At 63.8% G+C, this 55407-nt stretch carries 58 protein-coding genes (2 of these 58 cut by a window edge); 33 read left to right on the forward strand and 25 right to left on the reverse strand.

The window, feature by feature from the left end; all coding sequences use genetic code 11:
• From JWV26_RS11980 to sutA, 3 genes are all read left to right on the forward strand, one after another.
• A protein-coding gene (locus tag JWV26_RS11980) for an ammonium transporter (protein WP_072423573.1) crosses the window boundary here: on the forward strand, window positions 1-385 show its final stretch. It extends 866 nt beyond the left edge of the window; the window shows 385 of its 1251 coding nt (coding positions 867-1251); its start codon lies beyond the left edge, outside the window; it ends in the stop codon at window positions 383-385.
• A gap of 98 nt (window positions 386-483) precedes the next feature.
• Entirely contained in the window at window positions 484-909 is a 426-nt protein-coding gene (locus JWV26_RS11985) for a secondary thiamine-phosphate synthase enzyme YjbQ (protein ID WP_206419154.1), read from the forward strand.
• A 77-nt stretch (window positions 910-986) separates the two neighbouring features.
• Window positions 987-1310 (forward strand): transcriptional regulator SutA, encoded by a 324-nt coding sequence (sutA, locus tag JWV26_RS11990; protein WP_017678298.1) that lies wholly within the window; start codon window positions 987-989, stop codon window positions 1308-1310.
• A gap of 182 nt (window positions 1311-1492) precedes the next feature.
• On the opposite strand, the gene JWV26_RS11995 is transcribed toward sutA, so the two are convergent.
• The 6 genes from JWV26_RS11995 to lptM form a co-directional block, all read right to left on the reverse strand.
• Window positions 1493-2194 (reverse strand): HAD family hydrolase, encoded by a 702-nt coding sequence (locus tag JWV26_RS11995; protein ID WP_072423572.1) that lies wholly within the window; start codon window positions 2192-2194, stop codon window positions 1493-1495.
• Window positions 2191-3093 carry a tyrosine recombinase XerC gene (xerC, locus tag JWV26_RS12000; protein WP_079784933.1) on the reverse strand — a complete coding sequence of 301 codons (903 nt, stop codon included), beginning with the start codon at window positions 3091-3093 and terminating at the stop codon, window positions 2191-2193. The genes JWV26_RS11995 and xerC overlap by 4 nt, the downstream gene beginning before the upstream one ends.
• A 246-nt stretch (window positions 3094-3339) precedes the next feature.
• The gene (locus JWV26_RS12005; protein WP_206419155.1) at window positions 3340-4038 is read right to left on the reverse strand and encodes a DUF484 family protein; all 699 of its coding nucleotides are present in this window, start codon (window positions 4036-4038) and stop codon (window positions 3340-3342) included.
• The gene (gene dapF / locus JWV26_RS12010) at window positions 4035-4865 is read right to left on the reverse strand and encodes a diaminopimelate epimerase (RefSeq protein ID WP_072423767.1); all 831 of its coding nucleotides are present in this window, start codon (window positions 4863-4865) and stop codon (window positions 4035-4037) included. Before dapF ends, JWV26_RS12005 begins: the two co-directional genes overlap by 4 nt.
• A 10-nt stretch (window positions 4866-4875) precedes the next feature.
• On the reverse strand, window positions 4876-6123 hold the full coding sequence (lysA, locus tag JWV26_RS12015; RefSeq protein ID WP_072423570.1) for a diaminopimelate decarboxylase: 1248 nt from the start codon (window positions 6121-6123) through the stop codon (window positions 4876-4878).
• A gap of 13 nt (window positions 6124-6136) precedes the next feature.
• A complete protein-coding gene (gene lptM / locus JWV26_RS12020) occupies window positions 6137-6262 on the reverse strand; it encodes an LPS translocon maturation chaperone LptM (RefSeq protein WP_017361215.1) in 126 nt (41 codons plus the stop codon).
• Between the two features lie 181 nt (window positions 6263-6443).
• Between lptM and JWV26_RS12025 the strand changes: the two genes are divergently transcribed.
• The 5 genes from JWV26_RS12025 (at window position 6444) to JWV26_RS12045 (ending at window position 9454) form a co-directional block, all read left to right on the forward strand.
• Window positions 6444-7481, forward strand: a complete 1038-nt coding sequence (locus JWV26_RS12025) for an AraC family transcriptional regulator (RefSeq protein WP_072423569.1) — start codon at window positions 6444-6446, stop codon at window positions 7479-7481.
• Between the two features lie 68 nt (window positions 7482-7549).
• The gene (gene cyaY, locus JWV26_RS12030) at window positions 7550-7882 is read left to right on the forward strand and encodes an iron donor protein CyaY (RefSeq protein ID WP_017678304.1); all 333 of its coding nucleotides are present in this window, start codon (window positions 7550-7552) and stop codon (window positions 7880-7882) included.
• Window positions 7872-8069 carry a DUF1289 domain-containing protein gene (locus JWV26_RS12035; protein ID WP_206419156.1) on the forward strand — a complete coding sequence of 66 codons (198 nt, stop codon included), beginning with the start codon at window positions 7872-7874 and terminating at the stop codon, window positions 8067-8069. Before cyaY ends, JWV26_RS12035 begins: the two co-directional genes overlap by 11 nt.
• A gap of 118 nt (window positions 8070-8187) precedes the next feature.
• A complete protein-coding gene (rnk, locus tag JWV26_RS12040) occupies window positions 8188-8595 on the forward strand; it encodes a nucleoside diphosphate kinase regulator (RefSeq protein ID WP_072423567.1) in 408 nt (135 codons plus the stop codon).
• A gap of 58 nt (window positions 8596-8653) precedes the next feature.
• The gene (locus JWV26_RS12045) at window positions 8654-9454 is read left to right on the forward strand and encodes a lipase family protein (protein ID WP_206419157.1); all 801 of its coding nucleotides are present in this window, start codon (window positions 8654-8656) and stop codon (window positions 9452-9454) included.
• Here the strand turns inward: JWV26_RS12045 and JWV26_RS12050 are convergent.
• The 8 genes from JWV26_RS12050 to argH all read right to left on the reverse strand — a co-directional run bounded on the left by JWV26_RS12050 (window position 9451) and on the right by argH (window position 16889).
• Complete coding sequence (locus JWV26_RS12050) at window positions 9451-12309, reverse strand: class I adenylate cyclase (protein WP_206419158.1); 2859 nt, start codon at window positions 12307-12309, stop codon at window positions 9451-9453. The genes JWV26_RS12045 and JWV26_RS12050 overlap by 4 nt on opposite strands.
• A gap of 119 nt (window positions 12310-12428) precedes the next feature.
• Entirely contained in the window at window positions 12429-12683 is a 255-nt protein-coding gene (locus tag JWV26_RS12055; protein WP_021487644.1) for a TIGR02647 family protein, read from the reverse strand.
• On the reverse strand, window positions 12680-13498 hold the full coding sequence (locus JWV26_RS12060) for a substrate-binding periplasmic protein (protein ID WP_420890298.1): 819 nt from the start codon (window positions 13496-13498) through the stop codon (window positions 12680-12682). The genes JWV26_RS12055 and JWV26_RS12060 overlap by 4 nt, the downstream gene beginning before the upstream one ends.
• 86 nt (window positions 13499-13584) lie before the next feature.
• Window positions 13585-13863 (reverse strand): hypothetical protein, encoded by a 279-nt coding sequence (locus JWV26_RS12065; protein WP_206419159.1) that lies wholly within the window; start codon window positions 13861-13863, stop codon window positions 13585-13587.
• Between the two features lie 26 nt (window positions 13864-13889).
• Window positions 13890-14642, reverse strand: a complete 753-nt coding sequence (locus JWV26_RS12070; protein ID WP_033377648.1) for an endo alpha-1,4 polygalactosaminidase — start codon at window positions 14640-14642, stop codon at window positions 13890-13892.
• A 71-nt stretch (window positions 14643-14713) separates the two neighbouring features.
• Window positions 14714-15193 carry a GNAT family N-acetyltransferase gene (locus JWV26_RS12075; RefSeq protein WP_079784920.1) on the reverse strand — a complete coding sequence of 160 codons (480 nt, stop codon included), beginning with the start codon at window positions 15191-15193 and terminating at the stop codon, window positions 14714-14716.
• Window positions 15194-15213: 20 nt separating this feature from the next.
• The gene (locus JWV26_RS12080; protein ID WP_093048083.1) at window positions 15214-15456 is read right to left on the reverse strand and encodes a hypothetical protein; all 243 of its coding nucleotides are present in this window, start codon (window positions 15454-15456) and stop codon (window positions 15214-15216) included.
• 38 nt (window positions 15457-15494) lie between these two features.
• On the reverse strand, window positions 15495-16889 hold the full coding sequence (gene argH, locus JWV26_RS12085; protein ID WP_206419160.1) for an argininosuccinate lyase: 1395 nt from the start codon (window positions 16887-16889) through the stop codon (window positions 15495-15497).
• 231 nt (window positions 16890-17120) lie between these two features.
• Between argH and JWV26_RS12090 the strand changes: the two genes are divergently transcribed.
• From JWV26_RS12090 to JWV26_RS12125, 8 genes are all read left to right on the forward strand, one after another.
• The gene (locus JWV26_RS12090; RefSeq protein ID WP_206419161.1) at window positions 17121-18203 is read left to right on the forward strand and encodes a sensor histidine kinase; all 1083 of its coding nucleotides are present in this window, start codon (window positions 17121-17123) and stop codon (window positions 18201-18203) included.
• A complete protein-coding gene (locus JWV26_RS12095) occupies window positions 18200-18946 on the forward strand; it encodes a LytR/AlgR family response regulator transcription factor (RefSeq protein ID WP_072423559.1) in 747 nt (248 codons plus the stop codon). The genes JWV26_RS12090 and JWV26_RS12095 overlap by 4 nt, the downstream gene beginning before the upstream one ends.
• A gap of 97 nt (window positions 18947-19043) precedes the next feature.
• Window positions 19044-19982 carry a hydroxymethylbilane synthase gene (gene hemC, locus JWV26_RS12100; RefSeq protein ID WP_021487653.1) on the forward strand — a complete coding sequence of 313 codons (939 nt, stop codon included), beginning with the start codon at window positions 19044-19046 and terminating at the stop codon, window positions 19980-19982.
• On the forward strand, window positions 19979-20746 hold the full coding sequence (locus JWV26_RS12105; RefSeq protein ID WP_072423558.1) for a uroporphyrinogen-III synthase: 768 nt from the start codon (window positions 19979-19981) through the stop codon (window positions 20744-20746). Before hemC ends, JWV26_RS12105 begins: the two co-directional genes overlap by 4 nt.
• A 12-nt stretch (window positions 20747-20758) precedes the next feature.
• Window positions 20759-21892 carry a uroporphyrinogen-III C-methyltransferase gene (locus tag JWV26_RS12110; RefSeq protein ID WP_074913540.1) on the forward strand — a complete coding sequence of 378 codons (1134 nt, stop codon included), beginning with the start codon at window positions 20759-20761 and terminating at the stop codon, window positions 21890-21892.
• Entirely contained in the window at window positions 21889-23136 is a 1248-nt protein-coding gene (locus JWV26_RS12115) for a heme biosynthesis HemY N-terminal domain-containing protein (RefSeq protein ID WP_206416949.1), read from the forward strand. Before JWV26_RS12110 ends, JWV26_RS12115 begins: the two co-directional genes overlap by 4 nt.
• Window positions 23137-23287: 151 nt before the next feature.
• Window positions 23288-23779, forward strand: coding sequence for a disulfide bond formation protein B (locus JWV26_RS12120; RefSeq protein WP_072423555.1), 492 nt, complete (start codon window positions 23288-23290; stop codon window positions 23777-23779).
• Between the two features lie 236 nt (window positions 23780-24015).
• On the forward strand, window positions 24016-24489 hold the full coding sequence (locus JWV26_RS12125; protein WP_055984557.1) for an Rsd/AlgQ family anti-sigma factor: 474 nt from the start codon (window positions 24016-24018) through the stop codon (window positions 24487-24489).
• Window positions 24490-24690: 201 nt separating this feature from the next.
• On the opposite strand, the gene JWV26_RS12130 is transcribed toward JWV26_RS12125, so the two are convergent.
• Entirely contained in the window at window positions 24691-25338 is a 648-nt protein-coding gene (locus JWV26_RS12130; RefSeq protein WP_206416950.1) for an FKBP-type peptidyl-prolyl cis-trans isomerase, read from the reverse strand.
• 193 nt (window positions 25339-25531) lie between these two features.
• Between JWV26_RS12130 and JWV26_RS12135 the strand changes: the two genes are divergently transcribed.
• On the forward strand, window positions 25532-26443 hold the full coding sequence (locus JWV26_RS12135) for an AlgP family protein (protein WP_206416951.1): 912 nt from the start codon (window positions 25532-25534) through the stop codon (window positions 26441-26443).
• Here JWV26_RS12135 and JWV26_RS12140 read toward each other — a convergent pair.
• Window positions 26440-26883 carry a TIGR02444 family protein gene (locus tag JWV26_RS12140; RefSeq protein ID WP_206416952.1) on the reverse strand — a complete coding sequence of 148 codons (444 nt, stop codon included), beginning with the start codon at window positions 26881-26883 and terminating at the stop codon, window positions 26440-26442. The two genes, JWV26_RS12135 and JWV26_RS12140, sit on opposite strands and share 4 nt — an antisense overlap.
• Before the next feature lie 38 nt (window positions 26884-26921).
• On the opposite strand from JWV26_RS12140, the gene JWV26_RS12145 reads away from it, so the two are divergent.
• The 6 genes from JWV26_RS12145 (at window position 26922) to JWV26_RS12170 (ending at window position 33097) form a co-directional block, all read left to right on the forward strand.
• Window positions 26922-28835 (forward strand): ATP-binding cassette domain-containing protein, encoded by a 1914-nt coding sequence (locus tag JWV26_RS12145; RefSeq protein ID WP_074913545.1) that lies wholly within the window; start codon window positions 26922-26924, stop codon window positions 28833-28835.
• Window positions 28835-29374 carry a mechanosensitive ion channel family protein gene (locus JWV26_RS12150; protein ID WP_072423550.1) on the forward strand — a complete coding sequence of 180 codons (540 nt, stop codon included), beginning with the start codon at window positions 28835-28837 and terminating at the stop codon, window positions 29372-29374. The genes JWV26_RS12145 and JWV26_RS12150 overlap by 1 nt, the downstream gene beginning before the upstream one ends.
• A gap of 76 nt (window positions 29375-29450) precedes the next feature.
• Complete coding sequence (locus JWV26_RS12155) at window positions 29451-30083, forward strand: LysE family transporter (RefSeq protein ID WP_072423549.1); 633 nt, start codon at window positions 29451-29453, stop codon at window positions 30081-30083.
• A gap of 159 nt (window positions 30084-30242) precedes the next feature.
• Window positions 30243-32132, forward strand: coding sequence for a cytochrome c/FTR1 family iron permease (locus tag JWV26_RS12160; protein ID WP_206416953.1), 1890 nt, complete (start codon window positions 30243-30245; stop codon window positions 32130-32132).
• A gap of 127 nt (window positions 32133-32259) precedes the next feature.
• Window positions 32260-32595, forward strand: coding sequence for an enhanced serine sensitivity protein SseB C-terminal domain-containing protein (locus JWV26_RS12165; RefSeq protein WP_079784908.1), 336 nt, complete (start codon window positions 32260-32262; stop codon window positions 32593-32595).
• A gap of 52 nt (window positions 32596-32647) precedes the next feature.
• A complete protein-coding gene (locus JWV26_RS12170; RefSeq protein ID WP_206416954.1) occupies window positions 32648-33097 on the forward strand; it encodes a YaiI/YqxD family protein in 450 nt (149 codons plus the stop codon).
• Between the two features lie 103 nt (window positions 33098-33200).
• Here JWV26_RS12170 and JWV26_RS12175 read toward each other — a convergent pair whose 3' ends face one another.
• Together JWV26_RS12175 and elbB are read right to left on the reverse strand one after the other, a co-directional pair.
• A complete protein-coding gene (locus JWV26_RS12175) occupies window positions 33201-33668 on the reverse strand; it encodes a thioesterase family protein (RefSeq protein WP_206416955.1) in 468 nt (155 codons plus the stop codon).
• Window positions 33669-33895: 227 nt separating this feature from the next.
• Window positions 33896-34555, reverse strand: a complete 660-nt coding sequence (gene elbB, locus JWV26_RS12180; RefSeq protein WP_079784907.1) for an isoprenoid biosynthesis glyoxalase ElbB — start codon at window positions 34553-34555, stop codon at window positions 33896-33898.
• Between the two features lie 175 nt (window positions 34556-34730).
• Here elbB and JWV26_RS12185 point away from each other — a divergent pair, with 175 nt between their 5' ends.
• Window positions 34731-35975, forward strand: coding sequence for a sterol desaturase family protein (locus JWV26_RS12185; protein WP_206416956.1), 1245 nt, complete (start codon window positions 34731-34733; stop codon window positions 35973-35975).
• Here JWV26_RS12185 and JWV26_RS12190 read toward each other — a convergent pair.
• On the reverse strand, window positions 35943-36497 hold the full coding sequence (locus tag JWV26_RS12190; RefSeq protein WP_206416957.1) for a DedA family protein: 555 nt from the start codon (window positions 36495-36497) through the stop codon (window positions 35943-35945). The two genes, JWV26_RS12185 and JWV26_RS12190, sit on opposite strands and share 33 nt — an antisense overlap.
• A 213-nt stretch (window positions 36498-36710) precedes the next feature.
• Here JWV26_RS12190 and hemB point away from each other — a divergent pair, with 213 nt between their 5' ends.
• Both hemB and ppk1 read left to right on the forward strand, forming a co-directional pair.
• Window positions 36711-37724: a porphobilinogen synthase gene (gene hemB / locus JWV26_RS12195; protein ID WP_206416958.1), complete on the forward strand. Its 1014-nt coding sequence runs from the start codon at window positions 36711-36713 to the stop codon at window positions 37722-37724.
• A gap of 19 nt (window positions 37725-37743) precedes the next feature.
• Window positions 37744-39927 carry a polyphosphate kinase 1 gene (gene ppk1, locus JWV26_RS12200; protein ID WP_072423542.1) on the forward strand — a complete coding sequence of 728 codons (2184 nt, stop codon included), beginning with the start codon at window positions 37744-37746 and terminating at the stop codon, window positions 39925-39927.
• Between the two features lie 261 nt (window positions 39928-40188).
• On the opposite strand, the gene ppx is transcribed toward ppk1, so the two are convergent.
• From ppx to JWV26_RS12230, 6 genes are all read right to left on the reverse strand, one after another.
• On the reverse strand, window positions 40189-41691 hold the full coding sequence (ppx, locus tag JWV26_RS12205; RefSeq protein ID WP_074913552.1) for an exopolyphosphatase: 1503 nt from the start codon (window positions 41689-41691) through the stop codon (window positions 40189-40191).
• A 97-nt stretch (window positions 41692-41788) separates the two neighbouring features.
• Window positions 41789-42298 carry an ureidoglycolate lyase gene (locus JWV26_RS12210; RefSeq protein ID WP_072423540.1) on the reverse strand — a complete coding sequence of 170 codons (510 nt, stop codon included), beginning with the start codon at window positions 42296-42298 and terminating at the stop codon, window positions 41789-41791.
• On the reverse strand, window positions 42295-43026 hold the full coding sequence (locus JWV26_RS12215) for an amino acid ABC transporter ATP-binding protein (RefSeq protein WP_074913553.1): 732 nt from the start codon (window positions 43024-43026) through the stop codon (window positions 42295-42297). The genes JWV26_RS12210 and JWV26_RS12215 overlap by 4 nt, the downstream gene beginning before the upstream one ends.
• Window positions 43013-43663, reverse strand: coding sequence for an amino acid ABC transporter permease (locus JWV26_RS12220; RefSeq protein ID WP_026088715.1), 651 nt, complete (start codon window positions 43661-43663; stop codon window positions 43013-43015). The genes JWV26_RS12215 and JWV26_RS12220 overlap by 14 nt, the downstream gene beginning before the upstream one ends.
• A complete protein-coding gene (locus tag JWV26_RS12225; protein WP_072423537.1) occupies window positions 43660-44325 on the reverse strand; it encodes an amino acid ABC transporter permease in 666 nt (221 codons plus the stop codon). Before JWV26_RS12225 ends, JWV26_RS12220 begins: the two co-directional genes overlap by 4 nt.
• A gap of 20 nt (window positions 44326-44345) precedes the next feature.
• A complete protein-coding gene (locus tag JWV26_RS12230) occupies window positions 44346-45131 on the reverse strand; it encodes a transporter substrate-binding domain-containing protein (RefSeq protein ID WP_206416959.1) in 786 nt (261 codons plus the stop codon).
• 287 nt (window positions 45132-45418) lie between these two features.
• Here JWV26_RS12230 and JWV26_RS12235 point away from each other — a divergent pair, with 287 nt between their 5' ends.
• The 7 genes from JWV26_RS12235 to JWV26_RS12265 all read left to right on the forward strand — a co-directional run.
• Complete coding sequence (locus JWV26_RS12235; protein WP_206416960.1) at window positions 45419-46123, forward strand: FadR/GntR family transcriptional regulator; 705 nt, start codon at window positions 45419-45421, stop codon at window positions 46121-46123.
• Between the two features lie 171 nt (window positions 46124-46294).
• Window positions 46295-46621, forward strand: a complete 327-nt coding sequence (gene trxA / locus JWV26_RS12240; protein ID WP_206416961.1) for a thioredoxin TrxA — start codon at window positions 46295-46297, stop codon at window positions 46619-46621.
• 232 nt (window positions 46622-46853) lie between these two features.
• Window positions 46854-48113 (forward strand): transcription termination factor Rho, encoded by a 1260-nt coding sequence (rho, locus tag JWV26_RS12245; protein WP_003458629.1) that lies wholly within the window; start codon window positions 46854-46856, stop codon window positions 48111-48113.
• A 133-nt stretch (window positions 48114-48246) separates the two neighbouring features.
• Window positions 48247-49713, forward strand: a complete 1467-nt coding sequence (ubiD, locus tag JWV26_RS12250) for a 4-hydroxy-3-polyprenylbenzoate decarboxylase (protein ID WP_206416962.1) — start codon at window positions 48247-48249, stop codon at window positions 49711-49713.
• On the forward strand, window positions 49713-50678 hold the full coding sequence (locus JWV26_RS12255) for a CDP-6-deoxy-delta-3,4-glucoseen reductase (protein WP_206416963.1): 966 nt from the start codon (window positions 49713-49715) through the stop codon (window positions 50676-50678). The genes ubiD and JWV26_RS12255 overlap by 1 nt, the downstream gene beginning before the upstream one ends.
• A gap of 658 nt (window positions 50679-51336) precedes the next feature.
• Window positions 51337-52983 (forward strand): ShlB/FhaC/HecB family hemolysin secretion/activation protein, encoded by a 1647-nt coding sequence (locus JWV26_RS12260; protein ID WP_277425952.1) that lies wholly within the window; start codon window positions 51337-51339, stop codon window positions 52981-52983.
• Window positions 52984-53016: 33 nt separating this feature from the next.
• Window positions 53017-55407: the beginning of a two-partner secretion domain-containing protein gene (locus JWV26_RS12265; protein ID WP_206416965.1), read on the forward strand. 3999 nt of this gene lie beyond the right edge of the window; 2391 of the gene's 6390 nt are visible here — the first part of the coding sequence; the start codon lies at window positions 53017-53019; its stop codon lies off the right edge, out of view.

The following is a 55407-nucleotide window of genomic DNA, read 5'->3' on the forward strand; positions in this document are numbered from 1 at the left end:
CCTGGTGGCCATCACCGCCGAACCGCTGACCCCGAGCGGCCTGCAGGCGACTCTGATTGGCGGCGTGGGTGGTGTGCTGGTGGTGTTCGCCATCCTCGGTCTGGACAAGGTCAAGATCGACGATCCGGTTGGTGCCATCTCCGTACACGGTGTGGTCGGCATCTGGGGTCTGCTGGCTGTTTGCCTGACCAACAGCGATGCTTCGCTGGGTGCTCAGTTGCTGGGTATCGGCAGTATCTTCGCCTGGGTCTTCATCGCCAGCCTGATCGTCTGGAGCATCATCAAGGCGGTGATCGGTCTGCGCGTCAGCGAAGAAGAAGAATACGAAGGTGTGGATATCGCCGAGTGCGGTATGGAGGCCTACCCGGAATTCACCAACAAGTGATCCTCCGGTAAATCGCAAAGGGCGCCTTCGGGCGCCCTTTGTTTTTTCTGGCAGCACGCTAGAATGCGCGCGCTGGAGCCATCGAGAGTGAGAGCGGCATGTGGCAGCAACGCATCATCAGTCTGCGCCCGCGTGAGCGCGGTTTTCATCTGGTGACCGAAGAAGTGCTGGCAGCATTGCCGGAACTGGCGCAGGTACGTGTTGGTCTGTTGCATCTGTGGCTGCAGCACACCTCGGCATCGCTGACGGTCAACGAGAACGCCGATCCCGCGGTACGCCGCGATTTCGAGCGCTTCTTCAACCGTCTGGTGCCGCAGGGACAGGCGGGCTACGAGCACGATTACGAAGGGCCGGATGATTTGCCGGCGCACTTCAAGGGCAGTCTGCTGGGCTTTCAGCTACAGCTGCCGATACAGCAGGGACGGCTGGCACTTGGTACCTGGCAGGGGATCTACCTTGGTGAGCATCGCGATCATGGCGGTGCTCGGCGAGTGGTGGCGACCTTGCATGGTGAGGCTATTTGAATTTTTTCCGGTCGAGCGGTGTACATCGCGCGACTGGGCTATAACTAACCTGCTTTTCGCAAGTCATGAGGTTGAACATGAGCGACGAAGACCTGGAACAAGACGATCTGGACGGGGCTGACGAGGACGATGGTGAGGAGCTGGCTGCTGCCGATGACGGCGACAGCGGCGACGATGAAGGCGATGGTGCGGTCGTAGCCAGCGGCAAGAAGAGCAAGGCCAAAGCCGTTGAAGTCGATGAGCTGCCCAGCATCGAAGCCAAGCAGAAGGAGCGCGATGCCCTGGCGCGTGCCATGGAAGAGTTTCTCTCCCGTGGTGGCAAGGTGCAGGAGGTGGAGCCCAATGTGGTCGCCGACCCACCCAAGAAGCCCGACAGCAAATACGGCAGCCGCCCCATCTGAGGACGGCTAGCTACAAGGAACCCGCCCCTGTGGCGGGTTTTTTGTTGCCCATATCCCCGGTGGCACCCCTCGAGGCTTGCGCGCAAAAAACGCTGCCGACGTCGATGGCGCGGCATAGGGTGCGCCGTGCGCACCGATGTCGTGCGTGGCTCGAGCCTAGACGCGCCGCGACGCCGTGCGGGTCAGCGCGTCCAGCTGCCCAGCAGTGCCGGTAGTTCGGCCAGGCTGGCGATCTGCGCGTCCGGGGTCGTTTCACCCTCCCAGGACCGCCCTTGCGGGTTGAACCAGATCGCACGCATCCCGGCTGCCTGGGCGCCGGCAATGTCGTCACTGGGGTGATCGCCGATGTGCACGGCGCGCTCGGCCGCCACGCCGCCTGCGCGGCTGAGCGCTTCACGGAAGGGTTTCGGGTCGGGTTTGCCGATGCCCAGTTCTTCGGCGCACAGGGCGAACTGGAAGTAGTCCGACAGACCCAGGCGACGCACGTCGGCATTGCCATTGGTGATCACCCCGAGCATGAAGCGCTCGGCTAGGGCCTCCAGCGTCGGATGTACCTCGGTGAACAGTTCGACTTGATGGCGGGCGCTGAGAAAGACCTGGAATCCCGCTTCGGCCAGCGTCTGCGCTTCGCCGTGCGGGTAGCCGGCGTCTTCCAGTGCATGGAACAGAATGCGCCGGCGCAGCTCGCTGAGGCGATGCTTGAGCATCGGCTCGGCGTCGAGTAGACGGCTGCGGACCGCCCACAGATGCTCGACCGGCACTGCGCCCAGGCGCGGTGCATGCAGGGCCAGCCAATTGCGCAGGGCGGCTTCGGCATCCTGCATCACCGGAGTGACGTCCCACAGGGTGTCGTCGAGGTCGAAGGTGATCAGTTCAATGCTCATTCGGAACCGCCTTTGCGCTTGGCGCGTGGATGGGCCTGGTCATAGACACTGGCCAGGTGCTGGAAGTCCAGGTGGGTGTAGATCTGCGTGGTGGCGATATCGGCATGGCCAAGCAGCTCCTGTACCGCGCGTAGATCCTGCGAGGATTCCAGCATATGACTGGCGAAGCTGTGGCGCAGCATGTGTGGATGCAGGTGCTGGCCCAGCTCGCGCACGCCGGCCTGGCGCACGCGCAGTTGCACAGCGCGTGGCCCCAGGCGTCGGCCCTGCTGGCTGATGAATACGGCACCGTCGCCAGGGTTGGCCAGCTTGCGCAGTGGCAGCCAGTGTTCCAGTGCCTGTCGCGCCATGCTGCCGACCGGCAGTTCGCGCACCTTGTTGCCCTTGCCGCGCACGCGTACCAGACCGGCGGGCAGGTCCAGGCCGTCGAGATCGAGTCCGACCAGCTCGGACAGGCGCAGGCCCGAGGAATAGAACAGCTCGAGCATGGCCTGATCGCGGCGGGCGATGAAGTCGTCCTCCACCGCGCCGTCGAGCAGTTGCGCGCTGCGGTCGGCGTCCAGGGTGCGGGGAAGGCGGCGCTCGCGTTTTGGCGGGCTCAGGCCGGTCGCCGGATCGTGACGGCACAGGCCTTCACGCAACAGATATTGATAGAGGCCGCGGGTGGCCGAGAGCAGGCGCGCCAGGCTGCGGCTTGCCAGGCCCTGCTGATGCAGGCGGGCGACCAGGCGGCGCAGGTTACGTGTGTCCAGCCCGGCCCAGTCGCTCAGGCCTTCGGCTTCGCAGAATGCCCGCACCTTGCCGAGATCACGGCGATAGCCGTCGAGGGTATGCGTCGACACCTGGCGCTCGCGGCGCAGGTGTTCGATGTATGCGTCGAGGTGGGCTTCAAGTGTCACGTGGCGGGTTCCGAGCGGGCCAATGGTGGATGAGCCTCGTCATCCACCCTACACGACCTAGCAGGCCGTTGAAAAACTACCTACATTGCCATTGCTGCGTTAAAAACAGCCTCGCGTGCGAGCCCAGTCAAAATGCTCATTTACAACACGTAAAGTCGGACGCGACCCCGGTCGTTTTTCGGCTGTTTTTGCGGGGCCGCCATCGGTATTGCACTGGCTGCCTCGCCTACGTTTTTCAACGGCCTGCTAGCGTACCGAACGCAGCGGTGTGGAGAAACCGGGCACGACACGTGCCAGGACTTCGGCGATGTAGCCGAGGAACAAGGTGCCGAGCGAACTCTTGTAGTGCTGCGGGTCGGCGCTGCCGATGGCGAGAATGCCATGCAGGCCCTGATGGTTGAGGCTGACCACGGCGGCGGAGCCGACTTGCGCCGCGTCTTCCTTGCCGAAGAGAAACTCCAGCTCGTGCGGGCGCAATACGCCGCAGATGGTCTTGCCGCCGCTAAGCAGGCCGCCGACCTGTTGATGCGCCTCGGCCGAGCTGACCGAGCGACCGACCGGCAGCTTGTTGTCGCTGAACAGGATCAGGCCGACGAAGGGCACCTGGAATTCATGGCGCAGGCTGTCTTCGACCACTCCGACCACTTCCTCGAGGCTGCCGGCATCGAGCAGGTCCAGCACCAGGCGGCGGGTCTTGTCGAACAGGCGGTCGTTGTCGCGCGCCACGTCCATCAACTGGCCAAGGCGGTGGCGCATCTCGATGTTGCGCTCGCGCAGCAGCTTGACCTGGCGTTCTACCAGCGACACGGCGTTGCCGGGCTGGTGCGGAATACGCAGCTCGGGGATCAGTTCTTCATGGTCGATGAAGAACTCCGGGTGCAGACGCAGATAGGCCGCGACCGTTTCCGAATCGAGCGGTTTGGGCAAATCCTGCTGGTCGGTCATAGGCGAACCTGTCCTTCGTATACGCGGGCAGCGGGCCCGGTCATCATAACCGGCTGACCTTCGCCTGCCCATTCGATGGACAGTTTGCCGCCTGGCAGTTCCAGTTGCACGGGCGAATCCATCCAGCCCTGGCGAATTGCCGCAACGGCCGCCGCGCAGGCCCCGGTGCCGCAGGCCAGGGTTTCGCCGGCACCACGCTCCCACACGCGCAGGCGCGCACGCTGACGATCCTGTACCTGCAAAAAGCCGACGTTGACCCGCTGCGGGAAGCGCGGATGGTGTTCCAGTTTCGGCCCAAGCGTGTGCACCGGCGCGTCATCGACGCTATCGACGCGCAGCACCGCATGCGGATTGCCCATCGACAGCGCGGCCAGCTCGACGCTCTGGCCCTCGACGTCGACGCGATAGGTCAGCGCGGCCTGGTCGGCCTGGAACGGCACCTGTTCCGGCTGCAGGCGCGGTGCGCCCATGTTGACGCAGACCTGGCCATCGTTCTGCACGCGCAGCTCGATGATGCCGCTCTTGGTCTCGACGCGAATGACCTTCTTGGTGGTCAGGCGCTTGTCCAGCACGAAGCGGGCGAAGCAGCGCGCGCCGTTGCCGCACTGCTCAACTTCCGAGCCGTCGGAGTTGAAGATGCGGTAACGGAAGTCGACATCCGGGTGACTCGGCGGCTCGACGATCAGCAGTTGGTCGAAACCGACACCGATGTGGCGGTCGCCCCATTGTTTGGCATGCTTGGGTTGCACGTGGGCGTGCTGACTGATCAGGTCGAGGACCATGAAGTCATTGCCCAGGCCGTGCATCTTGGTAAAGCGCAATAGCATGACGTCGCCCTCAGGCCGGCAGCAGGCTTTCGCCGGCATAGAGCTCTTGGACTGTCTCGCGACGACGCACTTCATAAGCCTGCTCGCCATCTACCAGCACCTCGGCGGCGCGGCCGCGGGTGTTGTAGTTGGAGCTCATGACGAAGCCATAGGCGCCCGCCGAACGCACGGCCAGCAGGTCACCCTCGGCCAGCACCAGCTGACGATCCTTGGCCAGGAAGTCGCCGGTCTCGCAGATCGGTCCGACCAGGTCGTAGTTACGCGACTCGCCTTCACGCGGCTGCACCGGCGACACGTCCATCCATGCCTGATACAGGGCGGGGCGGATCAGGTCGTTCATCGCCGCATCGACAATGGCGAAGTCCTTGTGCTCGGTGTGCTTGAGGTATTCCACCTGAGTCAGCAGTACGCCGGCGTTGGCGACGATGAAGCGGCCCGGTTCGAATACCAGGCCCAGGTCGCGACCTTGCAGGCGTTTGCGCACGGCGGTGATGTAGTCGCCGGCCAGCGGCGGCTGCTCGTCGCGGTACTGCACGCCAAGGCCACCACCGAGGTCCAGATGTTTGATGGTGATACCGCGTGCGGCCAGTTTGTCGACCAGCAGCAACAGGCGATCCAGGGCATCGAGGAAGGGTTCGAGAGTGGTCAACTGCGAACCGATATGGCAGTCGACGCCGATCACTTCCAGGTTCGGCAGCTCGGCAGCGCGGGCATAGACCGCCTCGGCCTGCTCGATGTCGATGCCGAACTTGTTTTCCTTGAGGCCGGTGGAAATATACGGGTGGGTGCCGGCGTCCACGTCCGGATTGACCCGCAGCGAGACGGGCGCTTTGACGCCAAGCTCGGCAGCGACCTTCTGCAGGCGCTCCAGCTCGACGTTGGACTCGACGTTGAAGCAGTGCACGCCGACTTCCAGCGCGCGGCGCATGTCGTCGCGGCTCTTGCCAACGCCGGAGAAGACGATGCGACTCGGCTCGCCACCGGCGGCCAGTACGCGCTCCAGCTCACCGCTGGAAACGATGTCGAAGCCGGCGCCGAGGCGTGCCAGCACGTTCAGCACGCCGATGTTGGAGTTGGCCTTGACCGCGAAGCAGACCAGGTGCGGCATGCCGGCCAGGGCATCGGCATAGGCGCGGTACTGCCCTTCGATATGGGCGCGGGAATAGACGTAGGTGGGCGTGCCGAAGCGCTGAGCCAGCGCGGACAAGGCAACGCCTTCCGCGAACAGCTCGCCGTCGCGGTAGTTGAAGGCTTCCATGGGGCAGCTCCTGTCAGAGTTCGAAACGGTCTCGGCTGTTGCCGGCGTTGTCGTCGCCCGGCAGATACAGCGGGCCTTTCTGACCGCAGCCAGCCAGCAGGCAAACGGCGGCGAGGAGCGCGAGGGTCAGTCGCTTCATGGGGCAGTCCTTGAAAATAAGCGTGAATTGCGCCGGAGTATACCGACCCCCTGCCACCTTGCCTATGCGCCCGGCGCCCGCCTGGCGGGGCGCTGGCTCGATTTGCGTCTGCATCTGGCGTGTGTGCCGAAGGCATTCGTGCCGGCTTGGGTTAGCATGCGGCGAGTAACGAGGAGCCTCGATGGACAATCCCGCGATTCTGGCCGGCTCGGTCTCGGTAGCCTACCTGCAAGGCTTGATCGAACACCTGCAGCGCCACGGGGTGGCGGCCGACGCGCTGCTCGCCCATGCCCAGCTCAGCCCTGAAGCCCTGAGCCAGCGCGATCAGCGTATCGCGGCCAGTGCTTACCTGACGCTGCTGGGCGAAGGCGTGCGCCTGACCGGTGACCCGAATCTGGGCCTGCATCTGGGGGAATCGGTGCGGCCGGGTTATTACGGCGTGCTCGGTTACCTGATCATGAGCTGCGCGACCCTGGCCGACGCGCTGCACCGCCAGGCGCGCTATGCCTCGCTGGTTGGCAACCTGGGGCTGGTCGTGCTCGACGACGAGCCCGCTCGGCCCGACAGCGAGCCGCTGGTCGCCCACAGCTGGCAGCCGTTGCTGGCGCAGCAGCAGCGCCAGCTGAGTGAAGAAACCCTGGCCGGCTGGGTCAGTTTCGGACGCTGGATCAGCGGCCTGGATATCGCGCCGACCGAGGTGCGCTTCCAGCATCCGGCGCCGGCGGATACCTCTGAGCACGCGCGCATCTTTCGCTGCCCGGTGCTGTTCGAGCAACCCGACAATGCCCTGATCTTTCCCAAACGTTTGCTCGCGGCGCCGCTGAACCAGGCCGACGCCCAGGTGCGTGGCATGCTTGATGCCTACGCCGATCGCCTGCTGGCCGAGCTCAATCAGGGCAACAGCGTGCTCGATCGCGCGCGCCTGGAGCTGGCTCGCCAGTTGCCGGAGCAGGGGCCTGATCTGGAGGCCATCGCCGCTGCCCTGGCGCTGAGCCCGAGGACCTTGCAACGGCGCTTGCGTGAGGGCGGGCTGTCGTTCAGCCAATTGGTCGACGAAACCCGCCAGCAGTTGGTGCTGCACTACCTGCGAGATCCCGCACTGGAGCTGGCGGAAATCGCCTTTCTGGTCGGTTTCAGCGAGCCGGGTTCGCTGGCGCGCGCATTTCGTCGCTGGACGGGAACGAGTCCGGGCGAGTACCGTCGCCACCTTTGCGCCTAGGCCGCTAGCCTGGTCTTGCGTTTTCGCCTAATTTTTCTGCAGTCGCTGCATCTAGTGAGGACACCCCGATGAGCCTAAGCGAAGCCCGCTTTCACGACCTGGTCGATGCCACCCAGCAGGCGGTGGAGGACATCTTCGACGACAGCGGTCTGGACGTCGATCTGGAAAACAGCGCCGGTGTGCTGACGGTGCGTTTCGATAATGGCAGCCAGCTGATCTTCAGCCGTCAGGAGCCGATTCGCCAGCTGTGGCTGGCCGCGCGCTCCGGTGGCTTCCACTTCGACTACGACGAGGCCGACGGCCGCTGGATCTGCGATACCAGCGACGAACAGCTGGGTGAAATGCTGGTACGCATCACGCTCGAGCAGTCGGGCGCCGAGCTGGAGTTCGATGAGCTCTGAGCCGAACGTGGCGCCGCTGGCTTCGCCGTGCCGGCGCCAGTGTTGCCTCGACGAGCATGAGCAATGCCTCGGTTGCGGTCGTACCCTGCAGGAAATTCTCGACTGGGGCGCGGCCGATAACGCGTGGCGCCGCTTGATCTGCCAGGCCGCCGAGCAGCGGTTGCGCGAGCGCAAACGGGCGCACTGACCCGGCGGTCTTGTTTATTTGTCCGGCTGTGTTAGGGTCGACAGAACATTCAGCTGAACCCCGCCTTCGGGCGGGGTTTTGCTTTTTTACGGTTTACGCAAGGAGTCCGCCCGGCATCATGAACAGTTCACCGACCATCACCATTACTCGCCTCGATCTGCAGCGTCTGGAGCGCCTGCTCGACAGCCTAGACGAGTTCGGTCCTGGCGCCCAGGCGCTACAGGCTGAGCTGGATCGCGCCGACGTGGTGGGGCACGACGAGGTGCCGGCTGGTGTGGTGACCATGAATTCGCGCGTGCACTGCCGCGAGGAGAGCAGTGGCAAGGACTATCACCTGACCCTGGTCTACCCGCAGGATGCCGGTGGCGAAGGCAAGGTCAGCATCCTCGCGCCAGTGGGCAGCGCCTTGCTCGGCCTGTCCGTCGGCCAGCACATCGACTGGCCGGCGCCGGGCGGCAAGCAGCTCAAATTGACCCTGCTGGAAGTCGAATACCAACCGGAAGCAGCAGGCGAATACGACCGCTGACGCCTTTCCCCAGGCTGGGCTAGAGTGAGGTTTCCGCTAATGGCAAGGAGGCCTCGCCATGCCGAGTCTGCCGCTGTATTTCCCGCCGTCCTACCAGCTGTCGCGCGCCTTGCTTTGCGCCGAGCTGCTGATGGCCGCCTACGGCCAGTACGAGCAATGGCTGGCACAGCAGTGCCCGCGCACGCCCGAGCGCTTTCATTGGCAACAGCCTGATCTGGAGGGCTGGCAGTTTTCCGCGCCAATCTGGAGCGTGCTCAGCGATTGGCATGTGTTCAATGAATCCGAGCCCTTCGGCTTCGCCGCGCGGGATCCGCAGGGTGATTGCTACCTGGTGTTTCGCGGCACCGAGTCGGTGCAGGACTGGCTCGATGACGTCGACCTGGATCAGCGCGACTACCCCTGGCAGGCTGGGGCGGGTCTGGTGCACGACGGCTTTCTGAAACTCTACACCTCGTTGCGTGACCAGGCTCTGCTGGCACTGGACGGCTTGCAGCCGCAGGCGCGGCTCTGGGCCTGTGGTCACAGCCTGGGCAGCACCCTGAGTACGCTGGTGGTGCCGGATCTGCTGCAGCGCTGGCCTGCATTGCCGCTGCAGCATTACAACTTTGCCAGCCCGCGTCTGGCGTCCCCGGCGTTCGCCAGCTACTACAACGGGCTGGCCGTGCCGACTTACCGGTTGGTCAACGACAGCGACCTGGTGCCCGAGGTGCCACCGGCGGACAGTGATCGCTGGTTCTATCAGCACCTGGGCTTGCCGGTGACCTTCACCGCCAGTTACGGAGGTGTCGCCGCCAACCACAGCATGGGCGGCTGCTACCTCTATGCACTGAACAATCCGGATGCGCCGATGAAGGGCTAGACCTGCTGCAGCGCCATATTGAGGGCATCTTCCAGCCCGCTCTTGTAGTGCAGGTAATGCACCGTTTGCGCCTGTTGCCCGGCCAGCACGGCGGACAGGTCGAGGTCGGTGATGTAGCAGGGATAGCGTTCGCCGCCGGCACGCTGGGCGAGGATGTGCTGCGCCACGGCGCGATACAGCTCGCGGCCGTACTCCAGCTCTGAGAATTCGCGATGGTTGCAGTACAGGGTAACGTGGCGCTGGCGACCGTCGCCAGGCTCGACGATGGCCTGCACATCGTAGAACGGGTGGCTGACCTGCGCCTCGGGCGCCGGTCTGCGCTCGAGGCGCTGAGCGCGTAATGGCGCCGCCGGCAGCAGTTGGTAGTAGAGAATTTCCAGGGGCGGCTGGTTGTCGGCGCTATCGAGCGGCAGCATGGCATTGCGCCGATAAAGCAATGACTGCAGGAAACGATGGATCGGCGTCAGCAGGCTCTGCTCATCGCGAAATGGCAGGCGCCGGCGCCAGAGTGCATTGCGTTCATCGAGCAGGGTCAGTTCCGCTTCGCCGCTGGTTTCGTGCAGGCGATAGAACACCTGGATGCACTGTGGGCGGCCCATGGGCAGGATCAGCGCGAGGTCGTCGCCATCGAGGGCATGGCGGTCCAGGTGCAGGGGGCTGTAGAGCTCCTGCTCGGCGCCGAGGTGCTCCAGCAGTGCTGGCAGATCACCCAGAGCAGTGTGGCTGACCTGGCCGGGTGTCAGCTGCAACACGTGGTAATGCTGGCGTACCTGCACCAGATAGCGTGACTGGCGACCTTCGGCATAGGTGTCGAGCAGGTCGCGCAGCAACTCGTCAACGCGTTCGGCAATCGGCTGGGCGCGATTACGACAGTAGCAGCGCACCTGTACCTGGGGTTGCGGGCCGCCGATCGGCAAGCTGTTGAGCAGATCGCGCAGGCAGTCGAGCAGGGCGTCGGTGCCGTCATGGCGGCTGACCTGCAGTTCGTTCCAGCTGTTGAGCACCACCTGATCGAGGGTCAATACCAGGTTCTCACGCACCCCCGAATAGCCCAGCGCATCGGTGCGCCCGGTGGTCATGTGCACGTTCATCTGGCTGTGCTGCCTGAGCGGGTCAACCCCGACATTGACCAGCAACAGCACCTGGCTGGGGATGCTGGCGCGCAACAGGGCGGCCTCTTCAACGCTGGGCTGCGGCAAGGGGAAGCTTTGCTGCAGGCTGGCGATCAGGTTGGACAGTTCGAAATCGGTCAGGTCGCTGGCGCCCGGATGCAGCGACAGGCGCGTGCTGCTGTCGATCACGCCGTTGCGATGGCACCAGGCGAGCAGTTCGATCAGTTCGCGCGAGCGCTTGAGAGGGGCGAAATCACTCCACTCCTGGGCGCCCAGGCTGCCGTTGAACAGCGCCCACTGGTATTCGTTGGGCGCCTCGGGACTGGGGTGCTGGACCAGGGTCAGGGTGTCTTCGGCCAGGTCCGGGGCGATACCGGGGTTGATGTACTCCACCTTGCCGGCCTTGCGTTCGAAGGCTGCATACAGGCGCCGGCCCAGCACGTTGAGGTCACGGTTGTTCAGTGAACTGCCGGTTTCGGCACTGCGGGCGAACTGCGAGAGGAAGCGGTAGCTGTAGGTCAGCTCGTTGACCAGCACGCGGCGCTCGGCGGCGACCTGGCGCACCTTCCACTGGCTGCGACTGTCGAGCACGTTGAGCTGGCGGCTGTGCCAGCCCCATTCAGCAGTCAGGCGCTCAAGCAGCAGGCGCTGCCAGCTTTTGGCGCGGCCGCGCGTCGGTGGGCGGCTGACCTTCTTGTTGACCTTCAGGTACAGGCAGCGGCGAATCAGCTCCAGCCTTTCCAGGTCGCCGCGCGCGCTCAGATACTCTTCCAGGCGACGGTAGACGACGATGTAGGGGTCGAGTTCGTCGAGGTCCAGGCGGCCTTCGAACACCGCCCGCTTGAAACGCAGCGCCAGGCACTCGACCCTGGGATGCTCGCTGGCGTAGACCTCGGTCAGCAGCAGTTTGAGTACCGACTTGTAGGGCGACTCGATGCCCTTGTACAGCTGCCACATGCCGGCGCCGATGAACTCTTCCGGTGGGATATGCGCCAGGTTGCCGAGGTCCAGTACGTCCTCGGCGCGTACGAAGCGCTTGCTCAGCAGGGTGCGGCAGTAGTCGTGGTAGCGCGTTTCCTCGTAGACCGGCACCAGCCACCAGAGTGGCGTACGACCGCCTAGCCAGATGGCGGTGCGGTAGAACTCGTCGAGCAGCAGATAATGTTGGGTGGTGCCGCAATCATCGGAGGTCAGTTGCGCTTCGCGCGCGCCCTGGGTGAAGCGCTGCGGGTCGACCAGAAAGACATGCACTTCGGCGCCCTGGGTGGCGGCCCAGCTTTCCAGTTGATCGCACTTTTTGCGCAGATCCTGCAGTTCCTGCGCCGTGAGGTTGGGCGAGTGGCACAGCCACAGGTCCATATCGCTCTGCTCGGCCTGCGCAACGGTGCCCAGGCTACCCATCAGGAACAGCCCATGCAGCGGCGCGGCGCCCTGGCCACGACGTGGCTTGTAGACGAACGAGCGGGTCAGGCGCTGGACTTCGGCGAGGCTGGCATCATCCGGCTCGAAGCCGCTGAGGCCGGCCGGTGTGCTGGCCGAGACATAGCCAGGTAGCAGTGGATGATTGACGTGCAGCAGCAATGGCAACAGCTTGAGGACCAGTTGCTGACGTGTGGACAGCGCCTCCATGGCCCGCTGCAGGCGGCCCTGATTGATCTGCAGAAAGCGCGCGCGCAATTGCGCCAGCACCTTGCGGTCGATGCCGTCATCGATATCGGGGCGTATTTCCTGCGTGCGCGTCATGCTCGAACTCTACTGCAGATGCGGCAAGCCTATCAGCGGTCGGCTCGCCAGTGCAGTGCCTTTGACGCTATATCGCCCGCCGCGCCTTTCCCTGAAGGGTGGCCGGCGGGCAACCGAGATTAAGCGGAGGTGGTCTGACGGGTCGAGAGAATGGTCAACAGGGCTTGCGCATGCTCGGCGGCATCGATGCCCAGGCTGGTCAGATAGCCGCCGTCGGCTTGGCTCACCAGGCCTTTTTCGTGAAGACGGGTGATGGCGCCTTGCGCCTTGAATGAGGCGTTGTTGTGCACCTTTAGCCCCTCCTGATGATTGTCCAGGTTGTACAGGGCGAGGATTTCCAGCTCGTCGATCAGGTCAGCGGTGAATGACTTCATGGTGACTCCGTCTTGTTGTTATGGCGCTCTTGCAGTGTAGAGTCATGTGCCGAGCTCTGCCCATCGCTGAGCTGCCAGTTGGCAAGAATTCGTTGATAGGTGCCATCCTGCCTGATCTGTCGCATGCCTGCGTCGAAGTCTCGCAGCAAGGCAGCAGCCCGTGGGTGGTGGCGGGAGAAGGTCAAGTAGAGTCGCGGGCGATGTACCCTGGTTAGCGCCTTGAATTGGCCGACCAGTTCGGGGTTGTCGCGCAGCAGTGCGTCGGTGGTGCCGCGAAAGGCGATGACGTAGTCCACGCGCCCGCGCTGCAGCATGCGAAAGCCATTGATATCGCGTCGCACCGCAATGCGCTGAATATCTGCATAGCTGTCGAAGTACTCGCCGTAGGTATAGCCGATGGTGACCGCCACGCGTTTGCCGCGGATGGCGTCCAGGTCATCTATTGCCGCGTCCCCTGCATGGCCCCAGAGCAGAATGTCGTCGCTGAACAGCACCTCCTGCGGTAACAGGAACTCCGCACGGATGTGCGCATCAGGCGTGGTGTTGAAGCAGCCTGCCAGGCTGCCTGAACGCGCCAACTCCATGCAGCGCGAATAGGGGTAGGGCGTCAGCTCGACGGATGTGTCGCTGGCACTGAAAGCGGCGCGGACTATGTCTGCCGACATGCCCTCGATCCTGTCATTGCGCAAAGCTGTGTAGGGGTACCAGTCATCCTCGGCACCAATACGCGGCGTTTCGGCTCGAGCAATGCACGCTCCGCTCAAGCAGAGCGTGAAGACAAGCAGAGCGAGAGTTCGAGTCGACTGACAGGCCATCGAAAACGGTGCCTTCCTGGTCGGAGTTGGCAGTGACAGTAGCAATCTGCTTGCCAGTCCGGCCAGTGGCCTGGATCAATCCTTGCTCAGTTTTCTTCCGGCAGCTCCGGCAGGGCGCGCAGGGCCTGCTCATACCAGGCGCCATCGAAGGGGCGATCCTCGCGCAGCATGGCGTCGACTTCATGGGCCAGGACCAGCGCCATCAGCTCGAGGATCTCCTCGCGCTCGTAACCGACCAGCGTCAGCTTGTTGTAAACCGCCTTGGCTGCAGCGGGCTCACCGCTTTCTAACTGGTTTTCGATGGCCTGAATCAGGGTGGCTTCGGCGAAGTCTTCGTCTTCTTGCTCGTTGTTTTTTTGACTCATGGTTCCTCTCGTGTTCCGGCCTTGGCTCAGTCGCAGGGGACGCCAACGCCTTTCAGGCTGACTTTGAAGAATTGCAGACGAAAGCCGGAGTTCGCGGCTCGACTGCAAAGACTCGTATTGAGGGTGCGGTATTCGGCGATGAAGATCGGCTTGCCCTGGCTGCGCATGTGACTGTAACCGTCGCATTCGTTGTAGCGATAGCAGCTCTCGTTGATGGCAAAGTCGAAGTAGTCGCCAAGCTCAGGCAGCAGTTCCACGGCATTCTTCAGGCCGATGCTCAGGTCGCGGCTGTGCGCCTCGCTGGCCAGCCAGCGGTTGAAATCTATTTGCTCGGCTTCCGTCAGGCTCAGGCCATTGTCATTGCTGTAGCCGTCCACGTTGTCCGGGTCTACAGCGTCGCAGCCCTTGTCGACGGCCAGGTCCAGGCGTTTGGCGAGCAGTTGGCGTACATCGTCACGGCGATAGTCGAGCCAACGCTCGCCGGGCCAATCAGGCAATGCTTTGCCCAGCGCCGCGGTGGGGTAGGCCTGAGCGTCGCTGCGCCAGTCTTCCCAGGTGCCCGCGCTGAAATAGCAGATGACGATACGCCCACCCGCCTTGAGATTGGTGATGGTTTGCTTGGGCGTGTCGTACAGGTCGATGTCATAGACCAGGCGATTGGGTGTTTGCAGTTTGCCATCGAGCTGCATATGCCAGGATGCATTGACGGGAATGGTGACCGGTGTAGCCGCTGTCAGTGCCGGGGCGATAACGCTGAGCAGTGCAAGGAGTGTGCGCATGATGGTCCGGGGCAGGTGAAGGTGTAATTACCTTAGGCCAGAGGTGTTGCCCTGGCCAGACGCTGGCTTGCTCAGCCTGCGGCGAAGTCCAGCAAGGCCTGGCCGGTGAGGCGATAGGTCGTCCATTCGCTCTGCGGACGGGCGCCGAAGGATTCGTAGAAGTCGATGGCCGGGGTGTTCCAGTCCAGCACCGACCACTCGAAGCGACCGCAGCCCCTCGCCACGGCCAGTTGTGCCAGGTGGCGCAGCAGCGCCTTGCCGGCGCCCAGTCCGCGAGCCTCGGGGCTGACGTAGAGGTCCTCCAGGTAAAGGCCGTGCTTGCCCAGCCAGGTGGAGTAGTTGAAGAAGTACACGGCATAGCCAATGGGCTGGCCGTCGTTCTCGCAGATCAGGCCGTGGGCAGTGCTGCCTTCGGCGAACAGGCTGTCGCGGATGCCGGCTGCGTCGGTTTTCACCTCGTGCTCGGCCTTTTCGTAGATGGCCAGGTCGGTGATGAAACGCAGGATCAGCTCGGCGTCGTCAGGGGTGGCGGGGCGGATATTTATAGCCATGGAATGTCTCGCGGCAGTGTTCAGCTGTGAGTGACGGTCAGCCACGTCAGGGGCAGGCCAACCAGGCAGAGGAAACCGAATGCGGCGACCCAGGCGCTGCGCGAACTCATCGGGTCGGCCATGCGCAGCGGCAGATTCGGGTAGTGGCCCAGAGTCAAAAGTCGTAGTGCCAGCCAGCCGGTGGCGTAGAAGGCGTAGCCGATGATGATTTCAAGCGCGAGCTCGGCGATTAATGCCAAGCCGCGCAGCAACAATTCTGCCATGGGAACTCCTTTTCCCCGGTATTTCTCCGAGACGTCGCTTAGCGGCTAGCCAACAGTTCCCGACCGCGCACTACCGCCGCACGCACCTGATTCGGCGCCGTGCCACCGATATGGTCGCGTGCGCCGACCGAGCCTTCCAAGGTCAGCACGGCGAACACGTCATCACCGATCTGGTTGCTGAACTGGCGCAGCTCGTCCAGGCTCATCTCGGCCAGGTCCTTGCCGCTGTCGACGCCGTACTTCACCGCATGGCCAACGATCTCGTGGCAGTCACGGAAGGGCAGGCCCTTGCGCACCAGGTAGTCGGCCAGATCGGTGGCGGTGGAGAAGCCGCGCAGCGCTGCCTCGCGCATGATCTCGCGCTTGGGCTTGATCGCCGGGACCATGTCGGCGAAGGCGCGCAGGCTGTCGCGCAGGGTGTCGGCGGCGTCGAATAGCGGTTCCTTGTCTTCCTGGTTGTCCTTGTTGTAGGCCAGCGGCTGGCCTTTCATCAGGGTCAGCAGGCCGGTCAGGGCGCCGAATACGCGGCCGGTCTTGCCACGCACCAGCTCGGGCACGTCCGGATTCTTCTTCTGCGGCATGATCGAGGAGCCAGTGCAGAAGCGATCCGGCAGGTCGATGAACTGGAACTGGGCGCTGGTCCACAGCACCAGTTCTTCGGAGAAGCGCGACAGGTGCATCATCGCCAGGGAGGCGGCAGCGCAGAATTCGATGGCGAAGTCGCGATCCGATACACCGTCCAGCGAGTTGCCGCCAACGGCGTCGAAACCCAGCAGTTCAGCGGTGATCTCGCGCTGGATCGGGTAGGTGGTGCCGGCCAGCGCGGCGCTGCCTAGCGGCATGCGGTTGGTGCGCTTGCGGCAGTCCACTAGGCGCTCGTAGTCGCGCGCGAGCATCTCGAACCAGGCCAGCAGGTGATGGCCGAAAGTCACCGGCTGGGCGGTCTGCAGATGGGTGAAGCCGGGCATGATGGTGTCCGCTTCGGCTTCGGCCAGACCCAGCAGGCCCTGCTGCAGGCGGGTGATCTCGGCCAGGATGACGTCGATCTCGTCGCGCAGCCACAGGCGAATGTCGGTGGCTACCTGGTCGTTGCGCGAGCGGCCGGTATGCAGCTTCTTGCCGGTAACGCCGATGCGGTCGGTCAGGCGCGCCTCGATGTTCATGTGCACGTCTTCCAGGTCCACGCGCCAGTCGAACTGGCCGGCTTCGATCTCGCCCTGGATCTGCTTGAGCCCATCAATGATGGCGTCACGCTCGGCATCGGTGAGTACGCCGACCTTTGCCAGCATGGTCGCGTGGGCGATGGAGCCCATGATGTCGTGGCGGTACAGGCGCTTGTCGAATTCGACCGAGGCGGTGAAGCGGGCGACGAAGGCGTCGACAGGTTCGCTGAAGCGGCCGCCCCAGGATTGGTTGGTTTTTTCGCTGCTCATGGCACTTGCTCTGGATCGGGCGGCCGCGTCGGCGGCCGGCATGGCGGACAAAGTGCGTCGATAATAACAGGGTCGGCAGGCGTTTCGCCGGGGCGCGTTCGCTGTTGGGCGTTCGATGGCGTTGTCGGCTGTTTCACAATTTTGCCCTGAAGGCGGCATTTCGGTGCTTTATTTTGTCCGGCTGGAGCCGTCTGGCTTGCCGGCTCGCAGGGCGACAAGGAAACTGCGTCGATGCACAGACAATCCTCTACCAAGAACAAATACAACGCCGCTATCGACGACTTCTTCGTCCCGGAGCTGTGTCAGCCCGAGGCGCTGCTGAGCATGGTGCTGTTGGCCGAGTTGCTGGTATTGGTGTTGGTGCTCGCCGAACCGATGACGCCGGGTTTCGACTGGGTACGCCTGGCCCTGACTTCACTGTTCGTGCAGTGGATCGTGCTGTTGTCGGCTGCTGTGCTCTGCCGCTTGCGGCCGCTGCTGGCGCGTCTACGTCCCGCGTTGGCTGGGGGGCTGTGCTGTGCGCTGGTGGTGCTGCTGACCCTGGGTTGTACGACCGTGGCCGACTATTACGAGCTGGGCGGGCCACTGCCGCGCAGTGGTGAAGTGAATCTTTATCTGCGCCATGCGTTGATCAGCCTGATCATGTCCGCACTGCTGCTACGCTATTTCTATCTGCAGAGCCAATGGCGTCGGCAGGAACAGGCCGAGCTGCGTGCGCGGATAGAATCGTTGCAGGCGCGGATTCGCCCGCACTTTCTGTTCAACAGCCTCAACAGCATCGCCAGCCTGGTCACGCTCGATCCCGACAAGGCCGAGCAGGCGGTGCTGGATCTGTCCGATCTGTTTCGCGCCAGCCTGGCCAAACCTGGCACGCTGGTGCCTTGGAAGGAGGAACTGGAACTGGCGAAACGATATCTATCGATCGAGCACTATCGGCTCGGCGAGCGACTACAGTTGCAGTGGGAGGTCGAAGGTGTGCCGGAGGATCTGCCGATTCCCCAGCTGACCCTGCAGCCTCTGTTGGAAAATGCGCTGATCTATGGCATCGCGCCGCGTATCGAAGGCGGTCTGGTGCGGGTCGAGGCGGATTACCAGGATGGTGTGTTCAGCTTGTGTGTCAGCAATCCGTATGAAGAGCGGGGCGAGCAGCATCCGTCACGGGGAACGCAGCAAGCGCTGAGTAATATCGATGCGCGCCTGGCGGCACTTTTTGGGCCGCGCGCGAGTCTCAGCGTGGAGCGCCGTGACGGCCGTCATTACAGCTGTCTACGCTATCCTTGTGCGAGACTCACGCAGGAAGCCAGAGCAATATGAATGTCCTGATCGTCGATGACGAACCCCTTGCCCGCGAGCGCCTGAGCCGCATGGTCGGTGAGCTCGAGGGTTACCGGGTCCTGGATCCCGCCGCCAGCAACGGCGAGGAAGCCCTGACCCTTATCGATAGCCTCAAGCCGGATGTGGTCCTGCTGGATATCCGCATGCCCGGCCTTGACGGCCTGCAGGTCGCTGCCAAATTGTGCGAGCGCGAAGCGCCGCCAGCGGTGATCTTCTGCACGGCTCATGATGAATTCGCCCTGGAAGCCTTCCAGGTCAGTGCAGTGGGTTATCTGGTCAAACCGGTGCGGCCTGAGAGCCTGAGCGAAGCGCTGAAAAAGGCCGAGCGGCCCAATCGTGTGCAGTTGGCCGCCCTGACTCGTCCCGCAGCGGAGACTGGCGGCGGCCCGCGAACCCATATCAGTGCGCGTACCCGCAAGGGCATCGAGCTGATTCCACTGGATCACGTGGTCTACTTCATCGCTGACCACAAATACGTCACCCTGCGTCACGAGGGCGGTGAAGTCCTTCTGGATGAGCCGCTGAAGGCGCTGGAAGACGAGTTCGGTGATCGCTTCGTGCGCATCCACCGCAATGCGCTGGTGGCGCGCGAGCGCATCGAGCGCCTGCAGCGCACCCCGCTCGGACACTTTCAACTGTTCCTCAAAGGTCTGGACGGCGACTCTCTGGTGGTCAGCCGCCGCCACGTGGCCGGCGTGCGTAAGCTGATGCAGTCTCTATAAGGGGCGGGGCGTCGGCTGCGGCCTATGGCCGCCTCCTTCAGCTGGCGCCGGGCGAGCCTGTTATGATTCGCGGCAATCGGTTTTCTGGAATTGCCCCATGTCCCGCGAAATTCGCATCGCCACCCGTAAGAGCGCCCTGGCCCTGTGGCAGGCTGAACATGTCAAAGCCCGTCTGGAACAGGCACATCCCGGTCTGAAGGTCAGCCTGGTGCCCATGGTCAGCCGCGGCGACAAGCTGCTTGACGCGCCGCTGGCGAAGATCGGCGGCAAGGGGCTGTTCGTCAAGGAGCTGGAAACCGCACTGCTGGAAAACGAGGCCGACATTGCCGTGCACTCGATGAAGGACGTGCCGATGGACTTTCCCGAAGGGCTGGGCCTGTACTGCATATGCGAGCGTGAAGACCCGCGCGACGCCTTCGTCTCCAACACCTATGCCAGCCTCGATGCGCTGCCGCCCGGCAGCGTGGTCGGTACGTCCAGTCTGCGCCGTCAGGCCCAGTTGCTGGCGCGCCGGCCCGATCTGAAAATCCAGTTCCTGCGCGGCAACGTCAATACCCGCCTGGCCAAGCTCGATGCCGGTGAATACGACGCCATCATCCTTGCCGCTGCCGGCCTGATTCGCCTGGGGTTCGAAGACCGCATCCGCAGCTCGATCAGCGCTGAGGACAGCCTGCCGGCCGGCGGCCAGGGCGCCGTGGGCATCGAGTGCCGCAGTGCCGACAGCGACGTGCATGCCTTGCTGGCGCCGCTGCATCACCGTGACACCGCGCTACGTGTCACCGCCGAGCGCGCGCTGAACAAGCACCTCAACGGCGGCTGCCAGGTCCCTATCGCCTGCTATGCCCTGCTCGAGGATGACCAGCTGTGGCTGCGCGGTCTGGTCGGCCAACCTGACGGCGGCCTGTTGTTGCGTGCCGAAGATCGCGCCGCCAGTAGCGATGCCGAGGCTCTGGGCGTGCGTGTCGCCGAGGCGCTGCTGGCGCAGGGGGCCGATGCCATTCTCCAGGCCGTCTATGGTGAGGCCGGTCACCCTTGAGCGCCTGGCGCCTGTTGCTGACGCGTCCTGCCGAGGATTGTGCGGCGCTGGCGCAGATACTGGCTGCGCAGGGTGTCGTCAGCCACTGCATGCCGCTGCTGGCCATCGAGGCACTGGACGAGACACCCGAGCAGCGCAGCGCCTTTGCCGATTTGCAGCGTTACTGCGCGGTGATCGTGGTCAGCAAGCCGGCAGCCCGAATTGGCCTGCAGCTCTTGGCGCAGCATGGGGCGCCGACGCCTGAGCTGCCCTGGTTCAGTGTCGGCGCGGCTACCGCTGCGGTACTCGCCGAGCAAGGCTTGGCCGTGCATTTTCCCGACTTGGGCGATGACAGCGAAGCGTTGCTCGCTCTGCCTGCACTGCAGCAGGCCATCGCGGCACCTGCACCGCGCGTGCTGATCCTGCGCGGCGAAGGTGGCCGAGAATTCCTCGCCGAACGCTTGCGCAGCCAAGGTGTGAGCGTCGACTATCTGCCACTGTATCGCCGAGTGCTGCCACAGTACGCGCCGGGCGAGTTGAGCCGACAGGTGCGAGCGGAACGCCTGAATGGCCTGGTTGTCAGCAGTGGGCAGGGTTTCGAGCATCTGCTGCAGCTAGCCGGCGATGACTGGCCGGCGTTGGCTCGGCTACCCTTGTTCGTACCCAGCCCGCGCGTCGCCGAACAGGCCCGCGCTGCGGGTGCCCAGATCGTTGTGGACTGTCGTGGCGCCAGTGCCGCGGCCTTGCAGGCAGCTTTGGAGCAGTTTCCGGCTGCCGCCCTCTAAAAGGACGGATACGTGAGCGAAGCATCCACCCCGAACACGCCAGAAGACAAACCGGCCAGCGAAGCCGTGAAACCCACACCTGCACCGCCACCGGTGAAGGCACCACGCAGTGGCGGTGGCAGCGGCCTTGCTGCATTCGCCCTGCTGATTGGCCTGGCTGGCGCCGGTGCTGGCGGCTGGAGCCTGTGGCAACTGCATGCAATGCAGAGCAGGGACCTGCAGCAGGCCGAAGACCTGCAGCGCACCCGTGACGACAGTGCGAAGAAAGTGGATGAGCTGGCCCAGCGCCTCGATTCGCGTCTGTCCGCCCTGCCCAGTGCGGCTGAGCTGGACGAGCGCCGTCGTCTGCTGGCTAACCTGCAGAGCGATCAGCAGCGCCTGAGTCAGCGCCTGGAAAGCGTGCTCGATGGTAGCCGTCAGGATTGGCGCCTGGACGAGGCCGAACACCTGCTGCGCTTGGCCACCTTGAGATTGTCTGCGCTGCAGGATGTGGCCAGCGCCGAAGCGCTGGTACTGGCCGCCGATGAAATCCTCCGTGAGCAGGACGACCCTGCCGCATTCGCCGCCCGTGAGCAGCTCAGTCGTAGTCTCGAAGCCCTGCGTACCACCGAGCGCCCGGATCGCGTCGGCCTGTTCCTGCAGCTGGGCGCCTTGCGTGAGCAGGCCGCTACCCTCAATCCACTGGCGCCGACCTTCGAAGGGCAGGGTGACGTGCTCTCCGACCTGGCAGCCGAAGGCGACGGCAGTGCCTGGTGGAGCGAGTGGGCGAAGAAGCTGTCGGAGTACTTCCGTATCGAGTTCGACGCCGATCGCAACGTGCGTCCGCTGCTGTCCGGGCAAAGCCTGTCGCAGGTGCGCCTGAGCCTGTCGCTGGCGCTGGAACAGGCGCAGTGGGCCGCACTGCATGGTCAGACCGGTGTGTACAAGCAGTCGCTGAAACAGGCCGAGGAAATCCTCGACGCCCACTTCAACCTGGATAACCCGGACAGTCGCGCCCTGCGCCAGCGTTTCGGCGAGCTGGCCGATGCCAGCATCGAGGTCAAGGTGCCGGATCTGAGCGACTCGCTCGATGCGCTGCAGGCCTACCTGCAACGCAAACAGGCGCAACGTCGGCAGGGGGCCGCGGCGGCCGAGGAGGCGCAATGAGACGCCTGATCTGGCTCCTGTTATTGCTGGCCATCGCCGCCGGGCTGTATCTGCTCAGTCTGGCCATCGAGGCTGATCGCGGTTATGTGCTGTTCGCCTACCAGGGCTTTCGCTACCAGTCCGGCCTGTGGGCATTCCTTGGCCTGCTGGTGGTCGTGGTGGTGCTGTACTACCTGATCAAGTGGACACTGCGTTTGTTGCTCAGCTCGACACGGCTGGCCAACCCCTGGTCGCGTCTGCATCGTAACCGCCGTGTGCGCCTGGCTTCCGAGCAGGGCATGCTCGACCTGGCCGAAGGTCGCTGGGCGCGTGCCCAGCGTCAACTGACCCGTGCCGCCGAAGCCGACAGTCAGCCATTGATGTACTACCTCGGCGCTGCTCGTGCTGCCAGCAAGCTTGGCGATCACGAGCAGAGCGACGCATTGCTCGAGCGCGCACTGAACAAGCAACCCCAGGCCGAACTGGCGGTTGCCCTGACCCACGCCGAGCTGCAGCGTAACCGCGGCGACAGCGACGCGGCGCTGGAAACCCTGCAGGCCATGCGTGAGCGCCACCCAGGCCATCACCTGGTGCTGCGTCAGTTGCAGCGTCTGTATCTGCAGCGCCAGGACTGGTCGGCACTGCTTGGCTTGCTGCCTGAGTTGCGCAAGGAAAAGGCGCTGCCCGCCGCAGAACTCGACGAACTGGAGCGCGAGACCTGGCGTGGTCGCCTGGCCGATGCCGGCTTGGCTGGTCAGGGCCATGGCGAAACTGCGCTTCAGCCGCTGACGCAAGCCTGGCAGCAGCTGTCTGCGCCACTGCGTCAGGAGCCTGAGCTGATCGCCACCTATGTCGAGCAACTGCGTCGACTGGGCGCGCAGGAAGAAGCCGAGGAAGTTCTGCGCAGCGCTCTCAAACGTGGTTACGACAGCCGTCTGGCGCGCTTCTACGGCGTGCTGCGTGGCGCCGACCCGGCGCGCCAGCTGCAAACGGCCGAACTCTGGCTCAAGCAGCATCCGCAGGATCCTGCCCTGTTGTTGACCCTGGGCCGCCTGAGCCTGCAGAACCAGTTGTGGGGCAAGGCGCGAGACTATTTCGAGACCAGTCTGAAGCTTGAGCGCCACCCGGAGACCTGCGCCGAGCTGGCGCGTCTGCTGGCGCAATTGGGTGAGTTGGAACGCAGCAATCAGCTGTTGCTGGAGAGCCTCGGTCTGTTGCATCAGGGCTTGCCTCCGCTGCCGCAACCGCAGGGCGTGACAGCCTGAATGGATGCGGCTGATTGCCGCAGTTTACTCGCCGTACGGACAGAGGGGCGTTCGGGCATGATGAATAGCCTGCTCTGAGTCATGGGGCGCCTTGAAAGGCGCCCTCGCTTTCCTCTACCGTACTGCCCTCGATTTCCCTCCCGGAGCCACCATGCACTTGGCCAGCCCGCGTCCCCTGTTTTTCCTGGCATTCATCGGCTGCGTACTGCTGATGGCGGCTGCGTTGTACCTAGAACATGTCGTTGGCCTGGAACCCTGTCCGATGTGCGTGCTGCAGCGAATCTGCGTGATTCTGTTCGGCGTGGTCTGCCTGATCGCTGCGATCCATGGGCCGGGGAGTCTCGGTCGTCGCATCTATGCGGTGCTGGCACTGCTGTTCGCCAGCGCTGGCGCCGCTACCGCTGGCCGGCAGATCTGGTTGCAGAGCGTGCCAGCCGATCAGCTCGAAGCCTGTCTGCCCAGCCTCGAGTTCATGATGGAAGCCCTGCCGATGCAAGACATCGTGCGCCTGGTGTTCCAGGGTAGTGCTGACTGTGCCGAGGTGAAGTGGACGCTGTTTGGTATGAGCATCCCCGAATGGAGCCTGCTCGGTTTCATCGGCATGCTCGGTTTCTGCCTGTTCCAGCTGCTGCGTCGCAATTGAGAATGCGAATTGCATGAAGCCACGCGGGTCGTGGCTTCGAGATTAAACGCTCGTATGAAACTTTCTCACGGCGATGCCTTGATGGTGGGTGCCCACGAGCATAATCTGGCTCGCACGCACCGCCGGAAAAATGCCATTTTGCGGTTGCCTTCCCAAGGCCAAGCACCGATTGACAGAAAAACGTCTCGGGAGCGGACGTATAACAGGCATTATCGATAAGGGAAGCGAGGTTCATCATGCTTGAAAGTTGCCGGAACGCACAGGAACGTTGGGGTGGGGTTCACCAGCTGATTGATCGCTGGCTGGGTGAGCGCCGCGAACTTGTGCTGGCTTACACCGCCCTTACCAAGGCGCCGCAGGCGCCAGCCATCAACTGTGAGTCTCTGCAGGGTTTCTGCGAGTTGCTGGTGGACTACGTGTCTGCTGGTCACTTCGAGGTCTACGAGCAGCTGACCAACGAGGCCAAGGCCTTCAACGACCAGCGTGGTCTGGAACTGGCCAAGCAGATCTACCCGCGTATCGAAGCCATTACGGCGGTCGCGCTGGCGTTCAATGACCACTGCGACAATGGCGATTGTCGCGACAGCACGTCGCTGGTGGCAGAGCTCAATCATCTGGGGCAGTTGCTGCACGAGCGTTTCGAACTGGAAGACTGCCTGATCGAAGTGCTGCACAACGCTCATCAGGAACAGGCCGCCGAAGCGCTCTGAACCCTTGCTGGCAATGGTCCGGAGCACTCCGGGCCGTCAGGCTGACGCCAGTCAGTCAAGCGTCGACGCACAAGTTCTTAGCAGCGGCGTCCCTCCGCGCATCAGGGCCGCGCGCAATCGAAAAGCTTCCCCCCGGCGGGCTCCTGCGCAAGGCCGCTTTGGCAACCTGATCGGATCGGCATCAGGCCTGCAGGCTGGCCTTCAGTCGGCCACGTCGAGCAGGCGCAGATCGAACACCAGCGGCGCATAGGGCGGTATCAGGTCGCCCGCACCTTCCTCCCCATAAGCCTGATCCGATGGAATCACCAGGCGCCAGTGAGCGCCTTTCGGCATTTGCAGCAGTGCGCTGCGCCAGCCGCCGATCAGGCTGTCCAGGCGAAACCACTGCGGTGTGCTGCTCTCGTCGAAGACGCTGCCGTCCGCCAGTTCGCCGCGGTAGCTCACCTGTACTCGGCTGCGAGCGGTGGGCATGGGGCCGCTGCCAGGGCTGAGCTCTGTCACCAGTACGCCGTTGGCCAGCACCCGCACGTCAGGGCGGCGACGTTGCTCGGCGAGAAAACGCTGCTCGGCCTCGATAGCTTTGCTCTGGCGCTGTGGCGAGGCTTCGATACGCGCTTCGTGCTCATCGAGCAGCTGCTCGATCCGGCTGGCGTCGAGGCGCAGAGGCTTGCCCTCATAGGCCTGGCGCAAGCCTTCGAGCAGCTCGCTCAGCGGCAGGTCTGGCACCTCGTCGTGCAGGCGCTCGCCAAGACGCACGCCGAGGCTGTAGGCCAGATCCTGCCGGTGCTGGTCAGCCTGTACGCCCAGGCTGCAGCAGATGGCGAGGGCGGCTAGTACGGCGCGGCTCATTGCGGTGTCTCCTGATCAGGATGCTTAGGGGCTGTTGAGGTTACGCTGCGCCGCAGCCTGCGCTGAAACGGCAAAAGGCCTCGACGATTATGCCAGCGCGGTTCGGCATCTGCTCGGTTCGCCAAAAGGCCTATGGCGAGCCCTCGCGGCTGCGTCTAGTATGGGCGCGTTCACATCCGCCTGGAGGCGCGCCATGTCGGCCAAGAAGAAGTCCATCACTACCCCGTTGCACCTGCTGCACCAACTGTCTGCCAGCCTGCTCGAACACCTGGAAAATGCCTGCTCGCAAGCGCTGATCGACGCCGAGAAACTGCTCGCCAAGCTGGAGAAGCAGCGCGGCAAGGCGCAGGAAAAACTGCACAAGGCTCGCAGCAAGCTGCAGGACGCGGCTGTTGCCGGCAAGGCCAAGGCGCAAGCCAAAGCCAAGGATGCAGTCGCCGAGTTGGAGGGGCTGCTCGACTCGCTCAAGGCCAGCCAGAGCGAAACCCGCACCTACATCGCCCAGCTCAAGCGTGATGCTCAGGAAAGCCTGAAGCTGGCACAGGGCGTAGGCAAAGTGAAGGAAGCCGCTGGTAAGGCGTTGGATGCACGTGAGACCAAAGCCGCTGCTCCGGCCGCCAAGCCGACCAGCAAACCGGTCGCGGCGAAGAAGCCTGCTGCTGCGAAGACGCCCGTGAAGAAGGCCCCGGCCAAACCGGCTGCTGCCAAACCGGCGAGCAAACCCGTCGCCAAGCCAGCAGCGAAACCTGCGGCAGCCAGCAAACCTGCGGTTAAGCCAGCTGCCAGCAAGGCCGTTGCGGCAAAACCCGCTGCGCCGAAAGCTGCCGCCAAACCCGCTGCAGCCAAGCCCGCAGCAGCCAGTAAACCTGTCGCCAAACCTGCTGCCAAGCCGGCTGCCAAGGCCACGCCTGCAAAACCCGCGAGCAAACCGGTCAGCAAGCCGGCTGCGGTGAAGAAACCAGCCGCTGCCAAGGCTCCGGCGAAGAAGGCTCCGGCCAAGCCAGCAGTTGCCAAACCAGTCGCCGCAGCGGTTGCTCCGGCAGCCCCTGCTGCTCCTGCGACCACCAATGGAGCCACCGCCCCGGTTACTCCGAGCGCTTCCTAAGGGTGATCAACGGCGCCGCGTAGCACCTGCAGCGCGGCGCTGTTCCCTCCGGCCAGGCGAATCAGCCAATCGTTTTCGCCTGCCTCGTTTGGCCAGTGCTCGGCCAGCACCTGCAAACGATCGAGCAATACCCGCTCGGCCTGCAGTTCCAGTTTCTTGACCTGCTCACGCAAGGCTGCCAGCTCCGCATCGTGGCTTGCGTTCGCGCGCCAGTCCTGGCGTACCTGGCGCAAGGGTGCGATCACCTCGCGTTGCCAAGGGGCAGCCGCTTGCTGCAGTGCCTGCAGGCGCTCATCCAGGCAGCGCACACCGCGCCGCTGCAACCAGGCTCCGGTCAGCAGCAGGCAAACGTCACTACCTGTGTCCTGCAACTCCAGGCAGGCCTGTTCCACGCCTGCTCTGGCGTAGAGTTCGAGGGCGAAATTCCACAGATCCTGCACGCGGCCTCCGGGGCGATTTGATAGACTCCGCCGCCATTATGATCCGACTCCAGAACCTCACTCTACAGCGTGGCCCGCAGCGTCTTCTCGAAGGCGCCGAGCTGACCCTGCACGCCGGTCACAAGGCCGGTCTGATCGGTGCCAATGGCGCCGGTAAATCCAGCCTGTTCGCCCTGTTGCGTGGCGAGCTGACGCCTGATGCCGGAGATTGCCTGCTGCCTGGTGATTGGCGCATCGCCCATATGCGCCAGGAGGTCGACACCCTTGATCGGCTGGCGGTGGACTATGTGCTCGACGGTGATCACAACCTGCGCCGCGTGCAGGCCGAACTGGCTGCAGCCGAGCAGGCGCATGATGGTGCGGCCATCGCTCGCCTGCACAGCGAGCTGGACAGCGCCGACGGCTACACCGCCGATGCTCGCGCGCGCAAACTGCTGGCCGGTCTGGGCTTCGAGAACGCGCAGATGGATCGCCGCGTCGGCGACTTCTCCGGTGGCTGGCGCATGCGCCTGAACCTGGCCCAGGCGCTGATGTGTCCGTCCGACTTGTTGCTGCTCGACGAGCCGACCAACCACCTGGATCTGGACGCCATTCTCTGGCTGGAAGGCTGGCTGCAAAGCTACCCCGGCACCTTGCTGCTGATTTCCCATGACCGCGATTTTCTCGATGCGGTGGTCGACCACGTCGCCCATGTCGAACAGCGCAAGCTGAATCTCTATCGCGGCGGCTACACGGCCTTCGAGCGTACCCGTGCCGAACGTCTGGCCCAGCAGCAACAGGCCTACGAGAAGCAGCAGGCGCAGCGCGCGCACATGGAAAAGTACATCGCCCGCTTCAAGGCTCAGGCCACCAAGGCCCGTCAGGCGCAGAGCCGGATCAAGGCCCTGGAGCGCATGGAAGAGCTGAGCGCGGCGCATGTCGACTCGCCCTTCGACTTCGTTTTCCGCGAGGCCGACAAGATCTCCACGCCACTGCTCAGCCTCAGCGAAGGTCGCCTGGGTTATGGCGACAAGACCGTGCTGCAGCAAGTCAAGCTGAGCCTGGTGCCGGGCGCGCGTATTGGCCTGCTCGGCCCCAACGGCGCGGGCAAGTCGACGCTGATCAAGAACCTGTCGGCCGAACTGCAGCCGCTCGGTGGCAGCCTGACCCGTGGCGAGAACCTGGTGATCGGCTATTTCGCCCAGCATCAGCTCGATGCCCTGGATGACAAGGCCAGCCCGTTGCTGCACCTGCAGCGCCTGGCACCGGCCGAGCGCGAGCAGACCCTGCGTGATTTCCTCGGTGGCTTCGATTTCCGTGGCGCGCGTTGTGACGAGCCGGTGGTGAATTTCTCCGGTGGCGAGAAGGCGCGCCTAGCCCTGGCGTTGATCGCTTGGGGCAAGCCCAACCTGCTGCTGCTCGACGAGCCGACCAACCACCTCGACCTGGAAATGCGCCTGGCCCTGACCATGGCCCTGCAGGAGTTCGCCGGTGCTGTCGTAGTGGTCTCGCACGATCGTCATCTGCTCAAGAGCACCACCGATGAATTCCTGCTGGTCGCGGAAGGGCGTGTGGTGCCGTTCGACGGCGATTTGGACGACTACGCGCGCTGGCTGATCGATTACCGGCAGCGCCAGGCGCCACCGAGCGCACCAGCTGAAGGGGCGGCGGACAAGACCGACAAGCGCGCCCAGCGCCAGGCCGCCGCCGCGCTGCGTCAGCAACTGGCGCCGCACAAGAAGCAGGCCGACAAGCTCGAGCAGGAACTGGGTAAGGTGCAGGAAAAGCTCGCCGCCGTGGAAACCCAGCTGGGCGACAGCGGTCTGTACGAGTCCGCGCGCAAGGATGAGCTGCGCCAGCGTCTGGCTGAACAGGCGCAGCTCAAGGCCCGCGAGGCCGAGCTGGAGGAAGCCTGGCTGCTGGCGCTGGAAACCCTGGAGGCGTTGCAGCAGCAATTGGAGGAAGCCGAGTAATGGAACAGCTTGAACTGCTGGCGGCCTGGCGCGACCCACTGATTCGCACCGGCCAGGTACTGCTGATCATCCTGCTGGCGTGGATCGCCCAGCGTATTCTCACCCGTGCCATCAGCCGTCTCGGCGCGCGTTACAGCCTGCTGCCGCCAGAAGTGCTGCAGCCGCTGCGTGGGCTGGTGCGTTGGCTGATCATGGGCAGCGCTCTGCTCATGGTACTGGAGCGCCTGGGTGTTTCCGCGACCGTGCTGTGGACGGCGCTGACCGGCTTCACCGCTGTCGCCGCGGTGGCGTTCTTCGCCATTTGGAGCGTGCTGTCGAACATGTTCTGCGCGCTGCTGATCTTCACCATGGGGCCGTTCCGTATCGGCGATACGGTCGAGGTGATCGACAGCGCCGACAAACCGGGCGTCAAAGGCCGGGTCATCGCCATCAACCTGTTCTACACCACCCTGCAGGACCTCAGTGAGGAGGCTGCCGGCGCCGTGTTGCAGGTGCCCAACAGCCTGTTCTTCCAGAGGTCGGTGCGCCGCTGGCGCTGACCGACTGGTCGAGGCGCTGGAGCAGGAGTAGGCTGTGCTGCTCTTCCCCTGAATTCAGCTTCTCGAGGTACGCATCATGGCATTGGAAACCTGGCTCGCTTTCTTCGTCGCCTGCTGGGTGATCAGCCTGTCGCCGGGTGCTGGTGCCGTGGCCTCGATGTCGGCCGGTATGCAGTACGGCTTCTGGCGCGGCTACTGGAACGCGCTCGGCTTGCAGCTCGGTCTGGCGCTGCAGATCGCCATTGTCGCCGCGGGTGTGGGCGCCGTCCTTGCCACCTCGGCCCTGGCCTTCAGCCTGATCAAGTGGTTCGGCGTGGCCTATCTGGTGTTCCTCGCTTACAAACAGTGGGTCGCCCTGCCCAGCGATCTGGATGCCGGCGCGGCCGAGCGTCCTATCGGCCGGCCACTGACCCTGGTGCTACGTGGCTTCTTGGTCAATTTCAGCAACCCCAAGGCCATCGTCTTCATGCTCGCGGTACTGCCGCAGTTCATCAATCCGCATGCACCGCTGGTGGCGCAGTATCTGGTGATGGGCGTGACCATGATCATCGTCGATCTGATCGTCATGGCCGGTTACACCGGCCTTGCCTCGCGCGTGCTGCGCCTGCTGCGCACCCCTCGTCAGCAGCGGGTGATGAATCGCAGTTTCGCCGCGCTGTTCGCCGCCGCTGCGGGCCTGCTGGCGACGGTCAAGCGCGCAGCCGTCTGAGCTACTTCAGCCTCGATCGGCGCACGGTCGAGGCGGCCCCGAGACACTGCCCCGGTGCTCCGCTCGGCTGATTGTTACCAGATATTTCAGATTGTTCTTGTGCTTGGTCGTTAGGCCGGCAACAATTTAATGCCACCCATTCTCGTTTGGGATGCATTAATGATCCGCTTTCGTTTCTCCCTTTCCTGGCTGATGCTGCCGTTGCTGGCCAGTCTCAGCTTTCTCGCCATTGGCGAACCCCTCGACGGCGCCGCACAGGCGTTGCACCTGATCGGTTACATCGGTGCTGATTACCCGGCTACCGTTGCGGGCGGTCAGGTTATCGATGCCGGTGAATATCAGGAGCAACTGGAGTTTCTCGATGTACTGCAGGGCCTGATCGTCGCCTTGCCCGCTCAGGTCGGCCGCGCCGAGCTGGAGCAGGGCGTCAGCAATCTGCGTCAGGCGATTGCTCAGCGCCAGCCGGGCGAGGAGGTTGCTGGCGCCGCCCGCAGACTGGGCGCACGTCTGGCTGAGCTTTATCAGGTGGCGCAGAGCCCAGTGCTGACGCCGGACCCGGAACGCGGCGCGCCGCTCTACGCTCAGCACTGCTCGGTGTGCCACGGCGACACCGGCCTGGGCGATGGACCTGCCGGTATCGGCCTGGAGCCAGCACCGGCCAATCTGCGCGATGCCGCGCGTCTGGATCGGCTGAGCCTTTACGATCTCTACAACACCCTCGGTCTGGGCATCGAAGGCACCGATATGCCGGCCTTCGCCGATCAGCTCGACGAACGTCAACGCTGGGATCTGGCTGCCTACATCGCCGGCTTCACAGCAGCACCGGTGCAGGGCCAGACACGCTTTGCCATGAACGAGCTGGCAGGGCGCGCGCCCGCCGAAATTGCTGCCGCCGGTGGCGATGTTGCCGCGTTCCGCGCTCAGCGCGCGCATCCGGTGCTGGAGCAGCGCGGTCCGCAGCAATTGATCGGCTACACCCGCTCGACCCTGGAGCGCAGCCTGCAGGCTTATCGCGAGGGTGATCGCGAGCAGGCTTATGACCTCTCCGTAGGCGCCTATCTGGAAGGCTTTGAACTGGTCGAAAGCGCTCTCGACAACCTCGATGCCGCGCAGCGCAAGACCACCGAGCGCGCCCTGATGGCCTATCGGCAGGCGCTGCAGGATGGCGCCAGCGTCGCGCAGGCTGCTCTGGCACTGGAGCAGGCCAAGGTCGAGCTGGACAAGTCCGCTGCACTGCTGGCCGAGGGCGCCATGGACGACAGCCTGAGCTTCTTCGCCAGTCTGCTGATTCTGCTACGCGAGGGGTTGGAAGCGATTCTGGTGCTGGCGGCGATTCTCGCCTTCCTGCGCAATACCGGGCAGCAGCAGGCGGTACGCAGTGTGCACATTGGCTGGGGGCTGGCGCTGCTCGCCGGTGTCGCGACCTGGGCGGTGGCGGCCTACCTGATCGATATCAGCGGCGCCCAGCGCGAGCTGCTGGAGGGCGCCACGGCGCTGTTCGCCAGCGTGGTGCTGCTGTGGGTCGGCGTGTGGATGCATGATCGTCGTCATGCTGCGGCCTGGCAGGATTACATCAAGAGCAGCCTGGTCGGCGGTGGTGGCCGTTTTGGCTTCGCCATGCTGGCGTTCTTCTCGGTGTATCGCGAGCTGTTCGAAGTGATTCTGTTCTACGAAACCCTCTGGCTGCAGGCCGGCCCTGCCGGGCACGGTGCGGTGCTGGGTGGCGCTGCTGCCGCGCTGGTGCTGCTGATCGGCCTGGCCTGGGTGATCCTGCGTGGTTCGCGGAAACTGCCGCTGGCGACCTTCTTCGGCGTCAACGCGGTGCTGCTGTGCGTGCTGTCCGTGGTCTTCGCTGGCCATGGCGTGGCCGCGTTGCAGGAGGCTGGCGTGCTCGGTACGCGACCGGTGGTCTTCTTCGAGTTCGACTGGCTGGGCATTCATGCCGATGCCTGGAGCCTGTCGGCGCAGGGACTGGCGCTGGTCGGTATCGCACTGCTGTACGGGCGCAGCCTGCTAGGGGAGCGTCGACGCATGGTCGAGCAGGCCTAGACAACCTGCTCAGGTTTGAACGAGGGCGAGCTTTGCCCGCCCTCGTTGTGTCATAGCGTGAACCGCCGCTACGACAGCTGGTCTCAGTGCACCTAGGCTGCTTCCAATTCCTCTGCCGAGTGCGCGCATGTCTTCCTCGATCCACTCCACTCACTACGCCGACAGCCCCGATCTGGCGTTGGCTGTATTGCGTCACCCCACCCTGGAGCAGGCACTCTCAGCGGCCTGTGCCCAACTTGCCATACGTGAGGCCTTTCTCGCTGCGTTGCGTGATCCAGCCATCGGTCCACAGCCGCGGCTGCTGTTGGCAATTTCCGGCGCCGACATGCGTGGCCAGCGTCGCCTGGCTGCGCTGGTAGCCGAGCTGCTGCCGGACGAGGTGGAGCTGGATCTGATCGAACTGGCCGAGGACAACCTGTCGCGCGCCGTGCGTGAGCGCTGCGAGCCGTTCTACCAGGCCTGAGCCTCGCGCCTGCTGGCATACTGGGCGCTGGTTTCTCTACGGACGTTGCTGCATGCGCGTATGGATCGACGCCGACGCCTGCCCTCGGGCGGCGCGGGATCAAGTGGTCAAGTTTGCCCTCAGGCGGGGTTTCGAAGTGGTGCTGGTGGCGGGCCAGGCCGTGGCGCGGCCGAATTTCGCCTGCGTGAAACTGATCGTGGTGCCCAGCGGGCCGGATGCGGCGGACGATCATCTGGTCGAGCATGCCGTGCCCGGCGAGCTGGTGATCTGTAGCGACGTACCGCTGGCCGACCGCCTGGTGAAGAAGGGCGTGGCCGCGCTCGATCCGCGCGGCCGCGAGTTCGACGAGCGCAACATGGGCGAGCGTCTGGCGGTGCGTAATCTGTTCACCGATCTGCGCGAGCAGGGACAGGTGGGTGGTGGCCAGGCGCCGTATTCGGAGAAGGACCGGCAGGCTTTTGCCAACGCGCTGGATCGGATTCTCACGCGTTTGAGTCGTTAGCAGCCTCGGCTATCGAGGCAATGACCGTAGGAGCGAACTCTGCTCGCGAATTTCCTGAGGCTGGGCGCTTCGCGAGCAGAGCTCGCTCCTAAAAGGCATCCGTTCAGCCGCACAGATAGGTGCCGGTGCCAACCGCCACCAGTACGCCCTCGTCGTTGTGCAGCTCCATGCGAATCACCGCCACCTTGTTACCGGCGCGCAGTGGCGTGGCCGTGGCAGTGAAACGCTGGCCGCGACCGGGGCGCAGGTAGTCGATGCGCAGGTCGATGGTGCCGAGCTTGGACAACTTGCTCATGCGCTCGGCTGGCGGCAGGTGCTGGTGGTTGGCGAAGGCGCCGATCAGCGCCATGGCGCCGCCACAGACGTCAAGCAGCGAAGAAATCACCCCGCCGTGGAGGATGCCGTGGACGAAGTTGCCGATCAGTTCGGGTTTCATCGGCAGGTGCATGGTCACCCGCTCGGGGCTCAGCTTATCGAGCTCGATGCCGAGCACCTGATTGAAGGGAATCCGTTGGAAGAAACTTGCCACCGCCTGCTGCAGGTCGGGGCTGAGGACGAAGGGCTGGGACATGGCAGGGGCTCCGGGAAATCCTGTCGCCACGCTGCCGCAGCCCAAGCGGTTTGACCAGCGGCGCGGCCAGACTGCCCTGGCCAATGACCGAAGCGCCCTGTAGTGGTGCGGGCTGGTAGGGTGGAACCTTGAACCTTGTAGGGTGGGCTTCAGCCCACGCTGATCGATATTGAAGCTGAAGCGGAACGCTTCCCGGCCCACCTTACAAAGTCCCTGTATGGCGTCAGTCAGTGGTGCGCCAGCTCCAGCACGCGGTCGACCATCTTGTTGATGCCCGAGGCGGCATCGGCGATGGACTGGGCGAGCATGTAGGCCGGCGTGGTCACCAGCTTGCGCTGGCTGTCTTCGATGATGTCGCTGACCTCGCACTCATGGTGCTCGGCGCCCATCTGGGTCAGGGCGGCGGCGGTGTCGTGATCGTTGCCGATGGTGCAGACCACGCCGGCACCGAAGATCTTCGCCGCCAGTGCCGGGGCGATGCACATCAGGCCGACCGGCTTGCCGGCATCGACGAAGGCCTTGCAGGCGGCCAGTACGTCCGGTTGTACGGTGCAGCCGGCGCCACTGGTGGCGAAGTCGGAGAGGTTCTTCGCCACGCCGAAGCCGCCGGGCAGGATCAGTGCGTCGAACTCGGCCACATGCAGCTCTTTCACGTCCTTGATCTTGCCGCGGGCAATGCGCGCCGATTCCACCAGGACGTTGCGCGTCTCGTCCATCTCGTCGCCGCTGTAGTGATCGACCACGTGCAGCTGCGGCACGTTGGGGGCGAAGCACTGCACCTCGGCGCCACGCTGGTCGAGGCGCAGAAGGGTGATCACGCTTTCATGGATCTCGGCGCCATCGTAGACGCCACAGCCGGACAGAATCACTGCCACTTTCTTGCTCATGCTCGACTCCTGGTGAGGAAAGACGCGACCGTGAAGCGGGCGCGGGTACTACCAATTCTTGGGTTGTCGCCAAATGCCACTCGGACTGTCATTTGCCGCCGCGAAGCCTGGCGAAGCTGCGCATAGGATGAATAACAGCTCATTCCCGACACAAGTACAACGATACGGCGCAGTCATGAATTATGTTCTCTACGCAGTGCCCTTCTTCTTCCTGCTGATCGGCCTGGAATTGCTCGCTGACCGCTGGCGCGGCATGCGTACCTATCGCCTGGCCGATGCCCTTAACAGTCTAAGTGCCGGCGTATTGTCCCAGGCCACCGGGATTCTCACCAAGGTGGTCGGCCTGCTGACCTACGCCTTCGCCTGGGAGCATTTGGCGCTGTTCGAGTTGTCCGAAAGCAGTCTATGGGTGTGGCTCTTCGCCTTCGTCTTCTACGATTTCTGCTACTACTGGAACCACCGCCTGGGCCATGAGCGCAACGTGCTCTGGGCCGCACATGCGGTGCACCACCAGAGCGAGGACTACAACCTCTCCACCGCGTTACGGCAAACCAGCACCGGTTTCATCTTCGGCTGGATCTTCTACTTGCCGATGGCCGTGGTCGGTGTACCGCCGCTGGTCTTCCTCACTGTTGCCGCCCTGAACCTGCTTTATCAGTTCTGGGTGCATACCCGGCATATCCCCAAACTGGGCTGGTTCGAGTGGCTGTTCATCACTCCGTCCAACCACCGCGTGCACCATGCACAGAATCCTATCTACATGGATCGCAATTACGGCGGTGTGTTCATTGTCTGGGATCGAATTTTTGGCACCTTTCAGGAGGAGCTCGATGAAGAGCCGGTGGTCTTCGGCGTGACCGTGCCGCTGGCAAGCTGGAACCCGCTGTGGGCCAACCTGCAGGTTTACGCCGGGCTGTGGAACGATGCCAGACGCGCTGGCGCCTGGTGGGACCGCCTGCGCATCTGGTTCATGCCCACCGGTTGGCGCCCGGCCGACGTCGCGGCGCGTTATCCACAGGCCAAGGCGGACCTGAGTCACTTCCGCAAGTTCGAGGTACCGCTGGGGCGTGGCGCCCAGGTCTACGCGCTGCTACAGTTCGTCTGCTACCTGCTGGCCGGCGTGTGGCTGCTGGCGCAGGGCGATTCACTGGCGATAGGCGCAGTGCTGCTGGCGTGCCTGTGGATGGCTCTGGGCCTGTGCAGCATCGGCATGTGGCTGGAGAATCGCAGCAATGCCTGGCAGATGGAGTGCCTGCGTCTGGTGAGCAACCTGCCGGCGTTCTGGCTGGCTGGTGAACTGGGCATGCTGACGCTGGATGCCTCCGCCTGGGCCTGGCTGATCGCCTACAGCCTGGTCAGCCTGCTGGGCATCTGGCTGGCTCGCGGTTCAGCCGCGCCGGCGCTGACGCCACCGGTATAGCCAGGCGAGGGAAAGCAGCACCACCACGGCCGCGAGCAGGATGACCTGGTAGTTGCGCAGTTCTTCCAGCAAACCGCCCATGGCATTTCCCAGGCTGTAGGCCAGCAGGCTGATGCCGCCAGCCCAGACGCCGGCACCGATGGCGTCGAGCAGCAGATAACGACGCCAGGAATAGCCGGACAAGCCAATGGTCAGCGGCATCACCGTGCGCAGGCCGTAGAGAAAACGAAAGCACAGCACCCACAGGTCCGGGTAACGTTTGATCAGCGCGCTGGCGCGTTCACCCAGCGGTTGCCAGCGCGGTTTGCGCTCAAGCAGCGCGCGGCCGTGACGGCGGCCCAGGTAATACCACAGCTGATCGCTGGCGAAGGTGCCGAGGAAGGCGCACAGCGCCACCCATTCGATCTCCAGCACGTTGCGCACGGCCATGTAGGCAGCCAGCAGCAGGGATACTTCACCTTCGAGAAAGGTGCCCAGTACCAATGCTGGATAGCCAAACTGGCGGATCAGGTCTTGGAGCATGCCGTGCGCTCGATGAGAAGGTGCTGAAGACTACTCTGACCACGAGGAAGCCGGAAGGTGGCGCGTCATGCCACAATGGCCAGGTTTCGTGGCATTGCCGCCGCCCTGGCTGCGACCCGCAGTCGCATCGCGTCATGCGGATGTCATCATTTGGTCATAATGCCCGCTTATAACCGTCACACTGGCCCGCCCGTGCGGGCTCTGGAGTCTGCCGTGAGCGTTACCCCCGCCAATCGTCTGTTCCCTGCCACCCGCCTGCGTCGCAATCGCCGCGACGATTTCTCCCGCCGTCTGGTGCGCGAAAATCGCCTGAGCGTCGATGACCTGATCCTGCCAGTGTTCGTCCTCGACGGCGAAAACCGCCGCGAAGCCGTACCGTCGATGCCGGGCGTCGAGCGTCTGTCCATCGACCTGCTGCTCAAGGAAGCTGAGCACTGGGTCGAGCTGGGTATTCCGGCGCTGGCACTGTTCCCGGTGACGCCGCTGGAGAAGAAATCCCCCGACGGGGCCGAGGCCTGGAACCCGGACGGTATCGCCCAGCGCGCAATCCGTGCTCTGCGTGCGAAATTCCCCGAGCTCGGCGTGATCAGTGACGTGGCGCTCGACCCGTTCACTACTCATGGTCAGGACGGCATCCTCGATGAGTCCGGCTATGTGCAGAACGACATCACCGTTGATGCGCTGGTCAAGCAGGCGCTATCGCATGCCGAGGCCGGTGCCCAGGTGGTGGCCCCGTCGGACATGATGGATGGCCGCGTGCAGGCGATCCGCGAGGCGCTGGAACTGGCCGCCCACGTCAACGTGCGCATCATGGCCTACTCGGCCAAGTACGCCAGCGCCTACTACGGCCCGTTCCGCGATGCGGTGGGCTCGGCCGCCAACCTCGGCAAGGGCAACAAGCTCGGCTACCAGATGGACCCGGCTAACGGCAACGAGGCGCTGCACGAAGTGGCAGCCGACCTGGCCGAAGGCGCCGACATGGTCATGGTCAAACCCGGCATGCCCTACCTGGACATCCTCTGGCGGGTGAAGGATGCCTACAAGGTGCCGACCTTCGTCTACCAGGTCAGTGGCGAGTACGCCATGCACATGGCCGCGATTCAGAACGGCTGGCTCAGCGAGGCGGTCATACTGGAGTCGCTCACCGCCTTCAAACGTGCCGGTGCCGATGGCATCCTCACCTATTTCGCCGTACGGGCGGCAGAACTGCTAAAACAAGAGCGATGACGCTCTCAGGAACCCAGCGATGAACAGCGAAGGACTCAACAGCGAAGTGCTCGACAACAACCCGCCTCAGGCCGAGGTGGTCGCCGAGACGCCCGTGGTGGAAACTCCACCGCCGGCCCCGATCCCCAGCCTGGATGACAGCAGCCTGTACATCCACCGTGAACTGTCGCAGCTGCAGTTCAATATCCGGGTGCTGGAGCAGGCGCTGGACGAGTCCTATCCGTTGCTCGAACGCCTGAAGTTCCTGCTGATCTTCTCCAGCAACCTCGACGAGTTCTTCGAGATTCGCGTCGCCGGCCTGAAGAAACAGATCAATTTCGCCCGTGAACAGGCCGGCGCGGATGGCCTGCAGCCACACCAGGCGCTGGCGCGCATCAGCGAGCTGGTGCACGAGCAGGTCGAGCGGCAGTACGCCATCCTCAACGACACCCTGTTCCCGGCGTTGGCCAAGCACAACATCACCTTCATTCGCCGGCGGTTCTGGACCACCAAGCTCAAGGCCTGGGTACGCCGTTACTTCCGCGACGAGATCGCGCCGATCATCACCCCCATCGGCCTCGACCCGACGCACCCCTTCCCGCTGCTGGTGAACAAGAGTCTGAACTTCATCGTCGAGCTGGAAGGCGTCGATGCCTTCGGCCGCGACTCCGGTCTGGCCATCATCCCAGCGCCGCGCCTGCTACCGCGTATCATCAAGGTGCCGGAGGACGTCGGTGGCCCTGGCGACAACTACGTGTTCCTGTCGTCGATGATCCACGCTCACGCCGATGATCTGTTCCAGGGCATGAAGGTCAAGGGCTGCTACCAGTTCCGCCTGACCCGCAACGCCGACCTGTCGGTGGACACCGAGGACGTCGAGGATCTTGCGCGCGCCCTGCGTGGCGAGCTGTTCAGTCGTCGTTATGGCGATGCGGTGCGCCTGGAAGTGGTCGACACCTGCCCGAAACACCTGCGCGATTATCTGCTCAAGCAATTCGGCCTGACCGAGGGCGAGCTGTACCAGGTCAACGGCCCGGTCAACCTGACCCGCCTGTTCAGCATCACTGGACTGGATAACCACTCGGACCTGCAGTACGCGCCGTTCACCCCGGTGATCCCCAAGCTGCTGCAGAACGCCGAGAACATCTTCAGCGTGGTGAGCAAGCAGGACATCCTCCTGCTGCATCCCTTCGAGTCCTTCACCCCGGTAGTGGACCTGCTACGCCAGGCGGCGAAGGACCCGCACGTGCTGGCGATCAAGCAGACCCTGTATCGTTCCGGCGCCAACTCGGAGATCGTCGACGCTCTGGTGGAAGCCGCGCGTAACGGCAAGGAAGTCACGGCGGTGATCGAGCTGCGTGCGCGCTTCGACGAAGAATCCAACCTGGCCCTGGCCAGCCGTCTGCAGGCCGCTGGCGCAGTGGTGATCTACGGTGTGGTCGGCTTCAAGACCCACGCCAAGATGATGCTGATCCTGCGCCGCGAGAACGGCGAAATCGTTCGCTATGCTCACCTTGGCACCGGCAACTACCACGCTGGCAACGCCAAGCTGTATACCGACTACAGCCTGCTCACCGCCGACGTGGCCCTGGGCGAGGACGTGTCCAAGCTGTTCAGCCAGCTGATTGGCATGGGCAAGACCCTGCGCATGAAGAAGCTGCTGCATGCACCCTTCACCCTGAAGAAGACCCTGCTCGACCTGATCGCCAAGGAAACCACTGCGGCGGCCGAGGGCAAGCCGGCGCATATCATCGCCAAGTTCAACTCGCTGACCGACCCCAAGGTCATCCGCGCGCTATACAAGGCCAGTCAGACCGGGGTGAAGATCGACCTGGTGGTGCGTGGCATGTGCTGCCTGCGACCGGGTATTGCCGGGGTCTCGCACAACATCCAGGTGCGCTCGATCATCGGCCGCTTCCTCGAGCACACGCGGGTGTTCTACTTCCTCAATGGCGGTGACGAGCAGATTTATCTGTCCAGCGCCGACTGGATGGAGCGCAACCTCGACAAGCGCGTGGAGACTTGCTTCCCGGTGGAGGGCAAGAAGCTCATTACCCGCGTCAAGAAGGAGCTGGAAAGCTACCTGACCGACAACACCCAGGCCTGGGTGTTGCAGTCCGACGGCCGCTACCTGCGCCAGCAGCCCACCGGCAACCAGAATCCACGCAGCGCTCAGTCCGGGCTGCTGGAGAAGCTGACCGCGCCGGTGATCATCGCGCGATAAAAAAGCGGCTGCGTGCAGCCTTCTGATGACCCTCTCCCATTCATGGGAGAGGGTGCCCGAAGGGCGGGAGAGGGTTGAGGCCGCGTGCCTTAGCTTTGCGACGCACTTCCTGCGCCGATGAGCGCCTGATCGCTGGCGATCAGGCTGGGGCGCGGAGCGGGGTGCCCGAAGGGCAAGAGAGGGGGCTTTGTGGTCCTGGCGGGCCTCATCCGCCCTACAGGTCGAGCCGCGCCCGCAGGGGGCGCCATGCGCACCGGGGTATCAGCGCACGCTCAAGGTCAGATCGATACGGCTGAGCCACGCGGCTTCGGCTTCGAAGTCCGCCAGGGTCAGCGGGTTGGCGGCCAGCCAGCCTTCAGGGAAGACGATCTCCAGGCTGTTGTCGCCGGCCTTGAACTGCACCTGTGGCATGTCCTGCGTACCACGGATGTGGTGGAACAGAATGGCGAAGCGCAGCAGCACGCACAGGCGCATCAGCTTCACGCCTTCCTCGCCGAAGTCTGCGAACTTGTCCTTGGGAATGTTGCGGCGGTGGCCGCGTACCAGCAGGGCGAGCATCTGCTGGTCCTGGCGCGAGAAGCCGGCCAGGTCGGAGTGCTCGATCAGATAGGCGCCGTGCTTGTGGTACTGGTAGTGAGCGATATCCAGACCCACCTCGTGCACCTTGGCACCCCAGCTCAGCAGCTCGCGGTGCCAGTCGTCGGTCAGACCCCAATCGGCGGACACCTTGTCCAGCGCTGACAGCGCCTTGGCCTCGACCCGTGCGGCCTGGTCGACATCGACGTGGTAGCGCTCCATGAACGCCGCCAGCGTGCGTTCGCGTACGTCCTCGTGCTGGTGACGGCCGAGCAGGTCATACAGCACACCCTCTCGCAGCGCGCCTTCGGAGTGGCTCATGCGCTGAATGTCACAGGCATCGAAGATGGCTTCGAGAATTGCCAGGCCGGCGGGGAAGATGCCACGGCGGTCCGGCTTGATGCCGTCGAGGTCGATCTTCTCCACCTCGCCGAGTTTGAACAGTTTGCGCTTGAGCCAGGCCAGGCCTTCGAGCGTGACCTCGCCATTACCGAGGCCGGCGGCCTTGGTCGCCAGGCCGATGGCCTTGATGGTGCCGGAGGCGCCGACCGCGTCCTCCCAGCCGAGCCGGCGCAGGCCCTGTTCGATGCCCATCAGTTCCAGACGAGCGGCGGTGTAGGCCTGGGCGTAGCGCGCCGGGGTGACCTTGCCGTCCTTGAAATAACGCTGAGTGAAGCTGACGCAGCCCATTTGCAGGCTCTCGCGCAGCAGCGGCTCGAAGCGCTGGCCGATGATGAACTCGGTGCTGCCGCCGCCGATGTCGGCGACCAGGCGCTTGCCGGGCGTGTCGGCGATGCTGTGGGAGACGCCGAGATAGATCAGGCGTGCTTCCTCGCGACCGGAAATTACCTCGACCTGATGACCGAGGATCTCCTCGGCGCGGCGGATGAACACTGCGCGGTTGCGTGCCTCACGCAGGGCGTTGGTGCCGACGATACGCACCGCGCCTTCCGGCAGCGTGTTGGTGAACTGGGCGAAGCGGCGCAGGCAGTCGAGCCCGCGCTGCATCGCTTCTTCGCTGAGCTGACGCTCGTCGTCCAGGCCTGCGGCCAGTTGCACCTTGTCGCCGAGGCGCTCGAGGATGCGAATTTCGTGATTGTCGGCCTTGGCCAGCACCATGTGAAAGCTGTTCGAACCCAGGTCGATGGCAGCGATCAGGGGAAAACTCTCGGCAGGGGCTTTGGGCATGATTACGGCATCTCGTTCGATTTCCGCGCATCCTGCCACGACTGAGCGCATGAGCCAACGCATACGGTTGTCGCATGAAACTGGTCTAGACCTGTGATTACTGCAGGTTCAGTACACTCAGTGGCTGTTTCAACACCTGCTCGTCGCAGTTGTGACCCTCGCCGCCACGGTCCACCACGATGAATCGGCCGGGGTGCTGCAGGCACAGCAGTGGGTGATGCCAGGTGCCGCGGGCGTAGTTCACCCCCTGGTCTGGCGCGCTGATGAAGGCGCGGATCTGCGACTCGTCCAGCTCGCCGGGTGGGGCGACGACGATCAGCATGCGCCCGCCGTCCACCGGATAAAAGGCCTGGCTGCCCAGCGGGTGGCGTTCGAGCATGCGGATGGCGATGGGCGCGTGCCAGGCCTTACCCTCGAACAGGTTGACCAGGGTGCGCGGCGCCTCGCCGGCCAGCTCCACTTTGGCCAGGTCGTGGTAGCGCGTGGTGGTGCCTACGTTGATCGGGAAGGCCGTGGCACCGGCCGTCTCGATCACCTCGCCGAAGGGGGCGAAGGCTGCGCGGGTCAGCGGCTCGATGCGCAGCGGTAGGGGCGCTGGTGCGTTCACAGGTTCACCGAGCCGATGAAATTGCGCAGCTCTTCCGTGCGTGGCGTGGCGAACAGCTCCTTGGGGTCACCGATTTCATGCACCTTGCCATGGTGCATGAACACCAGCTTGTTACCCACTTCGCGGGCGAAGCGCATCTCGTGGGTGACCATGATCAGGGTCATGCCCTCGCTGGCCAGTTGCTTGACCACCGCCAGCACCTCGTTGACCAGCTCCGGGTCGAGCGCCGAGGTGATCTCGTCACACAGCAGCACCTTGGGCGACATGGCCAGGGCGCGGGCGATGGCTACGCGCTGCTGCTGGCCGCCGGAGAGGCGCTCGGGGTAGGCGTCGAACTTCTCCGCCAGGCCGACGCGCTTGAGCATCTGCCGGGCGATCTGCTCGGCTTCGGCGCGCGGGGTTTTCTTCACCACTTGCGGCGCGAGCATGACGTTCTCGCCGACGGTCAGATGGGGGAACAGGTTGAACTGCTGGAACACCATGCCGACTTTCTGCCGCAGGCTGCGCAGGTCAGCGCGGGCGGCGTCGATGTACTCGCCGTCGACTTCGATGACGCCATCGTTGATCGACTCCAGACCGTTGAGGGTACGCAGGAAGGTGCTCTTGCCCGAGCCGCTGCGGCCGATGATGGCGACCACTTCGCCTTCCTCGACCTTGAGGTCGATGCCCTTGAGCACATGGTTGTCGCCGTAATACTTGTGCAGGGCGGTGACGTTAAGCAGTGACATTCAGCCTCCTTTCCAGGCGGTATGCAGCGAGCGAGAGCGGGTAGCAAAGCAGGAAGTAACCGAGGGCGACGAAGCCGTAGACCATGAAGGGCTCGAAGGTGGCGTTGGCCAGCATGCTGCCGGTCTTGGTCAACTCGGTGAAACCGATGATCGAGGTCACCGCGGTGCCCTTGACCACCTGCACGGAGAAGCCGACGGTAGGCGCCACGGCGATGCGCAGTGCCTGCGGCAGGACGACATGGCGCAGGGTTTCCAGGCGGCTCATGGCCAGGCTTTCAGCGGCCTCCCATTGGCCGCGGGTGATGGCCTCGACGCAGCCGCGCCAGATCTCGGCCAGAAAGGCGCTGGTGAACAGGGTCAGTGCGGTGGCCGCAGCTAGCCAGGGCGACACGTCGATGCCGAGCAGGGCGATGCCGAAGAACACCAGAAACAGCTGCATCAACAGCGGCGTGCCCTGGAACAGTTCGATATAGCCACGGGCCAGGATGCGCGGCGCCGACAGTGGCGACAGCCGCGCCAGCAACACCAGCAGGCCGGCGATACCGCCGCAGACGAAGGCCACCAGTGACAGCAGCAGGGTCCACTGCAAGCCGGTGAGCAGGTTGCGCAGGATGTCCCAGAGGGTGAAGTCCATCAGCGGGCTCCCATGATGAAGCGGCGGCCGAACCAGGCCAGCAGTTGGCGAATTCCGATGGCCATGACCAAGTACAGCGCGGTGGTCAGCAGGTAGGTCTCGAAGGCACGGAAATTACGCGACTGGATGAAGTTGGCGGCGAACGACAGCTCCTCGGTGGAAATCTGCGAGCACACCGCCGAACCGAGCATGACGATGATGATCTGGCTCGACAGCGCCGGCCACACCTTGCCCAGCGCCGGGCGCAGCACTACGTGGCGGAAGGTTTCGAAGCGGCTCATGGCCAGTGCGCTGGCGGCCTCGAGCTGGCCATGCGGGATGGCCTGGATGCCGGCACGGATGATTTCCGTGGAATAGGCGCCGAGGTTGATCACCATGGCCAGCACCGCGGCTTCCCACTCGCTCAGGCGCACGCCGAGCGAGGGCAGGCCGAAGAAGATGAAGAACAGCTGAACGATGAAAGGCGTATTGCGGATCAGCTCCACGTACACGCCGAATATCCGGTCGAACGGGCGGATGCGCCAGGCGCGCAGTATCGCCCCGACGATGCCGAGACCGACCCCCAGCAGGGTGCCGATCGCCGTCAGGCCGAGGGTGAAGGCCGCGCCCTGCAGCAGCAGATCACTGTGCTGCAGGACGGCGGCGAAATCGAACTGATACGCCATGGCTCAGCTCTCCGCGCGGCTCAGAGGCCGGCCGGCAGCGGCTGCTTCAGCCACTTCTGGCTGAGCGACTCGAGGCTACCGTCGGCCTTGGCGTCGGCGATGATGGTGTTGACCTTGTCCAGCAGCGCGCTCTGGTTCTTGTTCACGCCGACGTACACCGGCGAATCCTTGAGCTTGAGCTTCATGCTCGGTACGCGCTTGGGGTTGCGCTCGGAGATGGCCACCATCACCACGTTGCCGCTGGCGATCAGCTCGACCTGGCCGGAGAGGTAGGCGGCGATGGTCGAGTTGTTGTCCTCGAAGCGCTTGATGGTGGCGCCTTTCGGCGCGACGTTGCTCAGCTCGATGTCCTCGATGGAGCCACGGGTGACGCTGATGGTCTTGCCGTTCAGGTCTTCGAGGCTGGCGATGGCGGCGTCCTCCGGGCCGAACACGCCGAGGTAGAAAGGCGCGTAGGCGGCGGAGAAGTCGATAACCGCTTCACGCTCGGGGTTCTTGCCGAGGCTGGAGATCACCAGATCGACCTTGCCGGTGGTGAGGAAGGGGATGCGGTTGGTGCTGTTGACCGGGGTCAGCTCCAGTTTCACTGCCAGCTTGTCGGCCAGCAATTGCGCGGTGTCGATATCCAGGCCGCGCGGCTTCATGTCCGGGCCGACCGAGCCGAATGGTGGAAAGTCCTGCGGTACGGCGACCTTCAGCACACCGGCCTTGCTGATGTCTTCGAGGGCATCGGCGTGAGCGGTGCTGGCGCCGAAGGCCAGGGCAGCGAACAGGGTACCCAGCAGGGTGCGGTGAAATTTGCGCATGTCGAACTCCCGATGAATTAACGAAAACTGAAGCGTTTTGCCTGGCTCGTGCAGTGCATCGCCTGTGCCAAGTTCAATGAAATAAGGGCTCTCATCGTTTCAGGCGAGTGGAAACAAGGTCTTACTGGTCTGAACAGTTGGCGTAGCTGACCAGTTGGTCAGAAGCGTTTCTGAGCTATCTCGGTGCATCCGCGTGACGGGCTGTTCCACAAGAGGGCGTCGCTTGCCTGGGGCGGCCTTATGGCCGTACAAAGGCGACTTCACTGGACTGACCGGCCCGAACAGCCATGAATGCTTCTGCTCCCCGCGCGGTACCCGAATACGCCTTGCAGGCAATCCGCCGACTGATCGAGGAAGAGGGTTATCGCCCCGGCGACGCGCTGCCGTCGCAGCGCGATCTGGCCGAGCGCCTCGGTGTCAGCCGTGCGTCACTGCGTGAGGCGCTGTCGTCGCTCAGCGCGTTGGGCCTGGTCAGCGTGCAGGCCGGCAAGGGTGTATTCGTGCAGGAGGCAAGTAAGGCCGAGGCGGCCGGCGCTTTCGCCTGGCCCTTCGCCGCACAGGTGTCGGCGGCCGATACCTTCCAGTTGCGCTTCGCTCTGGAGGGCTTCGCCTGCGGCCTGGCGGCCGGGGTGATGACCGCCGAGGAGCTGGACATTCTCGAAGACAACGTCGAGCAGATGCGCCGCGAGCTGCGTGCCGGCGATTTCGAGCAGGCCAACCGGCTGGATTTCGAGTTTCACCAGCGTATTCTCGCCGCCAGCGGCAACGAGGCGATGTTTGCCCTGGTTACCTCCAGCGCCGAGATATTCCTGGAAAGTCAGAAGCTGCCGTTCATCCGCCCGGAGCGTGCGCAGGAAACCTGGCAGGAACATCGCAAGATCCTCAAGGCCCTGGCCCGACATGCCGCCGGCCCGGCACAGAAAGCCATGCAGCAGCACATCCGCGCGGCAGCGCTGCGCACTGGAATAGCCTTCATCACGCTTGGTGATTGAAACTATTGAGTGGCTCAATCGCCAGTGCCTTTCGGTGTCAGGCAAGCCGGGCTATGATGTCGCCACTTTTTGGTTGCCAGTCATCCTTGGCAGCAGCCCATCGGGCCGTCGCAAGCGACGTCAAAAATTCCTCCCGGCAATTTTTTGCTTCCGAATATACGGAGACTCCTCATGAGCGAATTCATCACCAACGTCAGCGACGCCAGCTTCGACCAGGACGTCATCCAGGCTGGAGGTCCGGTTCTGGTCGACTATTGGGCTGAGTGGTGCGGCCCGTGCAAGATGATTGCACCGGTGCTCGACGAGATCGCCAAGGAATACCAAGGCAAGCTGAAGATCTGCAAACTGAACATCGACGAGAACCAGGAAACCCCGCCGAAGTACGGCGTGCGTGGTATCCCGACCCTGATGCTGTTCAAGAACGGCAACGTCGAAGCGACCAAGGTCGGCGCGCTGTCCAAGTCGCAGCTGGCTGCTTTCCTCGATAGCAACATCTGAGGCAAGTCGCTGTGGAAGAGGCCCCGCAATTCGCGGGGTTTTTTCGTTTTCGGGGCTAGACGCTGTTTTTTCACGGTGTTAAATTCGACCCCGCTGCATCCTCCATGCAGCTCTCTGCACGCCGTCGCCGATTCATTCCTATACGAACTCGTTCGCGATCCTGTCGCCTTCTCTGCGGCGCGGCCTCTCAAGCTAACAGCTTTCTTCTCCTCTCGATGATCACGTCATTCCTATGAATCTGACCGAACTCAAGCAAAAGCCGATTGCCGAACTGCTGGACATGGCCGAACAGATGGGCCTGGAAAACATGGCTCGTTCGCGCAAGCAGGACATCATCTTCGCCCTGCTGAAAAAGCATGCCAAAAGCGGCGAGGAAATTTCCGGTGACGGCGTGCTGGAGATCCTCCAGGACGGTTTCGGCTTCCTGCGCAGTGCCGACTCTTCCTACCTGGCCGGCCCTGACGACATCTACGTCTCGCCCAGCCAGATCCGCCGTTTCAACCTGCGTACCGGTGACACCATCGTCGGCAAGATCCGCCCGCCGAAGGAAGGCGAGCGTTACTTCGCCCTGCTCAAGGTCGACAGCATCAACTTCGACCGTCCGGAAAACGCCAAGAACAAGATCCTGTTCGAAAACCTGACGCCGCTGTTCCCCAACAAGCGCCTGACCATGGAAGCCGGTAACGGCTCCACCGAGGACATCACCGGCCGTGTGATCGACCTCTGCGCGCCGATTGGCAAGGGCCAGCGCGGCCTGATCGTCGCCCCGCCGAAAGCGGGCAAGACCATCATGCTGCAGAACATCGCCTCGAACATCACCCGCAACAACCCCGAGTGTCACCTGATCGTTCTGCTGATCGACGAACGCCCGGAAGAAGTGACCGAGATGCAGCGCACCGTGCGTGGCGAAGTGGTTGCCTCGACCTTCGACGAGCCGCCGACCCGCCACGTGCAGGTTGCCGAGATGGTGATCGAAAAGGCCAAGCGCCTGGTCGAGCACAAGAAGGACGTGGTCATCCTGCTCGACTCCATCACCCGCCTGGCGCGCGCCTACAACACCGTGATCCCGAGCTCCGGCAAGGTACTGACCGGTGGTGTCGATGCCCACGCCCTGGAGAAGCCGAAGCGTTTCTTCGGCGCCGCGCGTAACATCGAAGAAGGCGGCTCGCTGACCATCATCGCTACCGCGCTGGTGGAAACCGGCTCGAAGATGGACGAAGTGATCTACGAGGAATTCAAGGGCACCGGCAACATGGAGCTGATCCTCGATCGCCGTGTTTCCGAGAAGCGCGTGTTCCCGGCGATCAACATCAACAAGTCGGGCACCCGCCGCGAAGAACTGCTGACCGGTGAGGAAGAGCTGTCGCGCATGTGGATCCTGCGCAAGCTGCTGCATCCGATGGATGAGATTGCGGCGATCGAGTTCCTCATCGACAAGCTGAAAGCGACCAAGACTAACGATGAGTTCTTCCTGTCGATGAAGCGCAAGTAAGCGGTTCATGTCTTGCCACAAGGCCGGGGAAACCCGGCCTTGTCGTATCTGGAGGCTTTCAAGCCTTCTGAAAGCCCGACTTCGGCGCTAAACTTTGCGGCCGACTCTTGCCTGTCCGACACGAGGCTCCTGCATGCAGTATCGCGACCTGCGCGACTTCATCCGTGAACTGGAAAAGCGCGGCGAACTCAAGCGCATCCAGACCCCGGTATCGCCCGTCCTGGAAATGACCGAAATCTGCGACCGCACCCTGCGCAAGGGCGGCCCGGCACTGCTGTTCGAAAAGCCCACAGGCTTCGATGTGCCAGTGCTCGGCAATCTGTTCGGCACGCCCAAGCGCGTAGCCCTGGGCATGGGTGCCGAAGAGGTGTCCGAACTGCGCGAGATCGGCAAGCTGCTGGCCTTTCTCAAGGAGCCTGAGCCGCCCAAGGGGCTCAAGGATGCCTGGAGCAAGCTGCCGATCTTCAAGAAGGTCATTTCCATGGCGCCCAAGGTGGTCAAGGACGCGCCTTGCCATGAGGTGATCGAGGAGGGCGACGACGTCGACCTGGGCAAACTGCCGATCCAGCACTGCTGGCCGGGCGACGTGGCACCGCTGATCACTTGGGGCCTGACCATCACCAAGGGCCCGAACAAGGAGCGGCAGAACCTTGGGATCTACCGCCAGCAGGTGATCGGCCGCAACAAGGTGATCATGCGCTGGCTCAGCCACCGTGGCGGCGCGCTGGATTACCGCGAATGGTGCCAGAAGCATCCGGACAAGCCTTACCCGGTTTGTGTCGCGCTGGGTGCCGATCCTGCGACCATTCTCGGCGCCGTGACGCCAGTGCCCGATACCCTCTCCGAATACGCCTTCGCCGGCCTCTTGCGCGGCCATCGCACCGAGCTGATCAAGGCGGTTGGCAGCGAACTAAAGGTGCCGGCCAGTGCCGAGATCGTGCTCGAAGGCGTGATCCATCCGGGCGAGACCGCGCCGGAAGGCCCCTACGGCGATCACACCGGCTACTACAACGAGGTCGACACCTTCCCGGTGTTCACCGTCGAGCGTATCACCCGGCGCCGCGATCCGATCTACCACAGCACCTACACCGGCCGGCCGCCGGATGAGCCGGCGATCCTCGGCGTGGCGCTGAACGAAGTGTTCGTGCCGATCCTGCAGAAGCAGTTCCCCGAGATCACCGACTTCTACCTACCGCCGGAAGGCTGTTCCTACCGCATGGCGGTGGTGACCATGAAGAAGCAGTACCCGGGCCACGCCAAGCGCGTAATGCTCGGTGTCTGGTCGTTCCTGCGACAGTTCATGTACACCAAGTTCGTTATCGTCACCGACGACGATATCAACGCACGGGACTGGAATGACGTGATCTGGGCGATTACCACGCGCATGGACCCCAAGCGCGACACGGTGATGATCGACAACACGCCGATCGACTACCTCGACTTCGCCTCGCCGATCTCCGGCCTTGGCTCGAAGATGGGCCTGGACGCCACCCACAAGTGGCCGGGCGAGACCACCCGCGAATGGGGCCGCGCCATCGAGAAGGATCCAGCCGTGGTGGCGCGTGTCGACGCGCTGTGGAGCGAGCTGGGAATCGATTGATGAACGTCACCCTGCAACCTTCTGGCGTCACCCTCGCGCTGCAGCCGGGCGAACGCATTCTCGATGGCGCCCGCCGTCTGGGCTACGACTGCCCGCAGAGCTGCCGCAATGGCAACTGCCATATCTGCGCCGCGCTGCTGGTGGAGGGGCGGGTGCGGCAGAACGGCGCCGAGCTGGATCACGGCGAGCTGTTCACCTGTCTGGCCGAGCCGCTGGAAGACTGCGTGCTGCATTGGGATGGTGTGCTGGCGCCGGGTGAGTTGCCGGTGCGCGAGCTGAACTGCCAGGTGACCGAATGTCAGGCGGTGGGTGGCGATGTGTTCCGCGTGTGTCTGCGCGCCCCGGCCGGCAAAGTGCCGCGTTATCACGCCGGACAGTACCTGCTGCTGCAGCGCCCGGATGGCGAGATGGCGGCCTTTTCCCTGGCTTCGGCGCCACACGCCGGACGTGAGTTGGAGCTGCACATCCTCGCTCGCGAAGACAGCAGCATTGCCCTGCTGGAGCATCTGCGCAGCACCGGCATGGCTCGTGTGCAGATACCCTACGGTGACACCCACCTCGCCGACCTGCCCGATGGGCCGCTGGTGCTGATCGCTGCCGGCACTGGCATGGGCCAGATGCACAGCCTGATCGAGCACTGCCGCGCGGCGGGTTTTGCCCATCCGGTGCATCTGTACTGGGGTGCGCGTCGGCCCGAGGATTTCTACGAGCTGCCACATTGGGCCGAGTGGCAACAGCTGGATAATCTGCACCTGCATCAGGTGGTCAGCGACCAGTGTGGCTGGCAGGGTCGTTGCGGCCTGCTGCACGAAGCGGTGCGCGAGGATTTCCCGGATCTCAAGGCATTGCACGTCTATGCCAGCGGCTCGCCAGCGATGGTCTATGCCACGCTCGATGCGCTGGTCGAAGCGGGGATGGACGCCCACCAGATGCGCGCCGACGTGTTCGCCTACGCGCCGCGTTAAGGGTCAATGGCGACCAGATAAGGTTGCCAAAGTCTGACGCTAGTCATTTAGGCCGTACGCGCTTGGCTCCGCACTCCCGCTTGCGGGAGAGGGGCTGGGGGAGAGGGCTGAAATATCGGCGAAACGGCCGTTAACCCCTCTCCCTAGCCTCTCCCCAGGGGCGAGGGGGGGCCGACCGTGTTCGACGATATCTGACTGCATGTATGCCAAAGCCGCTTTTCGTAGGAGCCCCGCCCCGGGGCGAAGCTTTCGTTGCTCGCCCTCTTGGCGGCAACACTTCAGGCCGCCACTGGACGAAGTCAAAAAAACTTCCTGCATGTTATCGAGATCGCACTTCCCTTGTTCGCGGCGAGGCACCGCACCGCAAAGGTGCAGTACGTCTCACTTTTAAGCTTCGTTAGGCACCGTTTGTCCGGGGCGCCCGAATCAATGTCCCCAAACGTGAAGTTGTTCAGTTTTTAGACATTTGATGGCAGGAGGCCACATGTTCTAATCGCTGCCGATTTTCCGCCGCCGTTTTTCTGCTATTCAAAGGACTGAAGGCATGCCTTTCCGTATTAGCCCTTTATGGCCTGCCATCCCTGGCGACCACCCTGCGGGCCGTCGCTGCGCGACGTTAAAAGTGGCTCCCGGCCTTTTGGGGGCCGTATGGCTTTGCTTGTTACTTCCTCTTACCGCGCTGGCGCAGACGCCGGGCGACCGTGAGCTGATCCGCGAGCGCCAGGAGCGTTTGCTGCAGGAGCAGCAGCGCCGCCTCGACGAGCTGCAGCAACTGCCCGGTGAAGCCCCAAAATTGCAAATCGCCCCCGTCGAAGACGAGCGCTGCTTTGATATCGAACAGATTCGCCTGGAAGGCGCCACTCTTCTCGCTGAGGACGACCAGCAGGCCATTCTGCGGCGCTTCGCTGGCGAGTGTTTGGGCGTTGGTCAGCTCAACGAGCTGCTCAAGGCCATCACCCAGTTCTATATCGACCGCGGCTACGTCACCTCGCGCGCCTACCTGCCGCAGCAGGACCTGTCCTCGGGCGAGCTGCGCGTCATCGTGGTCGAAGGTCGCCTGGAAGGGCTGGACAGTTCCGAGCTGGCCAGTGACCGCGAACTGGCCATGGGTTTCCCCGGCCAGCCAGGCGAAGTGCTGGACCTGCGCGAACTGGAACAACTGGTCGACCAGCTCAACCGCCTGCCGTCGCGCCAGGCCCAGCTGGAGCTGGTGCCGGGTGAAGAGGTAGGCGGTAGCCGTGTGCGGCTGCAGGGCCAGCGCGACAAACCCTGGCGTGCCGGACTCAACCGTCACAACGACGGCCAGAAGAGCACCGGCGAGCAACAGTGGGGCCTGAGCTTTGATTGGGACAGCCCCCTTGGTTTAGCCGACCAGCTCAGCCTGCGCGCCAACCGCGATGCGGTGAGCGACAGCTACCGCCACTCCCACAGCCAGAGCCTGATCTACCAGGTGCCCTACGGCTGGTGGAACTTCAGCTACAGCTACAGCCAGAGCTACTACCGCACGCAGAGCGATGGCGGTGGTTTTCTCTTCGACCAGGACGGTGACAGCAAGACTCACGCCCTGCGCGGCGAGCGTGTGCTGCACCGCGATAGCGTCAGCAAGACCGCTTTCAACATGGGTGTCAGCCACCTGCGCACCAACAACTTCATCCTGGGTAATCGCATCGATACCTCCAGCACGCGCTTGTCCGAGGCGCAGCTGGGTTTCAACCATGGCCGCCGTATCGGCAGCGCCTTCGTCAACGCCGATCTCGGCTGGCAACGCGGCATCGGCGCCTTCGACGCTCAGCGCGCCGGTGACCCGCAAGGCAGCCAGCCGGTGGCGCGCTACAACAAATACACCCTGGCCCTGAGCTACCTGCAGCCCTTCGCGCTGTGGGGCGAGTCCTTCAGCTTCGACAGCCTCGCCTACGGCCAGAAGAGCGAAGACGTGTTGTTCAGCCCGCAGCGCATCAGCATCGGTGGGCTGAGCTCGGTGCGTGGCTTCAAGGACCAATCGCTGTCCGGCGACACCGGCGGCTACTGGCGCAACCAGTTGCGCTGGCGCCGCCCGGTCACCTGGGAGGCTTTGCGCCCCTTCGTGCACGAGTACAGCCTGGCCTTCGCCTATGACGTGGGCGTGATCCACGGCGGCCGGCACAACCCCGAGCAACGCGGCCGCATGACGGGCAACGCCCTCGAATTCGCCCTGCGCGGCCAGCACCTGGCGGCCTCGGTGAGCTTCGCCCATGCCCTGGAGCGTCCAGACGCCATCGAGCGCGACGAGCGCCCGGTCTATTTCCGATTCGACCTGTTCTTCTGATTGCCCGGCCGGATGGCTGGTTGGAGTATCGACATGGACGTACGCAGTCCTCTGTTCCAGAACATCGCCCTCATCGTTGCTGGCGTGCTGTTTCTCAACCCCATCGTCGCCACTGCGGCGCAACTGACGGTTGACCAGGCCGCAGGCGGCAACACCGCCGTGACCCAGGCGCAGAACGGCGTGCCGATGGTCAACATCGCCACGCCCAATGGCAGCGGCCTGTCGCACAACAAGTTCACCGACTACAACGTCGGCCAGCAGGGGCTGATCCTCAACAACAATGCGCAGAACCTGGTGAAGACCCAGTTGGGTGGCTACGTGGTCGGCAACCCCAACCTGAAGAACGGCGCCGCCGGGCTGATTCTCAACGAAGTCACCGGCGGCAACGCCAGCCAGCTCAAGGGCTACACGGAAGTGGCCGGGCGCTCGGCGGCGGTCATCGTCGCCAACCCGCACGGCATCACCTGCGATGGCTGCGGCTTCATCAACACCCCGCGCGTCACCCTCAGCACCGGCACCCCGATCATCGAGAATGGCCGCCTGCAGCGTTTCGACGTCGACGGCGGGCAGATCGCCATCGAAGGCCAGGGGCTCAATGCCGGCAACGTCGACCAGTTCGACCTGATCACCCGCAGCGCGCAGATCAACGCCGAGCTGCACGCCAACAAGCTCAACATCATCACCGGCCGCAACGAGGTGGATGCCACCACCCTGGCCGCCACCGCCAAGGCCGACGACGGTTCGAACAAGCCCATGCTGGCCATCGACAGCTCGGCCCTGGGCGGCATGTACGCGGGCGCCATCCGTCTGGTCGGCACCGAGCAGGGCGTGGGTGTGAAACTGGCCGGCGACATGGCCGCCAGCGCCGGGGATATCCAGATCGATGCCAACGGCAAGCTGAGCCTGGCGCGGGTCGCGGCCAGTAGTGACCTGAAACTCGCCGCCAACGAGATCGAACTGAACGCCGATACCTATGCCGGTCGTAATGCGACAGTCATAGCCACGGATAAGACCCAGGTGAAGGAAAGCCTGGCGGCTGGCAATCGCCTCGAGATCGGCGGCGGCGAGCTGGATAACCAGGGCATCGTCGAGGCCGGGGTCAAGGCCGACGGTGCGCTGGTAACCGACAGCAAGCTGGTATTGAACAGCCAGCGTGTCAGCAACCGGGGCGAGCTGATCGCTCGCGGCAGCCTGGAAGCGGATGTCGAGGTGCTGGACAACAGCAACGGCAAGTTGCTCAGCGCAGGTAATGCCAAGATCCAGGCTGCGCAACTTGCCAACAGCCAGGGCCAGCTTATTGCGCAGAAGAACCTGGAACTCGGCGGCGGCGCCCTGAGTAACCAGGGCGGCGAGCTGCTGGCAGCCGGCGAACTGCGAGTCGAGGCTGCGTCGCTGAACAACCAGGGTGGCATCCTCGCTGCTGACTCCATCGATGTGAAGCTGACAGGTGCTTTGAACAACGAGCAGGGGCTGATCGAGTCCAGCCAGGCGCTCAAGCTCGACGTCGATAGCGCGCAGAACCACGATGGCCGTCTGCGTGCGTTGGCCAGCAGTGGCAGGAGCGAGTTCCAGATTGGCAACCTGTTCGATAACGACCAGGGCCTGGTGGAAATCGGCAACGCTGCCTTTGCTCTCGCCAGCAGTTCATTGAGCAATCTGGGTGGCACGGTTCGTCATCTGGGCACCCAGGGTTTCGAGCTGGAGCTGGCTGATTTGGGCGGTGCCGGTGGGCGCTTCATCACCAATGGTGAGCTGAGCCTCAGCGCTGCTGACTGGACCAACACCAGCGAGCTGCAGGCCGAGCGCCTGACCCTGAATATCGGTCAGTTCACCCAAGCCGCCACCGGCCAGTTGATCTCGCGGCAGAGCATCACAGCCACTGGCGACAACTGGGTCAATGATGGCGTCATCGCCACCGATGGCGCCCTCGACCTGACGCTCAGCGGTAGCTATGAGGGCAATGGTGTCTTGCGCAGCCTGGGCGACCTGACCTTCAAGGCGGACAGCGCCGCATTTGGCAACGACGCCCAGGCCAAGAGTGGCGGTATCGGACGCTTCGAACTGAGCGGCCAACTGCTCAACCAGGGGCGTCTGACCGCCGCGCAGGACATGTTCCTCAAACTGGGCAGCCTCGACAACCGTGGCACGCTGGGTGGCAGTGGCCTGCTGCGTATCGAGGGGGACTCTCTACGTAACGAACAGGGCCTGATCTTTAGCGGCGCGGACATGACCTTGCGCACCGCCAGCCTGACCAACCTGCTGGGCGATATCTACAGCCTGGGCGAGTTGGACGTTGCCCGCGATGAGCAGGGCGGCAACCTCGACCTGCTGGACAACCGTTCGGCGAGTATCGAATCTTCGGGCGACATGACCCTACGTGCTGCGGTGCTGCGTAATCGCAAGGACGTATTTGACTGGCGACTT

Source organism: Ectopseudomonas toyotomiensis (assembly GCF_017167985.1).
In the GTDB taxonomy this organism is placed as follows: domain Bacteria; phylum Pseudomonadota; class Gammaproteobacteria; order Pseudomonadales; family Pseudomonadaceae; genus Aquipseudomonas; species Aquipseudomonas toyotomiensis.

Bases quoted from the DNA above. Each gene is read 5' to 3' on its own strand.
- JWV26_RS11985 (WP_206419154.1), top strand. From the start codon at position 484: ATGTGGCAGCAACGCATCATCAGTCTGCGCCCGCGTGAGCGCGGTTTT.
- sutA (WP_017678298.1), top strand. From the start codon at position 987: ATGAGCGACGAAGACCTGGAACAAGACGATCTGGACGGGGCTGACGAG.
- JWV26_RS11995 (WP_072423572.1), bottom strand. From the start codon at position 2,194: ATGAGCATTGAACTGATCACCTTCGACCTCGACGACACCCTGTGGGAC.
- JWV26_RS12005 (WP_206419155.1), bottom strand. From the start codon at position 4,038: ATGACCGACCAGCAGGATTTGCCCAAACCGCTCGATTCGGAAACGGTC.
- dapF (WP_072423767.1), bottom strand. From the start codon at position 4,865: ATGCTATTGCGCTTTACCAAGATGCACGGCCTGGGCAATGACTTCATG.
- lysA (WP_072423570.1), bottom strand. From the start codon at position 6,123: ATGGAAGCCTTCAACTACCGCGACGGCGAGCTGTTCGCGGAAGGCGTT.
- lptM (WP_017361215.1), bottom strand. From the start codon at position 6,262: ATGAAGCGACTGACCCTCGCGCTCCTCGCCGCCGTTTGCCTGCTGGCT.
- JWV26_RS12025 (WP_072423569.1), top strand. From the start codon at position 6,444: ATGGACAATCCCGCGATTCTGGCCGGCTCGGTCTCGGTAGCCTACCTG.
- cyaY (WP_017678304.1), top strand. From the start codon at position 7,550: ATGAGCCTAAGCGAAGCCCGCTTTCACGACCTGGTCGATGCCACCCAG.
- JWV26_RS12035 (WP_206419156.1), top strand. From the start codon at position 7,872: ATGAGCTCTGAGCCGAACGTGGCGCCGCTGGCTTCGCCGTGCCGGCGC.
- rnk (WP_072423567.1), top strand. From the start codon at position 8,188: ATGAACAGTTCACCGACCATCACCATTACTCGCCTCGATCTGCAGCGT.
- JWV26_RS12045 (WP_206419157.1), top strand. From the start codon at position 8,654: ATGCCGAGTCTGCCGCTGTATTTCCCGCCGTCCTACCAGCTGTCGCGC.
- JWV26_RS12050 (WP_206419158.1), bottom strand. From the start codon at position 12,309: ATGACGCGCACGCAGGAAATACGCCCCGATATCGATGACGGCATCGAC.
- JWV26_RS12055 (WP_021487644.1), bottom strand. From the start codon at position 12,683: ATGAAGTCATTCACCGCTGACCTGATCGACGAGCTGGAAATCCTCGCC.
- JWV26_RS12060 (WP_420890298.1), bottom strand. From the start codon at position 13,498: ATGGCCTGTCAGTCGACTCGAACTCTCGCTCTGCTTGTCTTCACGCTC.
- JWV26_RS12065 (WP_206419159.1), bottom strand. From the start codon at position 13,863: ATGAGTCAAAAAAACAACGAGCAAGAAGACGAAGACTTCGCCGAAGCC.
- JWV26_RS12070 (WP_033377648.1), bottom strand. From the start codon at position 14,642: ATGCGCACACTCCTTGCACTGCTCAGCGTTATCGCCCCGGCACTGACA.
- JWV26_RS12075 (WP_079784920.1), bottom strand. From the start codon at position 15,193: ATGGCTATAAATATCCGCCCCGCCACCCCTGACGACGCCGAGCTGATC.
- JWV26_RS12080 (WP_093048083.1), bottom strand. From the start codon at position 15,456: ATGGCAGAATTGTTGCTGCGCGGCTTGGCATTAATCGCCGAGCTCGCG.
- argH (WP_206419160.1), bottom strand. From the start codon at position 16,889: ATGAGCAGCGAAAAAACCAACCAATCCTGGGGCGGCCGCTTCAGCGAA.
- JWV26_RS12090 (WP_206419161.1), top strand. From the start codon at position 17,121: ATGCACAGACAATCCTCTACCAAGAACAAATACAACGCCGCTATCGAC.
- JWV26_RS12095 (WP_072423559.1), top strand. From the start codon at position 18,200: ATGAATGTCCTGATCGTCGATGACGAACCCCTTGCCCGCGAGCGCCTG.
- hemC (WP_021487653.1), top strand. From the start codon at position 19,044: ATGTCCCGCGAAATTCGCATCGCCACCCGTAAGAGCGCCCTGGCCCTG.
- JWV26_RS12115 (WP_206416949.1), top strand. From the start codon at position 21,889: ATGAGACGCCTGATCTGGCTCCTGTTATTGCTGGCCATCGCCGCCGGG.
- JWV26_RS12120 (WP_072423555.1), top strand. From the start codon at position 23,288: ATGCACTTGGCCAGCCCGCGTCCCCTGTTTTTCCTGGCATTCATCGGC.
- JWV26_RS12125 (WP_055984557.1), top strand. From the start codon at position 24,016: ATGCTTGAAAGTTGCCGGAACGCACAGGAACGTTGGGGTGGGGTTCAC.
- JWV26_RS12130 (WP_206416950.1), bottom strand. From the start codon at position 25,338: ATGAGCCGCGCCGTACTAGCCGCCCTCGCCATCTGCTGCAGCCTGGGC.
- JWV26_RS12135 (WP_206416951.1), top strand. From the start codon at position 25,532: ATGTCGGCCAAGAAGAAGTCCATCACTACCCCGTTGCACCTGCTGCAC.
- JWV26_RS12145 (WP_074913545.1), top strand. From the start codon at position 26,922: ATGATCCGACTCCAGAACCTCACTCTACAGCGTGGCCCGCAGCGTCTT.
- JWV26_RS12150 (WP_072423550.1), top strand. From the start codon at position 28,835: ATGGAACAGCTTGAACTGCTGGCGGCCTGGCGCGACCCACTGATTCGC.
- JWV26_RS12155 (WP_072423549.1), top strand. From the start codon at position 29,451: ATGGCATTGGAAACCTGGCTCGCTTTCTTCGTCGCCTGCTGGGTGATC.
- JWV26_RS12160 (WP_206416953.1), top strand. From the start codon at position 30,243: ATGATCCGCTTTCGTTTCTCCCTTTCCTGGCTGATGCTGCCGTTGCTG.
- JWV26_RS12165 (WP_079784908.1), top strand. From the start codon at position 32,260: ATGTCTTCCTCGATCCACTCCACTCACTACGCCGACAGCCCCGATCTG.
- JWV26_RS12170 (WP_206416954.1), top strand. From the start codon at position 32,648: ATGCGCGTATGGATCGACGCCGACGCCTGCCCTCGGGCGGCGCGGGAT.
- JWV26_RS12175 (WP_206416955.1), bottom strand. From the start codon at position 33,668: ATGTCCCAGCCCTTCGTCCTCAGCCCCGACCTGCAGCAGGCGGTGGCA.
- elbB (WP_079784907.1), bottom strand. From the start codon at position 34,555: ATGAGCAAGAAAGTGGCAGTGATTCTGTCCGGCTGTGGCGTCTACGAT.
- JWV26_RS12185 (WP_206416956.1), top strand. From the start codon at position 34,731: ATGAATTATGTTCTCTACGCAGTGCCCTTCTTCTTCCTGCTGATCGGC.
- JWV26_RS12190 (WP_206416957.1), bottom strand. From the start codon at position 36,497: ATGCTCCAAGACCTGATCCGCCAGTTTGGCTATCCAGCATTGGTACTG.
- ppk1 (WP_072423542.1), top strand. From the start codon at position 37,744: ATGAACAGCGAAGGACTCAACAGCGAAGTGCTCGACAACAACCCGCCT.
- ppx (WP_074913552.1), bottom strand. From the start codon at position 41,691: ATGCCCAAAGCCCCTGCCGAGAGTTTTCCCCTGATCGCTGCCATCGAC.
- JWV26_RS12215 (WP_074913553.1), bottom strand. From the start codon at position 43,026: ATGTCACTGCTTAACGTCACCGCCCTGCACAAGTATTACGGCGACAAC.
- JWV26_RS12225 (WP_072423537.1), bottom strand. From the start codon at position 44,325: ATGGCGTATCAGTTCGATTTCGCCGCCGTCCTGCAGCACAGTGATCTG.
- JWV26_RS12230 (WP_206416959.1), bottom strand. From the start codon at position 45,131: ATGCGCAAATTTCACCGCACCCTGCTGGGTACCCTGTTCGCTGCCCTG.
- JWV26_RS12235 (WP_206416960.1), top strand. From the start codon at position 45,419: ATGAATGCTTCTGCTCCCCGCGCGGTACCCGAATACGCCTTGCAGGCA.
- trxA (WP_206416961.1), top strand. From the start codon at position 46,295: ATGAGCGAATTCATCACCAACGTCAGCGACGCCAGCTTCGACCAGGAC.
- rho (WP_003458629.1), top strand. From the start codon at position 46,854: ATGAATCTGACCGAACTCAAGCAAAAGCCGATTGCCGAACTGCTGGAC.
- ubiD (WP_206416962.1), top strand. From the start codon at position 48,247: ATGCAGTATCGCGACCTGCGCGACTTCATCCGTGAACTGGAAAAGCGC.
- JWV26_RS12255 (WP_206416963.1), top strand. From the start codon at position 49,713: ATGAACGTCACCCTGCAACCTTCTGGCGTCACCCTCGCGCTGCAGCCG.